Source organism: Burkholderia sp. LK4, assembly GCF_001043615.1.
Classification (GTDB): Bacteria; Pseudomonadota; Gammaproteobacteria; order Burkholderiales; family Burkholderiaceae; genus Burkholderia; species Burkholderia cepacia.
Genome location: NZ_LDUL01000004.1, coordinates 1 through 56,756, shown reverse-complemented (window position 1 = coordinate 56,756; position 56,756 = coordinate 1). Strand labels below are relative to the sequence as shown.

General features: G+C 68.3%; 52 protein-coding genes (1 of these 52 running past the window's edge). 21 read left to right on the top strand and 31 right to left on the bottom strand.

All coding sequences use genetic code 11. The features are described from left to right. Positions 1-1,283, bottom strand: partial view of an MFS transporter gene (locus VK92_RS01735; RefSeq protein WP_048021953.1) — the 5' portion only. It extends 34 nt beyond the left edge of the window; the window shows 1,283 of its 1,317 coding nt (coding positions 1-1,283); the start codon lies at positions 1,281-1,283; the stop codon falls past the left edge of the window. Between the two features lie 323 nt (positions 1,284-1,606). Here VK92_RS01735 and VK92_RS01730 point away from each other — a divergent pair, with 323 nt between their 5' ends. From VK92_RS01730 to VK92_RS01720, 3 genes are all read left to right on the top strand, one after another. After that, positions 1,607-2,524, top strand: a complete 918-nt coding sequence (locus tag VK92_RS01730) for a LysR family transcriptional regulator (protein ID WP_021162282.1) — start codon at positions 1,607-1,609, stop codon at positions 2,522-2,524. A 195-nt stretch (positions 2,525-2,719) separates the two neighbouring features. After that, entirely contained in the window at positions 2,720-3,256 is a 537-nt protein-coding gene (locus VK92_RS01725) for a VOC family protein (protein ID WP_048021954.1), read from the top strand. A gap of 41 nt (positions 3,257-3,297) precedes the next feature. Then, on the top strand, positions 3,298-4,053 hold the full coding sequence (locus VK92_RS01720; protein ID WP_021162281.1) for a glucose 1-dehydrogenase: 756 nt from the start codon (positions 3,298-3,300) through the stop codon (positions 4,051-4,053). A 177-nt stretch (positions 4,054-4,230) separates the two neighbouring features. Here VK92_RS01720 and VK92_RS01715 read toward each other — a convergent pair whose 3' ends face one another. After that, positions 4,231-5,748, bottom strand: coding sequence for a purine-cytosine permease family protein (locus VK92_RS01715; RefSeq protein ID WP_021162280.1), 1,518 nt, complete (start codon positions 5,746-5,748; stop codon positions 4,231-4,233). 202 nt (positions 5,749-5,950) lie between these two features. Then, on the bottom strand, positions 5,951-6,598 hold the full coding sequence (locus VK92_RS01710) for a glutathione S-transferase family protein (RefSeq protein WP_048021957.1): 648 nt from the start codon (positions 6,596-6,598) through the stop codon (positions 5,951-5,953). A gap of 104 nt (positions 6,599-6,702) precedes the next feature. Between VK92_RS01710 and VK92_RS01705 the strand changes: the two genes are divergently transcribed. Next, positions 6,703-7,821: a transketolase-like TK C-terminal-containing protein gene (locus tag VK92_RS01705; RefSeq protein WP_048021959.1), complete on the top strand. Its 1,119-nt coding sequence runs from the start codon at positions 6,703-6,705 to the stop codon at positions 7,819-7,821. 18 nt (positions 7,822-7,839) lie between these two features. On the opposite strand, the gene VK92_RS01700 is transcribed toward VK92_RS01705, so the two are convergent. Beyond that, a complete protein-coding gene (locus VK92_RS01700; RefSeq protein ID WP_027789419.1) occupies positions 7,840-8,295 on the bottom strand; it encodes a MarR family winged helix-turn-helix transcriptional regulator in 456 nt (151 codons plus the stop codon). A gap of 173 nt (positions 8,296-8,468) precedes the next feature. Here VK92_RS01700 and aceE point away from each other — a divergent pair, with 173 nt between their 5' ends. Beyond that, positions 8,469-11,153 carry a pyruvate dehydrogenase (acetyl-transferring), homodimeric type gene (gene aceE, locus VK92_RS01695; protein WP_048021961.1) on the top strand — a complete coding sequence of 895 codons (2,685 nt, stop codon included), beginning with the start codon at positions 8,469-8,471 and terminating at the stop codon, positions 11,151-11,153. 56 nt (positions 11,154-11,209) lie between these two features. Here the strand turns inward: aceE and VK92_RS01690 are convergent, their stop codons facing one another. From VK92_RS01690 to VK92_RS01680, 3 genes are read right to left on the bottom strand one after another with little or no spacing between them, the layout of a single operon-like run. Beyond that, complete coding sequence (locus VK92_RS01690; RefSeq protein ID WP_048021963.1) at positions 11,210-12,733, bottom strand: efflux transporter outer membrane subunit; 1,524 nt, start codon at positions 12,731-12,733, stop codon at positions 11,210-11,212. Then, positions 12,730-15,903 carry an efflux RND transporter permease subunit gene (locus VK92_RS01685; RefSeq protein ID WP_021163949.1) on the bottom strand — a complete coding sequence of 1,058 codons (3,174 nt, stop codon included), beginning with the start codon at positions 15,901-15,903 and terminating at the stop codon, positions 12,730-12,732. Before VK92_RS01685 ends, VK92_RS01690 begins: the two co-directional genes overlap by 4 nt. Positions 15,904-15,916: 13 nt before the next feature. Continuing rightward, complete coding sequence (locus VK92_RS01680; protein WP_048021965.1) at positions 15,917-17,143, bottom strand: efflux RND transporter periplasmic adaptor subunit; 1,227 nt, start codon at positions 17,141-17,143, stop codon at positions 15,917-15,919. A gap of 80 nt (positions 17,144-17,223) precedes the next feature. Between VK92_RS01680 and soxR the strand changes: the two genes are divergently transcribed. Beyond that, complete coding sequence (gene soxR / locus VK92_RS01675) at positions 17,224-17,703, top strand: redox-sensitive transcriptional activator SoxR (protein ID WP_021163951.1); 480 nt, start codon at positions 17,224-17,226, stop codon at positions 17,701-17,703. A 54-nt stretch (positions 17,704-17,757) separates the two neighbouring features. Here soxR and VK92_RS01670 read toward each other — a convergent pair whose 3' ends face one another. Next, on the bottom strand, positions 17,758-18,519 hold the full coding sequence (locus VK92_RS01670; protein WP_048021968.1) for an SDR family NAD(P)-dependent oxidoreductase: 762 nt from the start codon (positions 18,517-18,519) through the stop codon (positions 17,758-17,760). A 108-nt stretch (positions 18,520-18,627) separates the two neighbouring features. On the opposite strand from VK92_RS01670, the gene VK92_RS01665 reads away from it, so the two are divergent. Next, the gene (locus VK92_RS01665) at positions 18,628-19,539 is read left to right on the top strand and encodes a LysR family transcriptional regulator (protein WP_048021970.1); all 912 of its coding nucleotides are present in this window, start codon (positions 18,628-18,630) and stop codon (positions 19,537-19,539) included. Between the two features lie 22 nt (positions 19,540-19,561). On the opposite strand, the gene VK92_RS01660 is transcribed toward VK92_RS01665, so the two are convergent. Next, complete coding sequence (locus VK92_RS01660) at positions 19,562-20,215, bottom strand: TetR/AcrR family transcriptional regulator (RefSeq protein WP_048021972.1); 654 nt, start codon at positions 20,213-20,215, stop codon at positions 19,562-19,564. A gap of 148 nt (positions 20,216-20,363) precedes the next feature. Between VK92_RS01660 and VK92_RS01655 the strand changes: the two genes are divergently transcribed. The 3 genes from VK92_RS01655 (at position 20,364) to VK92_RS01645 (ending at position 22,420) form a co-directional block, all read left to right on the top strand. Next, complete coding sequence (locus VK92_RS01655) at positions 20,364-21,656, top strand: NAD(P)/FAD-dependent oxidoreductase (protein ID WP_048021974.1); 1,293 nt, start codon at positions 20,364-20,366, stop codon at positions 21,654-21,656. Positions 21,657-21,700: 44 nt separating this feature from the next. Continuing rightward, on the top strand, positions 21,701-22,099 hold the full coding sequence (locus VK92_RS01650) for a DUF3331 domain-containing protein (RefSeq protein WP_021163619.1): 399 nt from the start codon (positions 21,701-21,703) through the stop codon (positions 22,097-22,099). Positions 22,100-22,174: 75 nt separating this feature from the next. After that, positions 22,175-22,420 carry a hypothetical protein gene (locus VK92_RS01645; protein WP_231600511.1) on the top strand — a complete coding sequence of 82 codons (246 nt, stop codon included), beginning with the start codon at positions 22,175-22,177 and terminating at the stop codon, positions 22,418-22,420. Positions 22,421-22,447: 27 nt separating this feature from the next. Here VK92_RS01645 and VK92_RS01640 read toward each other — a convergent pair whose 3' ends face one another. The 3 genes from VK92_RS01640 to VK92_RS01630 all read right to left on the bottom strand — a co-directional run bounded on the left by VK92_RS01640 (position 22,448) and on the right by VK92_RS01630 (position 27,231). Further along, positions 22,448-23,794 carry an ABC transporter ATP-binding protein gene (locus VK92_RS01640; RefSeq protein ID WP_048021976.1) on the bottom strand — a complete coding sequence of 449 codons (1,347 nt, stop codon included), beginning with the start codon at positions 23,792-23,794 and terminating at the stop codon, positions 22,448-22,450. Positions 23,795-23,805: 11 nt separating this feature from the next. Further along, a complete protein-coding gene (locus VK92_RS01635; protein ID WP_021163622.1) occupies positions 23,806-25,560 on the bottom strand; it encodes an ABC transporter permease in 1,755 nt (584 codons plus the stop codon). Positions 25,561-25,641: 81 nt separating this feature from the next. After that, entirely contained in the window at positions 25,642-27,231 is a 1,590-nt protein-coding gene (locus VK92_RS01630) for an inorganic phosphate transporter (protein ID WP_048021977.1), read from the bottom strand. Between the two features lie 255 nt (positions 27,232-27,486). On the opposite strand from VK92_RS01630, the gene VK92_RS01625 reads away from it, so the two are divergent. The 4 genes from VK92_RS01625 to VK92_RS01610 all read left to right on the top strand — a co-directional run bounded on the left by VK92_RS01625 (position 27,487) and on the right by VK92_RS01610 (position 30,706). Further along, complete coding sequence (locus VK92_RS01625) at positions 27,487-28,431, top strand: metallophosphoesterase family protein (protein ID WP_048021979.1); 945 nt, start codon at positions 27,487-27,489, stop codon at positions 28,429-28,431. 25 nt (positions 28,432-28,456) lie between these two features. Next, positions 28,457-28,789: a cupredoxin domain-containing protein gene (locus VK92_RS01620; protein ID WP_021163625.1), complete on the top strand. Its 333-nt coding sequence runs from the start codon at positions 28,457-28,459 to the stop codon at positions 28,787-28,789. A 92-nt stretch (positions 28,790-28,881) separates the two neighbouring features. After that, on the top strand, positions 28,882-29,343 hold the full coding sequence (locus VK92_RS01615) for a cupin domain-containing protein (protein WP_048021981.1): 462 nt from the start codon (positions 28,882-28,884) through the stop codon (positions 29,341-29,343). Between the two features lie 223 nt (positions 29,344-29,566). After that, entirely contained in the window at positions 29,567-30,706 is a 1,140-nt protein-coding gene (locus VK92_RS01610) for a patatin-like phospholipase family protein (RefSeq protein ID WP_048021983.1), read from the top strand. A 94-nt stretch (positions 30,707-30,800) separates the two neighbouring features. Here the strand turns inward: VK92_RS01610 and VK92_RS01605 are convergent, their stop codons facing one another. From VK92_RS01605 to VK92_RS01595, 3 genes are read right to left on the bottom strand one after another with little or no spacing between them, the layout of a single operon-like run. Next, entirely contained in the window at positions 30,801-31,970 is a 1,170-nt protein-coding gene (locus tag VK92_RS01605; protein ID WP_048021984.1) for an alpha/beta fold hydrolase, read from the bottom strand. 28 nt (positions 31,971-31,998) lie between these two features. Further along, on the bottom strand, positions 31,999-32,265 hold the full coding sequence (locus VK92_RS01600; RefSeq protein WP_131723304.1) for a hypothetical protein: 267 nt from the start codon (positions 32,263-32,265) through the stop codon (positions 31,999-32,001). 11 nt (positions 32,266-32,276) lie between these two features. Next, the gene (locus tag VK92_RS01595; RefSeq protein ID WP_048021988.1) at positions 32,277-32,957 is read right to left on the bottom strand and encodes an HAD family hydrolase; all 681 of its coding nucleotides are present in this window, start codon (positions 32,955-32,957) and stop codon (positions 32,277-32,279) included. Positions 32,958-33,468: 511 nt separating this feature from the next. On the opposite strand from VK92_RS01595, the gene VK92_RS01590 reads away from it, so the two are divergent. Then, positions 33,469-33,777, top strand: a complete 309-nt coding sequence (locus VK92_RS01590; RefSeq protein ID WP_027789442.1) for an ArsR/SmtB family transcription factor — start codon at positions 33,469-33,471, stop codon at positions 33,775-33,777. A gap of 81 nt (positions 33,778-33,858) precedes the next feature. Next, complete coding sequence (locus VK92_RS01585; protein WP_042978074.1) at positions 33,859-34,920, top strand: alkene reductase; 1,062 nt, start codon at positions 33,859-33,861, stop codon at positions 34,918-34,920. 101 nt (positions 34,921-35,021) lie between these two features. Here VK92_RS01585 and VK92_RS01580 read toward each other — a convergent pair whose 3' ends face one another. From VK92_RS01580 to VK92_RS01570, 3 genes are read right to left on the bottom strand one after another with little or no spacing between them, the layout of a single operon-like run. Then, positions 35,022-36,314 carry an MFS transporter gene (locus VK92_RS01580; RefSeq protein ID WP_048021991.1) on the bottom strand — a complete coding sequence of 431 codons (1,293 nt, stop codon included), beginning with the start codon at positions 36,312-36,314 and terminating at the stop codon, positions 35,022-35,024. A gap of 13 nt (positions 36,315-36,327) precedes the next feature. Then, a complete protein-coding gene (locus tag VK92_RS01575; RefSeq protein ID WP_048021993.1) occupies positions 36,328-37,500 on the bottom strand; it encodes a porin in 1,173 nt (390 codons plus the stop codon). A gap of 60 nt (positions 37,501-37,560) precedes the next feature. After that, the gene (locus tag VK92_RS01570; protein WP_048021995.1) at positions 37,561-38,748 is read right to left on the bottom strand and encodes a M20 aminoacylase family protein; all 1,188 of its coding nucleotides are present in this window, start codon (positions 38,746-38,748) and stop codon (positions 37,561-37,563) included. Here VK92_RS01570 and VK92_RS01565 point away from each other — a divergent pair. After that, on the top strand, positions 38,728-39,783 hold the full coding sequence (locus VK92_RS01565) for a LysR family transcriptional regulator (protein WP_231616424.1): 1,056 nt from the start codon (positions 38,728-38,730) through the stop codon (positions 39,781-39,783). The genes VK92_RS01570 and VK92_RS01565 overlap by 21 nt on opposite strands. Positions 39,784-39,825: 42 nt before the next feature. On the opposite strand, the gene VK92_RS01560 is transcribed toward VK92_RS01565, so the two are convergent. After that, positions 39,826-40,353, bottom strand: coding sequence for a GNAT family N-acetyltransferase (locus VK92_RS01560; protein ID WP_048021999.1), 528 nt, complete (start codon positions 40,351-40,353; stop codon positions 39,826-39,828). A gap of 88 nt (positions 40,354-40,441) precedes the next feature. Here VK92_RS01560 and VK92_RS01555 point away from each other — a divergent pair, with 88 nt between their 5' ends. The 3 genes from VK92_RS01555 (at position 40,442) to VK92_RS01545 (ending at position 42,484) form a co-directional block, all read left to right on the top strand. Beyond that, on the top strand, positions 40,442-41,053 hold the full coding sequence (locus tag VK92_RS01555) for a LysE family translocator (RefSeq protein WP_048022001.1): 612 nt from the start codon (positions 40,442-40,444) through the stop codon (positions 41,051-41,053). A gap of 37 nt (positions 41,054-41,090) precedes the next feature. After that, positions 41,091-41,429 (top strand): hypothetical protein, encoded by a 339-nt coding sequence (locus VK92_RS01550; RefSeq protein WP_021163637.1) that lies wholly within the window; start codon positions 41,091-41,093, stop codon positions 41,427-41,429. Between the two features lie 89 nt (positions 41,430-41,518). After that, positions 41,519-42,484 carry an alpha/beta hydrolase family protein gene (locus VK92_RS01545; protein WP_048022003.1) on the top strand — a complete coding sequence of 322 codons (966 nt, stop codon included), beginning with the start codon at positions 41,519-41,521 and terminating at the stop codon, positions 42,482-42,484. Here the strand turns inward: VK92_RS01545 and VK92_RS01540 are convergent. Then, the gene (locus tag VK92_RS01540; protein ID WP_156187218.1) at positions 42,481-43,401 is read right to left on the bottom strand and encodes a phosphatidylinositol-specific phospholipase C; all 921 of its coding nucleotides are present in this window, start codon (positions 43,399-43,401) and stop codon (positions 42,481-42,483) included. The two genes, VK92_RS01545 and VK92_RS01540, sit on opposite strands and share 4 nt — an antisense overlap. 6 nt (positions 43,402-43,407) lie before the next feature. Here VK92_RS01540 and VK92_RS01535 point away from each other — a divergent pair, with 6 nt between their 5' ends. Then, positions 43,408-44,445: a LacI family DNA-binding transcriptional regulator gene (locus VK92_RS01535; RefSeq protein ID WP_048022006.1), complete on the top strand. Its 1,038-nt coding sequence runs from the start codon at positions 43,408-43,410 to the stop codon at positions 44,443-44,445. A 97-nt stretch (positions 44,446-44,542) separates the two neighbouring features. Here the strand turns inward: VK92_RS01535 and VK92_RS01530 are convergent, their stop codons facing one another. The 11 genes from VK92_RS01530 to VK92_RS01480 all read right to left on the bottom strand — a co-directional run bounded on the left by VK92_RS01530 (position 44,543) and on the right by VK92_RS01480 (position 56,569). Continuing rightward, positions 44,543-45,403, bottom strand: coding sequence for a carbohydrate ABC transporter permease (locus tag VK92_RS01530; protein WP_048022008.1), 861 nt, complete (start codon positions 45,401-45,403; stop codon positions 44,543-44,545). Next, the gene (locus VK92_RS01525; RefSeq protein WP_048022009.1) at positions 45,400-46,269 is read right to left on the bottom strand and encodes a carbohydrate ABC transporter permease; all 870 of its coding nucleotides are present in this window, start codon (positions 46,267-46,269) and stop codon (positions 45,400-45,402) included. Before VK92_RS01525 ends, VK92_RS01530 begins: the two co-directional genes overlap by 4 nt. Before the next feature lie 34 nt (positions 46,270-46,303). Then, complete coding sequence (locus VK92_RS01520) at positions 46,304-47,542, bottom strand: ABC transporter substrate-binding protein (protein ID WP_048022011.1); 1,239 nt, start codon at positions 47,540-47,542, stop codon at positions 46,304-46,306. A 195-nt stretch (positions 47,543-47,737) separates the two neighbouring features. After that, a complete protein-coding gene (locus VK92_RS01515) occupies positions 47,738-48,946 on the bottom strand; it encodes a porin (RefSeq protein WP_048022013.1) in 1,209 nt (402 codons plus the stop codon). A 167-nt stretch (positions 48,947-49,113) separates the two neighbouring features. Beyond that, on the bottom strand, positions 49,114-50,052 hold the full coding sequence (locus tag VK92_RS01510; protein WP_021163645.1) for a helix-turn-helix domain-containing protein: 939 nt from the start codon (positions 50,050-50,052) through the stop codon (positions 49,114-49,116). A 63-nt stretch (positions 50,053-50,115) separates the two neighbouring features. Then, positions 50,116-50,703 (bottom strand): DUF3156 family protein, encoded by a 588-nt coding sequence (locus VK92_RS01505; protein ID WP_048022015.1) that lies wholly within the window; start codon positions 50,701-50,703, stop codon positions 50,116-50,118. Further along, positions 50,700-52,202, bottom strand: coding sequence for an APC family permease (locus tag VK92_RS01500; protein WP_021163647.1), 1,503 nt, complete (start codon positions 52,200-52,202; stop codon positions 50,700-50,702). Before VK92_RS01500 ends, VK92_RS01505 begins: the two co-directional genes overlap by 4 nt. A gap of 236 nt (positions 52,203-52,438) precedes the next feature. Continuing rightward, positions 52,439-53,779 (bottom strand): aspartate aminotransferase family protein, encoded by a 1,341-nt coding sequence (locus VK92_RS01495; RefSeq protein ID WP_021163648.1) that lies wholly within the window; start codon positions 53,777-53,779, stop codon positions 52,439-52,441. Between the two features lie 70 nt (positions 53,780-53,849). Continuing rightward, complete coding sequence (locus VK92_RS01490) at positions 53,850-55,352, bottom strand: aldehyde dehydrogenase family protein (protein WP_021163649.1); 1,503 nt, start codon at positions 55,350-55,352, stop codon at positions 53,850-53,852. Between the two features lie 191 nt (positions 55,353-55,543). Next, a complete protein-coding gene (locus VK92_RS01485) occupies positions 55,544-55,741 on the bottom strand; it encodes a hypothetical protein (protein ID WP_048022017.1) in 198 nt (65 codons plus the stop codon). An 87-nt stretch (positions 55,742-55,828) separates the two neighbouring features. After that, positions 55,829-56,569, bottom strand: coding sequence for a helix-turn-helix transcriptional regulator (locus tag VK92_RS01480; protein ID WP_048022019.1), 741 nt, complete (start codon positions 56,567-56,569; stop codon positions 55,829-55,831). Positions 56,570-56,756 lie beyond the last annotated feature (187 nt).

Sequence of the window (56,756 nt, the reverse complement as noted above, 5' to 3'; positions counted from 1 at the left end):
CGGCGCGCGAGCACGCACGGCGCACCGTCGTGCATGAACACACTGGCAAGCAGTCCAAACGATGCCGCGAACAGCACGTACCAGGCGGGCGCGACGGGCGACCCGCTCACGTGCGTCAGCCATGTGACGATGAACGGCGCGAAGCCGCCGAAGATCATCACCGCGACGTTGTACGCGAGCGCGATGCCGGTCGAACGCGAGCGCGTCGCGAACTGTTCGGCGAGCGCGGTAGGCGCAGGGCCGTAGCAGATGCCGATGATCGTGCAGATCGCCAGCTGCATCACCAGCAGGCGCTCGATGCTCGGCGCGGCGGCCAGCCACGAGAACAGCGGATAGGTGAGCGTCAGCATCGCCAGCATGCCGGCGATCAGCACGGGCCGCCGGCCGATGCGGTCGGATACGAGCGCCGCAACCGGAATCGTTACCGTCAGCAGCGCGACCGCCACCATCTGCACCTTGAAGACCTGGTCGAGCGGCAACCCGAAGGTCTTGTGCGCGAACGTCGGCAGATTGACGAGCATCACGTAAAACACGGCCGTGCCGGTGATCGTCTGCCCCATCGACACCAGCACGCCGCGCAGGTTGTCGCGCAGCACGCGCGACACGCTCGCCGGCGGCTCGACCGTCGACTTGCTCGCGTCGAGGAACGCCTCCGTCTCCTCCATGTGCCGGCGGATCCACAGGCCGACCGGCCCGATCAGCAGCCCGAGCGCGAACGGCACGCGCCAGCCCCAGCTATGCAGCGCCGCCTCCGACAGCGACTGCGTGGCCCACGCGCCCATCGCCGCGCCCGAGAACACCGCAAGACACTGGCCGATCAGTTGCCACGATCCGTACAGCCCGCGCCGGTTCTCCGGCGCGCTTTCCACGAGGAACGCGGTCGCGCTCGCGTATTCGCCGCCGGTGGCGAAACCCTGCAGCAAGCGCGCGACGACGATCAGGACAGGTGCCGCCGGGCCGATCGTCGCGTACGACGGCGCGAACGTGATGAGCGCGATCGACAGCGTCATCAGGAAGATGATGAGCTGCATCGCGGCCTTGCGGCCTTGGCGGTCCGCATAGAGCCCGAGCAGGACGCCGCCCACCGGGCGCATGAAGAAGCCCACCCCGAAGGTCGCAAGCGACATCAGCAGCGACGCGTACTGGCTCCCGGCGGGAAAGAACAGCCGCGCGATGATGCCGGAGAAGAATCCGTAGACGATGAAGTCGTACCACTCGAGGGTGTTGCCGACGACAGCGGCAACCACCTGCCGATGCCGCGAGTTCCGACGTGAGTCGCGCATGCTTGTCTCCTGCAGTCTCATGGCGCCGCACCGCATGCGTGCCGCGTTCCGTGGCACGTAAAGGCGAACCGGCTGTTCGTATCGCCGGCCGGTGAGGCACGGGCTCGCACCATCGGAACCTCGCAGCCCGCGCACACGATCGGCGTGAAACGATCATAGGGACGCCGAAAACCCGCATCAATTAACGACCGCGGCAGACGATTAGCCGGAGATTAAATGTTCCCCCGCCGGGCTCCACCACACGAAAACCCCGGAAATTCGCGCATTGTTGCGGCTCCGGTTCTGCGGCAGAATCGTCGGTCGCCCTTCCCGTCGTCCGCACCATGCGCAACCGCATCAACGAAGAGATCACGTTCCGCAAGCTCGAGGTGCTGCTTGCCTTCATGGAAGCCGGCAGCCTCGCGAAGGCCGCCGAGGCGCTGGGCGTCAGTACCGTCAGCGTGCACCGCGCGCTGCACACGCTCGAGGAAGGGATGCATTGCGCGCTGTTCCGCCACGAGGGGCGGAACCTGATTCCGACCGATGCCGCGCAGGTGCTCGCGGAAGTCGCCGGCGAAGTACTCAAGACGATGACGGACGGGATCCGCTCGACGCGCGAGGCGGCCGGCTACGGTGCCGGCCAGTTGAAGATCGGTTCGCTCTATTCGTTGACGATCCGCACCGTTCCGGAAGTCGTGATCGCGCTGAAGGAACGCCGCCCCGAGCTGCAGGCCGAGCTGGTGCTCGGCTCGAACGCCGACCTGCTCGACAAGCTCCGGCAGGGCGCGATCGACGCGACGCTGATGGCGCTGCCCGAACCGGACGCCGAGATCGAATCGATCGCGTTGTTCGAGGACGAGATGTTCTTCGCCGCGCCGGTTGGCTCGCCGTACGCGCAGCATGACGCAATCGATCTTCGCACCTGCGACGACGCGCCGTTCGTGTCGCTCGGCGAAGGTTTTGCGACGCATCACGGCTTCACGGAAGCGTTTCGCGCGGCCGGCGTCACGCCGAACGTCGCGATGCGGGTGGGCGACATCTTCTCGCTGATCAACCTCGTGTCGGGCGGCGTCGGCTGCTCGCTGCTGCCCGGCCGCGTGCGCGACCTGTTCGCGCACAAGATCGCGCTCGTACCGCTCGCGGGGCCCACGATCCGCCAGACAATCGGCCTGAGCTTCCTGCACCGGCGTGAACGCGACCCGAACCTGCTCGCGCTCGCGACCGTGTGCCGGCTGACGGTCAAGGGGCCGAACGCGCGGTAACGCGCAGGTCGCACGGCGGCTAGCTCCCTGTCCTTCCCGCTTCACGCACCGACGTCGTCGCGGCGGCGCGCCCCCGTCACGCTGGAGGTCGCGCGCCCACTCATCCATTCGGACGGCACGCCGCGCGTGCTTTGTTGCGATCATGGCCGTCATTCATCGCACGGCACGCACACGTGCGTCCGCCACGGAGACGCCATGAACGACCCAGTCCTCGGCCCCATCGACCAGATCGGCTACGTGGTCGCCGATCTCGACCGCAGCATCGCGCGCTGGCGCGAACGCCACGGCATCGGCCCGTGGACCGTTTTCCGCAACGTACGCCTCGACGGCCATCATCTCGGCGAGCCGGTGTCGGTCACGATGAACGTCGGGCTCGCGTATCGCGGCAATCTGCAGATCGAACTGATTCACGTGACGAACGACACGTCGTCGCCGTACCGCGATGCGCACGGGCAAGCGCTCGTCGGGCTGCATCACGTCGCGTGGGTCGTCGACGATCTCGATGCGGCGATCGCACGGCTCACCGCACGCGGCTTGCGCGTCGTGTTCGAAGCCGGCAACCCGGCCACGCGCGTCGCGTATCTCGACGACCCCGACGACCCCGGCGTGCGCATCGAAGTCATCGAAGGCGCCGGCATGCGCGACATGATCGCCCGCGGCATCGCCGAATCACACACCGGGGACGGCACGGATCCGGTTCGCATCGTCGACGCGGCGGCCGCCTCCGCATGAGCGGACCCGCGCGCCCCCTACACTCAACAGGAGCAAGCAGCATGAAACGACTCGAAGGCAAGGTGGCGCTGATCACGGGCGCTGCGCGCGGCCAGGGCGAAGCGGAAGCGCGCCGGTTCGTCGCCGAAGGCGCACGCGTGGTGATCGCCGACGTGCTGGACGACGCCGGCCGGCGTGTCGCGGCCGAACTCGGCGACGCCGCCCGATTCCAGCATCTCGACGTGACGAGCGAGGCCGGGTGGCACGCTGCCGTCGACGCAACGCTCGCGCATTTCGGCCGCCTCGACATTCTCGTGAATAACGCGGCCATCCTGAAGCTCGTGCCGATCGAAGCGTGTTCGCTCGACGACTATCGCAAGGTGATCGACGTGAACCAGGTCGGCTGCTGGCTCGGCATGAAATCGGCCGTGGCCGCGCTGAAGGAAGCCGGCGGCGGCTCGATCGTCAACGTGTCGTCGACGGCCGGGATGGAAGGCGTCGCGGGCGGCAGCGCGTACGTGTCCAGCAAGTTCGCGGTACGCGGAATGACGAAGGCCGCCGCGCTCGAATTCGGCCGCTACGGCATTCGCGTGAACTCGGTGCACCCGGGAGGCATCGATACCGTGATGGCGCGCCCGCCCGAGTTCGCGGATTTCGATCCGTCGTCGATCTACAGCGGCCTGCCGATCGCGCGCATCGGCAAGCCCGAGGAAGTCGCCAGCCTCGTGCTGTTCCTTGCGTCCGACGAATCCGCGTACTGCACGGGGTCGGAATTCATCGTCGACGGCGGGATGCTCGCGGGCAGCACGTTCCACTGACACGCATCGAAACCGGCACGCGCCTGCCAGCCCGGCAGGCGTTTTTCGCTTGCGGCGGCGCCACGTGGAAGTTACGACCCCCTCCTGTCGCGATCACACGCCCGGAAACGACGATACCGCCGGCGGCGCTCCCGCGCGGCGGCATCGTCATCTGCGCAGCGACGCACCACGCGCCGCTCAATATCCCTTCGGCTGGATCGCCGGCGCGCCGTTGCCGCGCGCCGCCTGCGTGCCGCCGCGCACGAAGCGGCGCCCGTGCGGGCCGTACACGCCGTCCGGTTCCGGGTACAACGTCAGCAGCACGAAATACAACACCCCGCCCATCACCAGCGACACCGGCACGCTCAGGTCGAGCCCGCCCGCGAGGTGGCCGAGCGGCCCGACGAACTGGCCCGGCAGGTTCACGAACGACAGCCCGACGAACGCGGCCGGCAGCCACGCGCCCATCGCGCGCACGTTCCAGCCGTGCGTGAACCAGTAATGGCCGCCGCGCAGCCCGCGGTTGAACACCTGCAGGTCGTCGGCGAGATAGTGGCCGCGCCGCGTCACGTAGCCGATCACCATGATCGCCATCCACGGGCAACTGAAGGTATCGATCAGCGTCGAGAACGTCGCGACGCTTTCGACGAGGTTGAACCAGAAGCGGCCGACGAAGATGAACGCGATCGCGATCGTGCCGATCAGCAGCGTCGCACGCACGCGATTCAGGAGGCGCGGGAACATGCTCGACACGTCCAGGCCGGTACCGTACAGCGCGGTCGTGCCGGTCGACATCCCGCCGATGATCGCGATCAGGCACATCGGCAGCAGGAACCAGCGCGGCGAGATCGCGAGCAGGCCGCCGACGTAGTCGTTCGACGCAATGAATGCGGGCGCCTTCGCCGCGATGATCGTCGCGGTCGCGAGGCCGAAGAAGAACGGCACGAAGGTCGCGATCTGCGCGGCGAACACGGCACCCATCACACGATGCTTCGGCGTGTGCCGAGGGATGTAGCGGGCCCAGTCGCCGAGCGTCGACGCGAACGACACCGGGTTGCTCAGCGCAACCAGCACCGCGCCGACGAACGCGGCCCAGAAGCCCGCGCTGCCCTGCTGCACCGTGCCCGCGTAGTTCATGTCGAACAGGCCGGCGAACGCGAACAGGCCCGCGACGAACAGCACGCTCGCGGCCCACACGGCGATCTTGTTGACCCACAGCATGAAGCGGAAGCCGTAAATGCAGACGATCAGCACGAGCACCGCGAACACCATGTACGCCGCACCGAGCGTGAAGCCGTTGACCGGCACGCCGACCATGTTGTGCGCGCCGCCGACGAGCGCGTCGCCCGAGCTCCACACCGCGAGCGAGAAGAACGCGATCGACGTGAGCAGCGCGAGGAACGAGCCGACGATCCGGCCGTGGATGCCGAAATGCGCGCCGGACGACACGGGGTCGCTGGTGCCGTTGCGCGGGCCGAACAGGCTCATCGGCGCGAGGATGCAGGTGCCCGCGAGCACGCCGAGCACGATCGCGCAGACACCCGCCTTGAACGACAGCCCGACCAGCACGGGAAAGCTGCCGAGCACCGATGTGGAAAACGTATTGCAGCCGCCGAACAGCAACCTGAACAGATCGATCGGCCGTGCATAGCGCGATGCATCGGGAATGCGCTCGAAACCGAACGATTCGACCTGCGTAATCCTGCCTTCACTCATTTGTCTCCAGCTCCTCTTGTGCATCTGTACGGCCCGGGACTGCGGCGATACGACACATCGTCATCGATTCGCGGCCACTCTAAACCGGATCGCGCGGCGCAAATATCACGCATTCGAGACGTTTACGACGACGGAGAACAATGTTTCCCGGCAGACCGGCGGCTGGCGCCCGCGCCATCCGTTCAGCGCGGGCGATGCGACGTCAGTTCGCGCGCGCTGCCGCCGGTGCGCGGCATGCGACCAGGCCCCGCTGAACGGCTTGCCGCGCCTCGATATCGGCGAGCCAGCGCTCGACGTGCGGGTAGCCGGCAAGGTCGAGATCGAGCTCCGCCGCCGCGCGCAGCCACGGGAACGCGGCGATGTCGGCGATCGAGTACCGCGACGAAGCGAGATACGCCGATTCCGCCAATCGGCCGTTCACGACGCCATAGAGACGCCGCGCTTCGTTCCGGTAGCGCTCGATCGCTTGCGCATTGACCGTCGTCGATGCATGCAGGAACCACCAGAGCTGGCCGAGCATCGGCCCGATCCCGCCGATCTGGAAGTGCAGCCATTGCTGCACCGCCGTGCGCTCGGCCAGCGTTTCGGGATGCAGAAAGCGCGTCTTCGCAGCGAGATAGCTGAGGATCGCACCGGATTCGAACACGGTCAGCCCGGTGTCGTGGTCGACGATGGCCGGGATCTTGCCGTTCGGGTTGATCGCGAGATACGCAGGGCTGCGCTGCTCGCCGGCGGACAGGTTCACGTGCACGCGCTCGTGCGCGAGCCCGGCCTCCTCCAGGTAGATCGCGATCTTGTGCCCGTTCGGCGTGTCGGCCGTATAGAACGTGAGGGAATGCGTCGAAGTCATGTCGGTCCTTGTCTTCCGGTTATCGTTGCAACTACAATCGTTGCAATTGCAATCCTATGCCGGAACCGATGCCCCGGCGACATGCCAATACCAGAAGGAGGGACATGCAGACTGCGCGATCCGGTCCGCCCGTGCGGACGCCCGACACCCGCCGCGCCGCGGTGGCCTGCCTCGAAAGACTGCTGACGCAGCGTCTCGCGCCGCGTGGCCGTGCGGTGTCGCCGCTCGGCGCGATGCGCGCGGCCGCCGATTGCCTCGAACGCGATGCGGCGACATCGGAACACGTCTGGATCGTGCGAGCTGACACGCGTGCGCCGTTTGCAGACGCGGGGGCGCATCGCCGCATCAGCGCATGGCCGCTGCGGTTTCTCGATGCGCGCAAGCGGTTCGAGCGGCCGCTGCTGTACCTGCTGCATGCACGCGCGACCGACCGGCTGCGGCTGGCGTCGATCGAAACCGTCGACCGCGGGATCTTCGTGAACGATGCCGAAACGCTCGCATCGTCCTGGCCGAAAGGCGTGACGCCCGACGTCCCGCACTGGCTGGCCGCGAACCCCGCGTGCACGCCATACGATCCGGCCTCAGGACATGAGGCGATCGCGATCCTGCGCCACGCGCTGCGAACGCTTTATGTCGCCGGCCAGCCGGGGTTCTGCTACCTCGCGAGCCACGACGAGCCCGTGCCCGACGCGAAACCGCTGTCGGCCACCGCGGCCCGCGATGCGTTCAGCGGCATGGTGCGGGCCGGCCGTCGGGCGGCGGTCGGCGCGGCCGCCCGGATCCGGCTGTGCGGCGCAGGCAGCACGCTGGCACAGGTGCAGGAGGCGGCCGATCTGCTGCGCGACGAATGGCGCGTCGATTCGACGATCTGGAGCTGCCCGAGCTACACGCAGCTCGCCCGCGACGGTCACGCGGCCGACCGGTGGAACCTGCTGCACCCGCACGACGAGCCGCAGGTCGCGCATGTGCGCCGATGCATCGGCGACAGCCGCACGCCGGTGCTCGCCGTGACGGGCTATGCGCGGCACGTCGCCGCGCAGATCGGCGCGTTCGTCCCGGCCCGCTTCGCGGCGCTCGGTGCGGACTCGGCGGCCCCGGACGCCGGCACACGCGCGCCGAACGCGCGCTGGATCGCCGCGGTCGCGCTTCGCCTGCTGGCCGACGACGGCCGCGTGCCTGCCGACTGGGCCGTGCAGGCGATGCGCCGCCACGCGAGCGGCTGACGTGCCGGCGGCCGGCCGCTACTTCGCGTCGGCTGCCGCCTCGCGCGCCGCGGCGGTCGCACGATCGAGCGCGGCGGCCATCGCCGCCTGCTCCTTGCCGCCGAACTGATCGAGGAAGAGTTCCGCGACCGTCGACTGGTACACCTTCCACATCTTCTTGCGCAGCGTGCGCCCCTTGTCGGTGATGCTCGCGTACGCGGCGCGGCCGTCGTCCGCCGAACGGGCGCGCGTGACGAGCCCTTCCTGTTCGAGCCGGTCGACCAGCCGCGTGAGGTTGTAACGCTCGATCGCGAGCACGTCGGCCAGCTCGTGCATCCGGCGCGTGCCGTCGGGGCCGCTCTCGAGCCCCCACAACGCGTCGTACCACGCATACGCCGGCAGGCCGGCAGCCGCGAGGCGGCGCTCGATTTCGCGAATCATCGTCCGGTGCGCGCGGACGAACGAGAACCAGAGATCGGGTTCGGGTGCGCTCATGTCAGGTCGTTCCTCTCATTGAATTGCAGTTGCAATTAAATTTTACCTCGATAACAATTGCCGCCATACGATTGCAATTGCAATCATCTGCCCGCCGATCGACGGGCGTCCCGTCGCGCGATGCGGCGCCACGACCGCCGCCCCGCGCAGCCTTATGCTTCTGGAGACATTGCATGACCGCACCTCTCGCGCTACCCGACATCGACCCGCAGGAAACCCGCGAATGGCTCGATGCGCTCGAATCCGTGATCGCGCTCGAAGGCCGCCCGCGCGCGCATTACCTGATCGACCGGCTTTCCGACCTCGACGCGGCGCGCCACGGCGACCTGCACGGCCGCGTGACGACCGCGTACGTGAACACGGTGCCGCGCGAACGGCAGCCGGCCTATCCGGGGGATCTCGCGCTCGAACGGCGCCTCAACGCGATGATCCGCTGGAACGCGATGGTGATGGTGCTGCGTGCCGGCCGGCATTCGAACGTCGGCGGCCACATCGCGACCTACCAGTCGGCCGCGGTGCTGTACGACGTCGGTTTCGATCACTTCTTCCGCGGCCGCACCGATACCTTCGACGGCGACATGGTCTACATCCAGGGCCATTCGGCGCCCGGCATCTACGGCCGCGCGTACCTGGAAGGCCGCATCACGGACGCGCAACTCGACAACTTCCGCCGCGAGACCGGCCGCGAAGCGGGACGCGACGGGCTGTCGTCGTATCCGCATCCGCGGCTGATGCCGGATTTCTGGCAATTCCCCACCGTGTCGATGGGGCTCGGGCCGCTCACGGCCGCGTATCAGGCGCGCTTCATGCGCTACCTCGAATATCGCGGGCTGAAAGCGCACCAAGGCCGCAAGGTCTGGGCATTTCTCGGCGACGGCGAAATGGACCAGCCCGAATCGCTCGCCGCGATCTCGCTCGCCGGGCGTGAACGGCTCGACAACCTGATCTTCGTCGTCAACTGCAACCTGCAGCGTCTCGACGGCCCGGTACGCGGCAACGGCAAGGTCATCCAGGAACTCGAAGGCACGTTCCGCGCGGCGGGCTGGAACGTCGTGAAGGTGATCTGGGGCGGCGGCTGGGATCGCCTGCTCGAACGCGACACAACGGGCCTGCTGCGTCAGCGCATGATGGAATGCGTCGACGGCGACTACCAGACCTTCAAGTCGCAGAGCGGCGCATACGTGCGCGAGCATTTCTTCGGCAAGTATCCCGCGCTGCTCGAGCTCGTCGCCGACCTGTCCGACGACGACATCTGGAAACTCGCGCGCGGCGGCCACGATCCGGAAAAGGTGCATGCGGCCTATACGCAGGCGATGCACGCGGACGGACGGCCAACCGTCGTCCTCGCGAAGACGGTCAAGGGTTTCGGAATGGGCGAAGCCGGCGAAGGCCAGAACGTGAACCACCAGTTGAAGAAGATGAGCGCGGACGCCGTACGCGCGTTCCGCGACCGCTTCGCGCTGCCGGTCAGCGACGCGCAACTCGACGACCTGCCGTACCTGAAACCCGAACCCGGCAGCGCCGAGGCACGCTACTTCGCGGAACGCCGCGCCGCGCTCGGCGGCCACGTGCCGGCCCGCTTCAGCGACGTGGCGCCGCTGCCGGTGCCCCCGCTCGCCGCATTCGACGCGCAGCTCAAGGACAGCGGCGAACGCGCGCTGTCCACGACGATGGCGTTCGTGCGCATCCTCGGCACGCTGCTGAAGGACCCGGCACTCGGCAAGCTGGTCGTCCCGATCGTGCCGGACGAATCCCGCACGTTCGGAATGGAGGGGCTGTTCCGCCAGATCGGCATCCACTCGCATCTCGGCCAGCTCTACACGCCGCAGGACGCGGGCCAGCTCAGCTACTACCGGGAAGCGAAGGACGGGCAGATCCTGCAGGAAGGGATCAACGAATCGGGCGCGATCGCGTCGTGGATCGCGGCCGGTACCGCCTACAGCAACCACGGCCTGCCGGCGATCCCGTTCTACATCTTCTATTCGATGTTCGGGCTGCAGCGGGTCGGCGATCTCGCGTGGGCGGCCGGCGACGCGCGTACGCGCGGCTTCCTGCTCGGCGCGACGTCGGGCCGCACGACGCTGATGGGCGAAGGGCTGCAGCACGACGACGGGCACAGCCACGTGCTGTCGTCGGTGATCCCGAACTGCGTGTCGTACGACCCGACCTATGCGTACGAACTCGCGGTGATCGTGCGCGACGGCCTGCGGCGGATGTTCGCGGAACAGGAGGACGTCTACTACTACATCACGCTGCTCAACGAGAACTACCCGCATCCGGCGCTGCCCGACGGCGCGGAGGCCGGCATTCTCAAGGGCCTCTACCTGCTGCGCGAAGGCATGTCGCGCGCGGCCGACGTGCCGCACGTGCAGTTGATGGGCAGCGGCGCGATCCTGCGTGAAGCGATCGCCGCGAGCGACCTGCTCGCGCAGGACTTCGGCGTGTCGAGCGACGTGTGGAGCGCGACGAGCCTGAACGAGCTGCGCCGCGACGGGCTGGCCGCCGAACGCTGGAACCTGCTGCACCCCGATGAAGCGCCGCGCGTGCCGTACGTGCAGCAATGCCTCGACGGCCGCACGGGGCCGGTGGTCGTCGCGACCGATTACATGAAGATTGTCGGCGACCAGATCCGTGCATTCGTCGACGGCCGGCGCTTCGTGTCGCTCGGCACCGACGGCTTCGGCCGCTCGGATACGCGCGACGCGCTGCGCACGTTCTTCGAGGTCGACCGGCACTTCATCGTGGTCGCGGCGCTGAAGGCGCTCGCCGACGACGGCGCGATCCCGTGTGCGCGCGTCGGCGAAGCCATCCGGCGCTACGGCATCGACATCGACAAGATCGATCCGGCCAGCGTGTAGTCACGCGCCGCGCGGCAGGCAGGATTGCGCCGGCCTGCCGCGCCGCCTTGCCCGCGCTACTGCCCCGACTGCGCGAGCGGGCGTTGCGGCCCCTGCCCCGTTCCCGACGGCCAGCCGCCCGCAAGCGCCTTGTACAGCGCGACCGTCGACGCCGCACTGCGCATCCGCCCGTCGGCCGCCGCATCCTGCGCCTGCAGCAGCGTGCGTTGCGCGTCGAGCACTTCGTAGTAGTCGATCGCGCCCGCCGAAAAACGCGCCTGCGCCAGTTGCGCGGCACGCGCGCTGTCGGTCGCGGCCCGCACGAGATGGTCCGTCTCGTCACGCGTGCGTGCCGCACGCAGCAGCGCGTTCTCCGTTTCCTCCAGCGCCCCGAGCACGGTCTGCCGGTATTGCGCGAGCTGCCCGGCCGCTTCCGCATCGCTCGCGGCGATCCGTGCGCGCACGCGGCCGACGTCGAGGAACGACCAGTCGATGCCAAGCGCGATCAGGTTCGTATCGCTGCCCGCGCGGAAGAACCCGTAGCTGCTCGTCGCGCTGCCGAGCAGGCCCGACAGCGTGAAGCGCGGAAACAGGTCGGCCGTCGCGACGCCGACGCGTGCGGTCGCCGCGTGCAGCCGCGCCTCGGCGGCCGCGACGTCGGGCCGGCGCCGCAGCAGGTCGCCCGGCGTGCCGGGATCGATGTCGGCGGCCAGCACCGGCAGCGGCACGGGCGTGCCCGCCGACGCGGCGGCCTTCGGGAGATCGAAGCGGCCGATCAGCGCATCCGGCGTCTGCCCGGTCAGCACCGCGAGCCGGTGCTCGTCGACGCCGATCGCCGCCTCGTACACAGCGATCCGCGACGTCGTCGATTCGTACTGCGCGCGCGCCCGCGCCGCATCGAGTTCGGAGCCGCGCCCCGCGCCGACGCGCGCATTGATCAGCGCGAGCGTCTGCTTCTGGTTGTCGGCGTTCTCGCGTGCGATCCGCAGCCGCTCCTGCGAGCCGCGCAGGTCGACGTACGTGCTCGCCACCTCGCCGGCGATCGCGACGCGCACCGCGCGCACGTCCGCCGCGCTGGCGGCCGTCTCCGCGCGCTGCGACTCGACCGAACGACGCACGCGGCCGAACAGGTCGAGTTCCCACGCCGCATTGATCCCGACGCTGGACGTCGGCGTATCGCGCTGGCTGCGCGGCGCCCCGAACGCCTGGTCCTTGCTCATCAGCTGATGGCCGATCTTCCCGCTCGCGGTGATCGTCGGGTAGCGGTCGAACGTGGCCTGTGACAGCAGCGCATTCGATGCGTCGTAGCGCGACACGGCGACCTGGATATCCTGGTTCGCCGCGAGCGCCGTGTCGATCAGCTGCGTCAGCTGCGGATCGCCGAAACCGCGCCAGAATGCGGCATCGGCATCGGCCGACGCGTCCGGCGGCGTATCCGGCGTCTTGCCGGACGGCAACGCGTCGCGCTGCGCCGCCGGATGCGCGTCGCGGGCAAACCGCTCGGCCGTGGCCGTATCGGGCCGCCTGAAATCGGGGCCGACCGCGCATGCGGCGAGCGTCACCGACATCGCGAGCGCGGAAAGACGAAAAGCGGCGCTCATCGGTTTTCTCCTTCGAGGGTGCCGTGGTGTTCGCTCCACACGGCCGGCGTGCCGCCCGCGAGCTTGCGGATCGCCACATAGAACACGGGTGTCAGGAACAGCCCGAACAGCGTGACGCCTAGCATCCCCGCGAACACGGTGATGCCGGTGGCGGCCCGCACTTCGCTGCCCGCGCCGCCGCCGATCAGGAGCGGCACCGAACCCGCGATGAACGCGACCGACGTCATCACGATCGGGCGCAGCCGCAGCTTGCACGCTTCCAGCGCGGACTCGATCACGCCCTTGCCCTGGATTTCCAGCTCGCGCGCGAACTCGACGATCAGGATCGCGTTCTTGCACGCCAGCCCCATCAGCACGACGAGCCCGACCTGCACGAACACGTTGTTGTCGCCCCCCGACAGCCACACACCGAACAGTGCCGCACAGATGCACACGGGCACGATCAGGATCACCGCGAGCGGCAGCGTCCAGCTCTCGTACAGCGACGCGAGCACGAGGAACACGAGCATCACCGCGAGCGGGAACACGACGATCGCCGCGTTGCTCTGCGTGACCTGCTGGTAGCTGAGGTCGGTCCACTCGAGCACGATCCCCGGCGGCAGCACGTCCTTCGCGATCTGCTGCAGCTTCTCGATCGCCTGCGACGACGACATCACCTTCGGATCGGCGTCGCCGATCAGGCTGGCGGCCGGATAGCCGTTGTAGCGGACGACCGGGTCGGGCCCGTACGCGGGCGCCACCGTCACCATCGAGCCGATCGGCACCATCTCGCCCTTCGCGTTGCGCGTGCGCAGGTTCGCGATGTCGGCGGCCGTCTGCCGGTGGCCGGCATCCGCCTGCGCCATCACGCGGTACACGCGGCCGAACAGGTTGAAGTCGTTCACGTACATCGAGCCGAGATAGACCTGCAGCGTGCTGAACAGGTCGGTCAGCGCGACGCCCTGCGCCTTCGCCTTCAACCGGTCGACCTTCACCTCGAGCTGCGGGATGTTCGCCTGGTACGAGCTGACCGGGTAGCTCATCCCCGGCGTCTTCGCGACCGCGGCCTGGAACGCGGTGAGCGCGTTCTGCAAAGCGCCGTAGCCGAGCCCGCCGCGATCCTCCAGGTACAGCGAATACCCCGAGCCGTTGCCGAGGCCCTGGATCGGCGGCGGCATCAGCGCATAGGTGATGCCGCCGCCGATGGTCGCGAAGCGTGCGTTCAGGTCCGCGTTGATCTGCGCGGCGCTGCGATGGCGCTGGTCGAACGGTTTCAGGATCACGTACGAGTTCGTGATGTTCGGCGTGTTCACGCCCTGCAGCGCATTCAGCCCGGCAAACGCCGGCACCATCTCGACACCGTCGGTGCCGAGCGCGATCTTCGTCATCTGCTCGGTCACTTCGCTGGTGCGCGCCAGCGACGCGCCTTCCGGCAGCTTCGCGCCCGCGAACAGGTACAGCTTGTCCTGCACCGGGATGAAGCCGCCCGGCACCGCGTTGAGCAGCAGCGCGGTCGCCCCGAGCAACGCCGCATAGACCGCGAACACCACCCCGCGCCGCTTCAGCGTGCGCGAGACGACGCCGTGGTAGCGGTCCGAGCTGCGGTCGAAGAAGCGGTTGAACGGACGGAACAGCCAGCCGAACGCGCGGTCGAGCCCGCGCGTGAGCGCATCCTTCGGCGCGCCGTGCGGACGCAGCAGCTTCGCGGCGAGCGCGGGCGACAGCGTCAGCGAGTTGATCGCGGAGATCACAGTCGAGATCGCGATCGTCACCGCGAACTGCCGGTAGAACTGCCCCGTGACGCCCGACATGAACGCCATCGGCACGAACACCGCGCACAGCACGAGCGCGATCGCGACGATCGGCCCCGACACCTCGCGCATCGCCTGGTGCGCGGCGTCGCGCGGGCTCAAGCCCTGCGCGATGTTGCGCTCGACGTTCTCGACGACCACGATCGCATCGTCGACCACGATCCCGATCGCGAGCACGAGCCCGAACAGCGTCAGCGTGTTGATCGAATAGCCGAGCAGATAGAGCCACGCGAACGTGCCGACCACCGATACGGGTACCGCGACGAGCGGAATGATCGACGCGCGCCACGTCTGCAGGAACAGGATCACGACGAGCACGACCAGCACGACGGCCTCGATCAGCGTGTGCTGCACCGCGCGGATCGAATCGCGCACGAATACCGTCGGATCCCACACGGGACGGTACGCGACGCCGGGCGGGAAGCGCTTCGACAGTTCGTCGAACTTCGCATACACGGCTTTCGCGACTTCGAGCGCGTTCGCCCCCGGCGACAGGAAGATGCCGACCACGGCCGATTGTTTGTCGTTGAAGTACGAGCGCAGCGTGTAGTCGCCCGCGCCGAGCTCGACGCGCGCGACGTCGGACAGCTTCACGACCTGGCCGTCGTCCCCGTTGCGCAGCACGATGTCGCCGAACTCCTGCGCCGTGCGCAGCCGGCCGCGCACGTTGATCGACAGGAGGAAGTCGTTTTTCTTCGGCGTCGGCTCCGCGCCGAGCTGGCCGGCCGACACCTGCACGTTCTGCTCGCGCACGGCGGCAATCACGTCGCTCGCGGTCAGCCCGCGCGACGCGAGCCGGTTCGGGTCGAGCCACAGCCGCATCGCGTAGTCGCCGGAGCCGGACAAGCCGACGTCGCCGACACCGGTCAGCCGCGACAGCTCGTCCTTCACGTGCAGCGTCAGGTAGTTGCGCAGGTACAGCGAATCGCGGCTGTTGTCCGGCGAATAGAGGCTCACGTACATCAGCGGCGTCGGCGACTGCTTCTGCGTGGTCACGCCGTACTGGCGCACCTCGTCGGGCAGGCGCGACAGCGCCTGGCTCACGCGGTTCTGCACGCGCACGGCGGCCGTGTCGGGATCGACGCCCTGCAGGAACGTGACGACGACCTGCAGGCTGCCGTCCGACCCGGCGACCGACTTCATGTACATGATGCCTTCGACGCCGTTGATCGCCTCTTCCAGCGGTTCGGCGACCGATTCGGCGATTTCCTTCGGGTTCGCGCCCGGGTACGTCGCCCGCACGACGACGCTCGGCGGCACGACTTCCGGATATTCGCCGGCGGGCAGCATCGGAATCGAGATCAGGCCGATCGCGAAGATGACGATCGACAGCACGACCGCGAAGATCGGCCGGTCGATGAAGAATCGGGAGAAATCCATCGTATCGCTCCCGTCACTGCGCGGCCGGCGCGCCGGCATCGGCGACGGCCTGCGTGCCGTTGCCCGATCCGCCGCCCGTGCCATGACCGGCACCGGCATCGGCGCGGGCGGGGAGTGCCTTCGGCTTCACCTGCGCGCCCGGATAGTAGATCCGCTGCATGCCGTCGACGACCACGCGGTCGCCCGCCTGGATCCCCTTCTCGATGATCCGCTCGCCGTCCAGCCCGCGGCCGATCGTCACGTCACGGCGCAGCGCCTTGTCGCCGGGGCCGATCACATAGACATACTTACGGTCCTGGTCGGTGAGCACGGCCTTGTCGTCGACGAGCAGCGCATCCTGGTCGCGGCCGCTGACGAGCTGCACGCGCGCATACAGGCCGGGCGTAAACGCATGGTCCGCATTCGGCAGCCGCACGCGCGCGCGGATCGTGCCCGTCTGCGGGTCGAGACGGTTGTCGAGGAAATCGACGGTGCCCGCATGCGGGAAGCCCGTCTCGTTCGCGAGGCCCACGCGAACCGGATCGGCGCCGATCGCGCGATGCGTCGGGTCGGCACGCCGTGCGTTGTAGCGCAGGTAGCTCTGTTCGTCGCAGTCGAAATACACGTAGACGGGGTTCTGCGACACGACGGTCGTCAGCAGCGTGTCGTCCGCGCGCGCCAGATTGCCGACGGTGGCGACCGCGCGGCCGACGCGGCCCGCGATCGGCGCACGCACCTCGGTGAAACCGAGATTGAGTTTCGCATCGGCGACGGCCGCATCGGCCGCCTGCAGGTCCGCCCGCGCCTGCTCGGCCGTGGCGCGCGCGTTGTCGAGTTCTTCCTGCGACGTCGCATGCGCATCGATCAGCGTCTGCACGCGCTTGAGCTGCACGTTCGCGAGGCTCGCGGCCGCGCGGGCCCGCTGCAGCTGCGCGTTCGCGCGATCGAGTGCGATCCGGTACGGGCGCGGGTCGATCTCGAACAGCAGCGCGCCCTGCGCGACCAGGTCGCCCTCCTTGTAGGCGACGCGCTGCAGATAGCCGCTCACGCGCGGCCGCAGTTCGACTGCGTCGACCGCTTCGACGCGTCCGTTGAATTCGTCCGCGAGGCGGATCGTGCGCGGCGCGATGGTGGCAACGCCGACTTCGGGAAGGGCCGGGGCCGACGATGCGCCTTTGCCGTCGTGACAGCCCGACAACGCCAGCAGCAGTGCACAGGCCGCGCCCAAAGGCGACGTCCTGCGTAGGGATAAGGAGAGCATGATGCCTCGCGACGGGTTAAACTGGCGCGTAGCATAAAAGTTGAAGTTAACTTCAAGTCAAGCTTTCCCGGAGGGGTGTCATGGGTATCCAGGAAATCCCGCAATGGCCGCTGATGTCGATTCGCGAAGTGGCCGCGCGCAGCGGCGTGCCGGCGTCGACATTGCGGTTCTACGAGACGCGCGGGCTCATCAAGTCGCACCGCAACGGCTCGAGCCATCGCCACTATTCGCGCGCGGTGCTGCGGCTGATCGCGTTCATCGTGTTCGCGCAGAAGATCGGCTATTCGCTCGACGAGATCGCCGAGCAGCTCGTCAGCCTGCCCGAGGACACCGCGCCGAGCAACAAGGATTGGCAGCGGCTGTCGCGCGGCTGGAAGCAACGCGTCGCGAGCCGGATCGAGGAGCTGCAGCGGCTCTACATCAACCTCGACGAATGCATCGGCTGCGGCTGCCTGTCGCTGAAGCGCTGCAAGCTGACGAACCCGGAAGACCGCGCGGGCCGCAACGGGCCCGGCGCGCGGCGCTGGCTCGGCGATGCGCCGCCCACGGACCTCGAATGACCGACGGCCGGGCGACGCGCGCGACGCCGTGCCCGGCCGCCGGTACGGATGGCGTCACCCGACGCGCCAGCCGCCGTTCACCGAGATCGTCGCGCCGGTGACGAACGATGCGCGCGGCCCGGCGAGCCACGCGACCGCGTCCGCGATGTCGTCCGGATGCCCGGCGCGGCCGGCCGGCGTCTGCTCGCGAATCGTCGCCGCGATGGCCGGCGCGACACCGCCGTCGCCGAAGAAGCGTGTGTCGGCGATATAACCTGGCGCGACCGTATTGACCGTCGTGCCGCGCGGCCCGAGTTCGCGCGCGAGCGCGACGGTGAACCCTTCGACGCCGGCCTTCGCCGCCGCGTATGCCAGGCCGCCCGGCAGCAGGCTGCCGGCGCGCGCCGCGATCGAGCCGAGATTGACGATCCGCGCGTCGCGCCCGGCCAGGTGCGGCAGCACGGCGAGGGTCGTCACGAACAGGCTTTTCAGGTTCGCGTCGAGCACGGCATCCCACACGGTCTCGGCCTCGCCCGCCTCCGTGTCCGCGCTCACGCGGCCGGTCAGCCCCGCGTTGTTGACCAGCACGTCCACGCAAGGCCACTGCGCGACGATCGCGGCGACCGCCGCCTCGGCCTCGCGCCGCACGCTCAAATCAGCGGCCTGCCCGATCGCCGCGGCGCCGAGACGCGCGACGGCCGCGTCCAGCCGCGCCATGTCGCGCCCGACGATCGCGACGCGATACCCGTCCTCCACCAGCCGCCGTGCGATCGCGAAGCCGATCCCGCTCGACCCGCCCGTGACGATCGCTGTCCGTTGCCGTTCACTGTCCGTCATGTCCTGCCCTCCCGAATGTTGACGATTGGCGACAGTGCAAGTCTGGGCGTGGTGAGGTGATAGGTAAAATACGAATTCGATGATCCACTGATACACGAGAGGTATCGCATGATCGATCTGCGCCAGTTCAGGCAATTCATCGCGGTTGCCGAGACGCTCAGCTTCCGGCGTGCGGCCGAGCGGCTGCACATGGCGCAGCCACCGCTCAGCGCGGCGATCCGCAAGCTCGAGGACGAGCTGGGCGTCTCGCTGCTCGAGCGCGACAACCGCGGCTCGACGCTCACGCCGGCCGGCGAGGCCTTCCTGCTCGAAGCGCGGCGCGCGCTCGAACAGGCCGAGCGCGCGGTGGCCGCGGCCCGCCGCGCGGGCGCGGGCCTTGGCGGCACGCTGCGGCTGCGCTTCGTCGACAGCACCGTCAACGCGCTATTGCCGCTGATCTTGCGGGCGTTCCAGGAGCGCCATCCGGGCGTCGATTTCCAGCTCGAGGAAGGCACGACCGCCGAGCAGGTGCTCGCGCTGCGCCACGACCGCACGGACGTCGGCCTCGTCGTGCTGCCGGTGGCCGACGCGGGCGACGTGCGCGTCGAGCCGCTGCTGCGCGACCGGATGGTCGCGGCGCTGCCCGACGGTCACCGGCTCGCACGCCGCCGGCACATCGCGCTCGCCGACCTCGCGGACGACCCGTGGGTCATGTTCGCCGCGCACCATGGTCCCGGCATGCATGCGCTGCTCGTGACCGCGTGCGCGCAGGCCGGCTTCGCGCCGCGCGTCGTCCAGCAGCCGCGCCAGATGCAGACGACGGCCGGGCTCGTCGCGGGCGGTATCGGCGTCGCGCTGATGCCGCGCCTGTTCGTGCCGATGCAACCGAAAGGCATTACGTTCTGCGAACTGAAGGGTGCGGGCAGCCCGCTCGCGTACGAGCTGGCGATCGCGTACCGGACGCCATCGCCGCTCGTCGATGCGCTGCGCGAGACCGCGCGGAACGCGGTGCGCGAACTGGGGCTGGTTGCCGCGACGTGAGTGTGCGCGTGGCGCGCGGCGCTCAATCGCCGACGAGGTTGAACGCGGCGTCGGTCACGGCACGCCGGAACGCGTCCGGCTGCGTGGGCAGCGACGTGAACTCCAGCATGATGTGGCTGTACGACACCGTGTTGCCGATCGCGGTCGCGATCATGAAGAACAGCACGTTCGGATCGACCGCGCGAATCGCGCCGGCCTGCACGGCGTCCGCCAGCAGCGGGAACATCACGTCGTAATACGGACGGACGAGCCGCTCCTGCAGCCGGTCGAGCCGCCCGCCCACTTCGGTCGCCGCCGTCGAGAAGAACATGCCCATGTCGGGTTCGTCGAACTCATGGTCGACGCACAGCTCGAGTGCGCGCCGCACGCGTTCGCGATGCGACAGCGGCGACGTGCGCAACGCACGCAGCGCATCGAACATCGGCTCGGCGATCTCGACGATCTGCTCGACGACGGCCAGCCACAACGTTTCCTTCGTACCGAAATGATGGGCGATCAGCGCCGCGTCGATGCCCAGCTCGCGCGCGACCTCGCGCACGCTCGTCGCGTCGTAGCCCCGCTTCGCGAACGTACGGCGCGCGGCCCGCAATATCACGTCCGGTCCGACGGACGCCCCGGCCAGCGGCCGCCCTCGCATACGCCGCTTGCCCGGCGCGCGCTCAGTGACTTCAGCCACGTTTCCCTGCTCTCCTTGAACGATTCGAATGCGCCTGTTCCGGCCCTGCTTCAGCACCGCCGAAACCGCGTGATTTGCCCCGCTCCGTTGACACGCGAAGCCGGGAAGCGCTAGGATCATACCTTATTCATCACGTGATGATTTATCCATGGCAACCCCTACACGTATCGTCATCGTCGGCGGCGGGATCGCCGGACTGCAGCTCGCCACGCGTCTGGGCGAGCGTCTCGGCCGGTCCGGGCGCGCACAGGTCACCGTCGTCGACCGCAGCCCGACCCACATCTGGAAACCGATGCTGCACACGATCGCGGCCGGTACGCGCGACGTGCAGCAGCAACAGGTGATCTTCCTCGCCCATGCCCGCGATCACGGTTACACGTACCAGCCCGGCGAACTGAAGGGGCTCGATCGCGCGCGACGCCGCGTGCAGCTCGGCGAGATCCGCTCGCAGGACGGCGAACTCGTGCTCGACGCCCGTGAACTCGAATACGACGTGCTGATCCTCGCGCTCGGCAGCCAGGCCAACGATTTCGGCACGCCGGGCGTACGCGAGCACTGCTATTTCATCGATAGCCAGCCGCAAGCCGAGACCTTCAACGAAGCGTTGCGGATGCGCGTATTTCGCAGCATCGCGCGCGACGAGCCGTTCCGCGTCGCGATCGTCGGTGCCGGCGCGACCGGCGTCGAGCTTGCCGCGGAGCTGAGCCGCCTGCTGGAAGTGGCACAAGCCTATGGCGACGAAACGGTACGCGACCGGCTGCAGCTCACGCTGCTTGAAAGCGGCCCGCGCATCCTCGCCGCATTTCCGCCGAAGATCTCCGCATCGGCACAGCAACGGCTCGAACAGATCGGCTTTCACGTGCTGACGTCGACCCGCGTCACGTCGGCCGACGCGAACGGCTTTCACTACGGCGACGGTTCGTTTGCGGAAGCCGACCTGATGGTGTGGGCAGCCGGCGTGAAAGCGCCCGATTTCATGCAGGCGCTCGGCGGCCTCGACACGAATCGCGCGAACCAGATCGTCGTCGGCCCGACGCTGCAGGCAACGGGCGACGAACACGTGTTCGCGATCGGCGATTGCGCGAGCCTGTTGCCCGACGGCCAGGAACGACCGCTGCCGCCCACCGCGCAGGTCGCGACGCAGCAGGCCGAGCATCTCGCGAAGCACCTGCCCGCGTGGCTCGACGGCAAGCCGATGCCGCCGTTCGCGTTCCACGATTTCGGCGCGCTCGTGTCGATCAGCGAGTACGACGCGTTCGGCACGCTCGGGCAGTTCGGGTTCTTTCGTGGCGGCTTCATCCAGGGGCGTCTCGCGCAGTTCAGCCACCTGATGCTCTACCGGCGGCACCAGCAGGTGCTGCACGGCTTCTCCAAGGCGAGCCTGCTGTGGATCGCCGAACGGATCAACGGCTGCGCGCGGCCGCGCATCCGCCTGTCGTGATGCCGCGCGTCGCGGTGCCGCGTAACGTTTCGAGGAAAACTGACATGAACAACCGTATCGCCCCCTGGCTCATGACCGTCGCCGCGATCGGCAGCTTCGACATGCCGTCCGTCTCGTGGGGCACGCCGCGGCGGCGCAGCGTCACGCGCGACCGGCTGCCGTCGTGGGACGCGACGAGCAAGCCGGCCATCAGCGTACTCGAGCGGCCCACCGCCGACACCGTGATGATTTCCTGGCGCGACGCATGCACCGGGCACTACGGTTATCAGAAGTGGCGGCTGTTCACCACGCGCAAGCGCGGCGTGTGCGCGCTGTCGGGCCAGCCGATCGAGATCGGCGACAGCGTCTATGCACCGCAATTGCTCGGCTCGACGCCGGGCAACGCCGCCGCGATGGTGCTGGCCGCGTGCATCGACGCGGCCCGCCCCGCCGAGGCCGCCTGAAGGCGCGGGATACCGCGTCAGGACCAGCGCGACAGCATCCGGTTCGCGCAAGCTGCACACCAGCTCGGCACGCGCGTGCTGCTGGTCACCGACGAATGGCATTCGCCGATCGGGGAATGTGCGGAGATCGTGCTGCGGATCCAGCGGCAGCCGTTCGCGATGCTGCAGACCAACGTGCCGGCGCTCGCGCTCACCGGAGCGCTCGTGATCGGCGTGACGAACCGGTTGCCCGAGCTGGCAAGGCAGCGGATGGAGAGGATCGAATCGCTCAATACCGGCGGAATCGAGCAGCACGCCAACAGTCGCGATCTGCCCGAATGACGATCGCTCGCCATTCGGGCACGGACTTCAGCTCTCGACATCCTCGAGGCTGAACACTTCCGTCTTGTCGTTGTACGAAAAGACTTCGCCGTAACGCCCCCAGTCGATCACCGCGTCGAGCGTTTCCTCGGCGGCTTCATCGGACAGGAAATCCTCCAGCTCCTGCTCGAAGCGCACACGCGGCGCGCGATGGCCCGGACGCTCGTTCAGCACCTTCCTGATCCGTGCAGCCAGCGGCACGTGCTTCAGCAGGTGGTCGGCGAACATCAGCTTGCGCTCCTGCGTGCCGAATTCCGCGAACACACGCGCCGGCGGCGTCAGGAACACGTCCCCTTCCCGCACGTCCGCGAAGCCGAGGTATTGCAGTACTTCGGCGATCGGAAACAGTTCGTCGACCTCGAGGTGCAGCGTGCGCGCGATTTCCGGCATGTCCGCGCGGCCATGGTACGGCGCCATCGCCAACGTTTCGATCAGGCCGGCCATCAGGTTGGTCGACACGCGCGGCATCCAGCTGCCGAGCTCCAGCCCCTTCTTCGTCGCTTCGCCGGTCTGCCGCGCGGTCATCTTCGCGTAGATGTCGTCGACGAGCTTGCGGAAATCCGTGTCGAGCCGGTTGCGCGGATGCTTGAACGGCACCTTGATCTCGGCGATCACACGGCCCGGGTTCGACGACAGCACCAGGATCCGGTCGCACATGAACACCGCTTCCTCGATGTTGTGCGTAACGATCAGCACCGACTTGATCGGCATGCGGCCCTGCGTCCACAGATCGAGCAGGTCGGTACGCAGCGTCTCGGCGGTCAGCACGTCGAGCGCGGAGAACGGCTCGTCCATCAGCAGGATCGTCGGATCGACAACGAGCGCGCGCGCGAAGCCCACGCGCTGGCGCATGCCGCCCGACAGCTCGCGCGGGTACGCGTTCTCGAAACCGTCGAGACCGATCAGGTCGATCGCGGCGAGCGCACGCTCGCGCCGCTCGCGCGCGCCGACGCCGAGCGCCTCCAGCCCGGCTTCCACGTTCTGCAGCACGGTGAGCCACGGGAACAGCGCGAAGGTCTGGAACACCATCGCGACGCCTTCGGCCGGGCCGCGCAGCGGCTTGCCGAGGTAGGTCACCTCGCCGCCGGTCGGCTCGATCAGCCCGGCGATGATGCGCAGCAGCGTCGACTTGCCCGAGCCGGAACGGCCGAGCAGGCCGACGATCTCGCCTTCGCGCAGCGACAGGTTCGCATCGTCGAGCACGAGCAGCTCGCCCTGCGTCTTGTTGAAGCCGCGACAGACGTGCTCCACACGCAGGATTTCTTCGCCGAGGCGCGGCGGCTGCAGCGGCTGGGACGTCTTGACGGGGGCGTTGATAACGTTCGAATTTTGCATCGCGCTTACTCTCAATCGAGACGGAGCCGGGATTCCGCATAGGCGTACATCGGACGCCACAGCAGACGGTTGAACAAGGTGACGAACAGGGACATCACGGCGATGCCCAGGATGATCTTCGGAAAATCGCCGGCGGCGGTGGTCTGCGCGATGTACGAGCCCAGGCCGTGCGCGACGACCTTCGTGTCGCCCCACTGCACGAACTCGGACACGATGCTCGCGTTCCACGCGCCGCCCGACGCGGTGATCGCACCCGTCACGTAGTACGGGAAGATGCCGGGCAGGATCGCCTGCCGCCACCACTGCCAGCCACGGATGCGGAAATTCTTCGTCGCTTCCTTGTAGTCGTTCGGGTAGGACATCGCGCCGGCGATCACGTTGAACAGGATGTACCACTGCGTGCCGAGCACGATCAGCGGCGACAGCCAGATGTCGGCATTCAGGTGGAAGTGGACGATCACGATCACGAACACCGGGAACAGCAGGTTCGCCGGGAACGCCGCGAGGAACTGCGCGAGCGGCTGGATCTTCTCCGCCAGCTTCGGGCGCAGCCCGATCAGCACGCCGAGCGGCACCCAGACCAGCGACGCGATCGCGATCAGCACCAGCACGCGCAGCAGCGTGACGAGCCCGAGCCCGAGCACGTGGCCGACCTCGCCCATCGTCACGCCGGTCGCGACGAAGCTGACGACGCGCCACGCGACATACAGCGTCAGCAGGATCACGAACGCGCCCCACACGATGTCGCCGATGCGCGACGAGCGGCGCGCCGATGCGCCGCGCGCACGCGTGCCCTGCAGCGACGGCGCGCGCAGCGGAATCCGCGCGGCCTGCGACAGCAGCCAGCCGGCCGGCACGAGCAGCTGATGGATCAGGTGCGTGCGGCGCATCATGTCGAGCAGCCAGGATTGCGGCGCATCGCCCGACGCGGTGTTCTCCATCCGGAACTTGTCGGCCCACGCGACGAGCGGGCGGAACAGGAACTGGTCATAGGCGAGGATCACGACCGACATCGCGACGATCACCCAGCCGACCGCACCGAGGTTCTTGTCGGAGATCGCCTGCGCGAGATACGCGCCGATGCCCGGCAGCGTGATCGTCTGGTTGCCGACGGTGATCGCCTCGGATGCGACGACGAAGAACCAGCCGCCCGACATCGACATCATCATGTTCCAGATCAGGCCCGGCATCGAGAACGGCACTTCGAGCTTCCAGAAGCGTTGCCACGGCGTCAGGTGAAAGCCGCGCGACACTTCGCTCAGGTCGCGCGGCACCGTGCGCAGCGACTGGTAGAAGCTGAACGTCATGTTCCAGGCCTGGCTCGTGAAGATCGCGAAGATCGCGGCCAGCTCGGCACCGAGCACGCGGCCCGGAAACAGCGCGAGGAAGAACGTGACGGTAAACGAGATGTAGCCGAGCACCGGCACCGACTGCAGGATGTCGAGGATCGGGATCAGCACCATGCCGGCGCGGCGGCTCTTCGCGGCGAGCGTGCCGTAGACGAGCGTGAACGCGAGCGACGCGACCATCGCGGCGAGCATCCGCAGCGTGGTCCGCAACGCGTATTCGGGCAGGTTCGACGGATCGAGCGAGATCTTCTGCGTCTGCAGTACGCCGATCGGCGCCATCGTCTGGTGGAAACCGACGATCGCCATCGCGAGTATGCCGATGATCAGCGGAAACGCGACGGCGTCCCAGCGATTGGGGAGCACGCGCCACGCAGACGCGTTGGCGGTACGGTTCGGGTCGAAGAAACGGAGATCCATCGGTAGCGTCTTGTGTCGAATTGAAAGTCGATGGGTCCGGCCGCGTCCCGCGCGGCCGGGCGTCGCGCCCCCCGGCGCGAATCAGAACAGCCTGTGCAGCGCCCAGTACAACGCCGCCGACAGCGCGATCGATGCGGGCAGCGTCAGCACCCAGGCGAGCACGAGGTTGCGCACGGTATCCCAGCGCAGGCCCGCGCCGCTCGCCGTCATCGTGCCGGCCACGCCCGACGCGAGCACATGCGTCGTCGACACCGGCAGCCCGTAAGCGTCGGCCATCCCGATCGTCAGCATCGCGACGGCTTCGGCCGACGCGCCCTGCCCGTACGTGAGATGCGACTTGCCGATCTTCTCGCCGACCGTCACGACGATCCGCTTCCAGCCGACCATCGTGCCGAGGCCGAGTGCAATCGCGACCGCGACCTTCACCCACGTCGGGATGAATTTCGTTGCGCGGTCCATCTGCTTCCTGAATGCTTCGAGCGCGCTCGCGTCCTCGACCGAGAACGCCGGTGCCTTCGCCTTCTCCATCAGGCGGATCGCCTCGGACGCGACGTACATGTTGTTGCGCACGTTGTCGACGAGGTTCTGCGGCACGCTCGAGATCCCGCCGGCCTGCGCGACCTGGTCGGCAATCGTGTCGGTCAGCTTGCCCAGCGCCGGGATCGTCGCGGCGGTCAGCTTGCGCGTGCGCACGTACGCTTCGACATCGGCACGCGGGTTGGCGGACTGCGCGGCCGGGTCCGCGTACTTGACGAGCGTCGTCGACGCATGGCGCGCGACCGCGACGAACGTGCTCGTCTGGTCCGGCGTCACGGCCTTGTTCAGCGCATACGCGGTCGGCATCACGCCGATCAGGATCAGCATGATCAGGCCCATGCCCTTCTGCCCGTCGTTCGAGCCGTGCGCGAACGACACGCCCGTGCAGGTCAGGATCAGCAGCAGGCGAATCCAGAACGGCGGCGGCGTGTTGCCCTTCGGCTCCTGATACAGCGCCGGCACGCGCACGAGCGCCTTCAGCAGCAACAGCACCAGCGCGGACAGCACGAAGCCGATCAACGGCGAGAACAGCAGCGCCTTGCCGACGCCGAGCGCCTGGTTCCAGTCGACGCCGCTCGTGCCCGACGGGCCGCTGACGATCTGGTTCATCAGGCCGACGCCGATGATCGAGCCGACGAGCGTGTGCGAGCTCGACGACGGCAGGCCGAAATACCAGGTTGCGAGGTTCCACGTGACGGCCGCGATCAGCAGCGCGAACACCATCGCGAAACCCGAGCCGCTGCCGACCTGCAGGATCAGTTCGACCGGCAGCAACTGCAGGATGCCGAACGCGACGGCGCCGCTCGACACGAGCACGCCGCACAGGTTCCACAGGCCCGACCAGACGACCGCGAGGTGCGGATCGAGCGAATGCGTATAGATGACGGTCGCGACCGCGTTCGCGGTGTCGTGAAAGCCGTTCACGAATTCGAAGCCGAGCGCGATCAGCAGCGCGACGACCAGCAGCAGGAACGGGAGGACCGAGCTTTCCTTGACGGGGCTGAGATCGGCACCGAGATGAACACCGACGTAGACGATGCCGCAGGCAATGATCAGAAAAAACAGCGCGAGGCTGACGGCACGCGTGCGGTTGCTGACCGCACCGCTGGTTTCCGTTGCCGCGAGATTCGGCATGAAGGGGCTCCGGAGAGGTGACTCGGAGTGGCAGGCTATCGATCGGCCGTGACGCAAATGTGACGTGTCACTTACAGGACATTGACAGGTCATCTTTCAGGAACAGCGCATTGCCGCGCAATCCGTGAACACGGGTGATCGACCGTGTCGCGCGCGGGAATAAATCCGCCGCTTCGCCGGTATGGCACGCGAAGGCGCCGGTTTATTCCAGGACGATCCGGCCGTCCCGTTTCGTCACACGATTGCGAGGCTCCCATGTCTTCATCGACCCCCACCCGCCCGTCGCGCCGCAAGGCCCTGCAATGCATGGCCTTCGGCGGCCTCGGCACGCTGTTTACGCTGTCGGGCGGCATCCTGACGCCGTTCGACCTGGCGCTCGCGCAGACCGGCGACGCGCTCCCGGCCAACGCGGGCAAGCCGCTGTTCGTGCAGGTCAGCGACACGCACATCGGCTTCAACAAGGATGCGAATCCCGATGTATCGGCCACGCTCAAGCAGACGATCGAACTCGTCAACGGGATGCCCGCGATGCCCGCGCTGGCCATCCACACGGGTGACATCACGCACCTGTCCAAGGCCGCGGAGTTCGACCACGCGTCGCAGCTGCTGTCCGCGCTGCGCGTGCCGGAACTGCATACGGTGCCCGGCGAGCACGACGTCACCGACGGTTCGGGCGCCGAATATTTCAGCCGGTTCGGCAAGGCGTCGGACAACCGCGGCTATTACAGCTTCGATCACGCGGGCGTGCACTTCATCGGCCTCGTCAACGTGATGCACTTCAAGCCGAACGGGCTCGGCAGCTTCGGCGACGACCAGCTCGCATGGCTCGCGCAGGATCTCAAGGGCCGCTCGTCGAGCACGCCGATCGTCGTGTTCTCGCACATGCCGATGTGGACCATCTACGAGCCGTGGGGCTGGGGCACCGGCGACGCGCCGCAGACGATGGCGCTGCTGCGACGCTTCGGCTCGGTCACCGTGCTGAACGGACACATCCACCAGATCGTGTCGAAGGTCGAGGGCAACGTGACGTTCCACACTGCGCGCTCCACCGCGTTCCCGCAGCCGACGGCCGGCAACGGCCCGGGCCCCGTGCCGCTCACCGTGCCGCGCGACCGGCTACCCGCGATGCTCGGCGTGACGACCGTCGAATTCGCGGGCCATCCGGTTGCGTCGTCGCTGCACGATGCAACGCTGGCCTGACGCACCGAACCGCAAGGAGACCGACATGACCCGCTTCAAGCACGCCAGCCTCGTCGCGGCGCTGATCCTGTGCGCCACCGCCCCGCTCGCCGCATTCGCCCAGGGCCCGGACGGCCCGCTCGTGACGATCCGCAATTTCATGTTTTCGCCGATGTCGACCACGATCAAGGCCGGCACGACGGTCACGTGGAAGAACCTCGACGGGGAACCGCATACGGTCGTCAACGACGCCGGCATCTTTCACTCGTCGGCGCTCGACCAGGGCGACACGTACTCGTTCCGCTTCGACAAGCCGGGCGTCTACAAGGTGTTCTGCGGGATTCACCCGTACATGAAGGAGACCATCACGGTGGAATGATGCGGCGCACCACGACACGCGCGGACGAATGGCGGGCAGCGGCGCCTACAATGCCCGCATCCCATTCGCCCGCGTGGCCGACGGAGCCGCCCATGCCCAGGATCGACCTCAGCGCCGTGCCCGAACGCCGCGGCAGCGGCTATCCGCCGCCGTTCGACGCGCCGTGCGCGCAGCGCATCCGCCAGCGCGTCGGCGACGCCGGCGGGTTGCGCGATTTCGGCGTCAACCTGATGCGCGTGCCGCCGGGCGGCTGGTCGGCGCAGCGCCACTGGCATTCCGACGAAGACGAATTCGTCTACGTGCTCGAAGGCGAACTCGTGATGATCGAGGACGACGGCGAAACCGTGCTGCGCGCGGGCGACTGCGCGGCGTTTCCGAAAGGCTCCGGCAACGGCCATCACCTGGTCAACCGGTCGGCGGCGTTCGCCGTCTATCTCGAGGTCGGCTCGCGCTCGCCGGACGACGTGATCACCTGCGCCGACATCGACATGATGAGCCCGAGCCGCGACGGCCGGTTCCTGCACAAGGACGGCACGCCTTACCCGGACGCGTGACGCCGGTCGCTCGCGGATGCACCGCGAGGCACGGCGCGCGCGCCGGACGCCGGCTTCGCGACGCCGACCACCGCGCCTAAGGGCCTAAGGGCCGAAGCGCCGGAAGCGACCGGCGAAGCAGGCGCGAATTGCCGGTGCGCGGCGCGCGATCCCCGCCGGCCATCGCCTACACTGAATCGAGCCATTCGGTTCCGACCCACCTTCACACGCAGCGAGGCGAGCCATGACCGCGAGCGAACCGGCACGCATGAACCTCCCCGGACAAGTCGTGCTCGTGCTCCAGGGCGGCGGCGCACTGGGCGCGTTCCAGCTCGGCGTCTTTCAGGCGATGGACGAAGCCGGGATCCGGCCCGACTGGGTGGTCGGCACGTCGATCGGCGCGATCAACGCGGCGCTGATCGCCGGGAATCCGCCGGAGCAGCGTTACGACAGGCTGTCGGCGTTCTGGCAGCGCGTGACCGAACGAACCCGTTTCGACGTCCCGCCGCTGGTGCCTGGCTGGGACCGGATGCTGGCCGAGCTGATGATCATCGGCGGCGGCATCGCGGGATTCTTCCAGCCCAATCCGGCATCGTGGCTCGGGCCGATGGTGCGCCTCGGCGTCGATCGTGCGTCGTATTACCGGATCGCACCGCTGCGCGACACACTCGCGTCGCTGATCGACCCCGACCTGCTGAACGCGGGCCGCCCGCGCCTGACCGTCAGCGCGGTCAATGCGTGCACCGGCACGATGCGCTATTTCGATTCGCGCGATACGCGGCTCGAGATCGAGCACATCATGAGTTCGGGCGCGCTGCCGCCCGCGTTTCCGGCGATACGGATCGACGGCGAGCCTTACTGGGACGGCGGCGTGTATTCGAATACGCCGGTCGAGGTCGTGCTCGACGACAATCCGCGCCGCAGCTCGGTCATCTTCTCGGTGCAGATGTGGAATCCGGCCGGCCCCGAGCCCGAGAGCATCTGGCAGGTGTCGGAGCGACAGAAGGACATCCAGTACGCGAGCCGCACCGACAGCCACATCGCACGCCAGCAGCAGATCCACCGGCTGCGCCACGTGATCCGCGAACTGGCCCGCCACGTGCCGGAAGCCGAACGCGCGTCGCCGGCCGTGCGCCGGCTCGCCGCGTGGGGATGCGAAACCACGATGCACCTGGTCAAGCTCGCGGCGCCGCGCCTCGCCAGCGACAATCAGCTGAAGGACATCGATTTCACGCCGGCCGGCATCGCGGCCCGCAGGCAAGCCGGTTACGACGCCGCGCGGCGGGCGATCGCCGCACGTCCGTGGGAGCTGCCGACGGACCCGACGGAAGGGCTGACGGTATTCGACCCGGACGCGGCGCCGGGCGCCGAAACACCGGCCTGATGCGCGGCGCCGCCATCGCGCGCCGGCAGCATGGCGAAATCACGCGCGCTCGGCCTCCGTTCGATCGTCGACGCGGAGGTTATCGCACGACGGCTTAAGGCAATTCCGCGCGCACGGCCGACGCGGTACCGGCGACGACCGGACACGATTGCGGCAGCGCCTGCCCGAACAGCACGGCGAGCCCGCAGGCGGACGTGAACATGCCGCGATTGTCGTGCCCGACGCCCGGTACTTCGACGACCTGCTGCGCGAGATCGTCCGGATGCCGCTTCTTCAGGTAGTCGAAATACGCGAGCCCGCGCGCGAGCCGATACGGGCCTTGCGCCATCGCCGCGCACGAACGGTCGATGAAGTGCGTGTAAGGGTTCGTGTCGGCCTGCCCGAGCAAGTACACGACATGACGCGCCGCGTAGCGCGTTTCGAGTGCGCGCACGTCCTGCGACGCGACATAGGGCGGCGCCGACTCCAGCCCGTATTTCCACTCGTTCGCGCGCGGGCAGGTGCCGCCTGCGATCGCCTGGCCGTCCGGCCGTTCGTCGTCGAAATACAGGTAGCTCGACGGGTTCGCGACCACATAACGCACGGCGATGCCGGCCCGTACCAGCGCGTCGCCTTCGTGCCCGGCCACCGCATAGCGCTGCAGCAACTGCGCGCCGGCGGAATGGCCGATCACGACCACGCTCGACAACGCGGGATACAGGCTGCGGTCGGCGAAATGCGCGAGCAATGCGTCGAGCGCGGTGAACGAACTGATCGGCGCCGGCTGGCGGGCCGCGTCGCCGCCCTTCCATCCTTCCTGCGTCCAGGCGAGCGTTTGCGCGGGCAACGAAAACGCGCGCGTATCGGCTCGCGTCAGGAACTGCGGTGCGACGACCATCGTGCCCTTGCCGGCCGCACCGGCCTTGTCGACGACCTCGAGCCCCGAGGCGTAGTACGCGTCGGCATTGCGAAGCGTGCCGTGAACCACGACGAAGACCCGCGTGACATCGGGCGCGGCCTGGTCGAGCGGACGATCGGCGTAGACCGGCAGCACCGCATTGCCCTGCGGCGTATCGACGGCCACGCGCTGGCCGGCGACGGCCTTGACTGGCGCCTCGAGGCGTTCTCGCTGCGTGAGCGTGGCGGCTTCGGCCGGACGCGCGCCGCCCGGCATGCCGATGGCGACACCGGCTGCCGCGAGCGAAACGGCACACGACAGCGTTCGGGCGGCCGGCAGCACGCGCGAGAACCGGAGGTTGGCGAAGGCGACGGAAATGAGTGACATGGCGACGGATCGAGTGGCGGATATGACTTTAACGGCGAGGGTCGCAAAATCCGTCGCCGGTGGCCGGGTGGTCGAACACCGGCACGCGCGGCGAATCGGGCAGCGAATCGGGCAGCGTGCCGATATCCGCTGCGGGCGCATGGTGTTGAGGATCGTAGCAGGGCGAATCGTCGAAGACCCGCTCGCCGACGCGGCGGTTGCGGCCACCCTCGGCAGTGAACGCGTGCTCGACACCGCGATTCCCGCCTCGGCAATGGGCGCAACGCGACTCGCGGCGCGTCGGCGCGGGCGCCACCCAGGGGCGCGTCAGCCCGATGCCGCGGACGAGTCGCACTGCATCCGCTGCACGATCGCGTCCAGTTCGCCGATATGGTTGGCGACCGCCTGCCTGCCCGCACGTGCCCATCCGTCGAACGACGTCATCCCGCTCACCGCGCCGACGAACGCCACGCCGGCGCGCTCGGCCGCCTGCGCGTCCACCGCGTGGTCGCCCACGTAGATCGCCGAACGAGCGGGCAAACCAAGCCGCGCCAACGCCAGCACGAGCCCTTCGGGATCGGGCTTGTGACGCTGCACGTCTTCCCCGCCGATCAGCACGTCGACGAGCGACTGCAACTGGTTCAGCGCAAGGATCGCCTCGATCCGGTAGCGAAACTTCGACGAAACGATCGCGACCGCGAGCCCCTGCTCGCGCAGACGCGCGAGCAGGGGCGGCACCTCGGGATAGATGCGCGTGCCGCGCACCATGATCTCGTCGGCCCGCACCACGAAGTGACGCGCGAACGCGTCGGCCCGCGCCGGCTCGGTTTCGCCCGTCAGCAAGCGGAACATCTCGTGCAGCGGCAGCCCGATCACGGCAGCAATCTGCGCCGGCGTCGCGCCGGCGGCATCCAGCTGATGCAACGCGTACTCCGTGCACGCGACGATCGCGGCGGACGAATCCGCCAGCGTCAGATCGAAATCGAAGATGACGGCCCGAACAGACATGAAAGAACTCCGAAAAAAAATCGGTTCGTGCGCGATGGACGAACCGGCATGACCTTGCGATGCGCACCCGCGCGTCGATCGATCGGCGCGCCTGGCCGGAATACTCGCGATCGGCCGCGTCGAACCCGTCCGGGTCGCGCCTCGCCGCGTAGCATCCCACAGGATGCACAACGCGGTGCATCGCCCGGGCAGATCCGGCGACGAGGCGCTGCTCGAGTTGCCGAAGCTCGCGGCTACCCGCCCGCGATACGCGTGCCCGATACGCTCGCGCACGTCGATGCGACGCAGGGAAGGAACGAGATCGTCGACGTGCCCGACTGAGGGCCGGATGGCGCGTGGCGGGACGGCGGCTCCGCTCCGCGCCCTTCGCGGTCGCCTTGCCCTGTCCCCGCAATCGCCCTTCGCTATCAACCCTATTGCCGGCAATGCTTTCAAACATATCGTCAAGTTCCGATATAAGATTCGCCCATCGACGATACCTCGTTACCCGAGCGAAACGCCAAACCCGTCCATGCCGACCGAACTCGACATCGAAGCGATCCTGAAAGCGCTCTCGAACCCCGTGCGCCGGGAAATCCTCGCCTGGCTGAAAACGCCGGACGTGCATTTCCCGAACCAGACGCTGCCGTATGAACACGGCGTCTGCGCGGGCCAGATCGACGCGCGCTGCGGGCTGTCGCAATCGACCGTCTCCGCGCACCTCGCGACGCTGCAGCGCGCGGGGCTCGTGACGTCGACGCGGATCGGCCAGTGGGCGTTTTTCCAGCGCAACGAGGCCGTCATCGACGCATTTCACGACGCACTGCGCCGCGAACTCTAGCCAACGGCCGAACCGGCCATGCGGGCCGCCGCCGCACATGACGCGCCGGCTTCCCCGCCTTTCGTGAAGAGGTTATCTGCCATGCCTACACTGTTCGACCCCGTTACCCTCGGCGACCTGACCCTGCCGAACCGCATCGTGATGGCGCCGCTCACCCGCGCCCGTGCGGGTACGACGCGCGTGCCGAACGCACTGATGGCGCGCTATTACCGCGAGCGCGCATCGGCCGGCCTGATCATTACCGAAGCGACGTCGGTCACGCCGCAGGGCGTCGGTTATGCCGACACGCCCGGCATCTGGTCCGACGAACAGGTCGAAGGCTGGAAGCAGGTGACGCAGGCCGTGCACGCGGCCGGCGGGCGCATCGTGCTGCAGCTCTGGCACGTCGGCCGGATCTCCGACCCGGTATTCCTGAACGGTGACCTGCCGGTCGCGCCGAGCGCCATCGCCGCGGGCGGCCACGTGAGCCTCGTGCGTCCGCAGCGCCCGTACGTGACGCCGCGCGCGCTCGAACTCGACGAGATCCCGGGCATCGTCGCCGCGTACCGCAAGGGTGCCGAGAACGCGAAGGCCGCCGGCTTCGACGGTGTCGAGATCCACGGCGCGAACGGCTACCTGCTCGACCAGTTCCTGCAGGACAGCACCAACCACCGCACCGATGCGTACGGCGGCCCGATCGAGAACCGCGCGCGCCTGCTGCTCGAAGTGGTCGACGCCGCGATCGACGTGTGGGGCGCCGGCCGTGTCGGCGTGCACCTCGCACCGCGCGGTGACGCGCACACGATGGGCGATTCCGATCCGGCGGCCACGTTCGGCTATGTCGCGCGCGAACTCGGCCGCCGCAAGATCGCGTTCATCTTCACGCGCGAATCGTATTCGGGCGACCACCTGAGCCCGCGCCTGAAGGAAGCGTTCGGCGGCCCGCTGATCGCCAACGAGCAGTTCACGCTCGACACCGCGCAAGCCGCACTCGCCAGCGGCAACGCCGACGCGATCGCATGGGGCAAGCTGTTCATCGCGAACCCCGACCTGCCGCGCCGCCTCGAACTCGGCGCACCGCTCAACCAGCCGGTGCCGGAGACGTTCTACGCGGAAGGCGAAACGGGTTATACCGATTACCCGGCGCTGAGCGACGCGGCCTGATTGCGCGACAGCCCACGCGCGATGAACGGAGCGGCCCCGCCCGTCCGTTCGTCGCGCACACCATCCCCAGGGCGGGCACGTCACGTGTCCGCCCCTCCCGTTCACCGCCTGCCTTCCACGTCGGACGCTTCCGCGAACAGCGCCAGACCGACCAGACTCGCGACGCTGCATCCCAGCACATACCACGCAGGCGCGTAAAAGCTGCCGGTCGCGCGCCACATCGCGCCGACGATCAGTTGCGCGAACCCGCCGAAAATCGTCACGCCGAGCGCATAGATCATCCCGAGCGACATCGCCCGCACCTCGGGCCGAAACGCATCGAGGATCATCACGAAGCCGGCCGGACTCGACAGTGTCATCAAGCCGATCAGCACGATCACGACCGCAACCGCGGTGCCCGCCGACGGCCACATCTTCATCGCGTAAAACGCCGGCAGCACGAGCACGGCCGACGCGACGCACGTCACGCCCACCAGCCGCTTGCGACGACGCACGCGATCCGCGAGCCGCCCCGCGAACGGCGAACCGATCAGCAGCACGGCACCGGCCGCGCAGCCCGACAGCAGCGACACCGATGCCGGCATGCCAACGGTCAGCGTCAGGAACGACGGCAGGAAAAACACGATCGTATAGGTGGTCGACGTGCCGCCGATCACGAGCAGCGTGCCGGCCGCGACCTGCCGCCACGGAATGCGCGCACGCTCGCGCGGCGCGCCGGCCGCTGCGTGCGGCAGCGTATCGTCCAGATGGCGCCGCAGGTAGAAGCCGACCGGGCCGATCAGCAGACCGAGCACGAACGGGACGCGCCACCCCCACGCGTGCAGCGCGTCGGGCGACAGTGCGCGCGACAGCGTCAGCGCGACGAACGCGCCGACGAGCGTCGCACCGCCCTGGCTCGCCATCTGCCAGCTCACCCGCTCGCCGCGCCGGCCGGTGTCACCCGACTCCATCAGCAGGGTCGTCGCGGCCCCCACTTCGCCACCCGCCGAAAAGCCCTGCAGCAGACGCCCGACGACGATCAGCAGCGGCGCGGCGAGGCCGATCTGCGCATAGGTCGGCGCGAAGCCGATGATCCCGGTGCCGAGCGCCATCAATGCGACCGTCAGCACGAGCGCGGGCTTGCGGCCGGCACGGTCCGCATAGGCGCCGATCGCGACGCTGCCGAGCGGCCGTGCGACGAACCCGACACCGAACGTCGCGAGCGACAGCATCAGCGCGCCTAGATCGCTCGACGCGGGAAAGAACAGCTTGCCGATCAATGCGGCGAAGAAACTGTAGACGGTGAAGTCGAAGAATTCGAGCCCGTTGCCGAGTGCGGCCGCAACGACCGTGCGGCGCGTTACGCGCGGCCCGGACTCGACCGGCGCAGCGGCCGTGCGATTCAGGGTATGCATCGAAAATTCCCGTTCAGAAGTTGTGATACATGCCGAGCGACAGCGTCACGGGTGTCGTCCCGGTGCGCGGAGTCGTTCCGCCCGGTTCGGTCGGCAGCGGATTGCCGTTCAGCAACACGGTCGAGATGCCGTAGTTGCGGATGAACCCCGCACGCGCGTAGAGGCCCGTGCGTTTCGACAGCAGGTAGTCGTAGCCCAGCATCGCACCGAGTGCCGAATCCCTGGCCGGCTGGCCGGCCGCGTCGCGCGCACCCGACGTATCGCGATAGACGACCGACGCGCGAATCGCATTGACGCCGAACGGCACGATCGCGCCGAGCGTGTAGACGCGCGCGATGCCGTCGCCGGCCAGCTTCGGCGCGTACTGGTTGAACGATGCGGACAGCACGATCCGCCCGGTGTCATAGACGGCGCCGAGCCCGTACAGGTCGTTGCGCACGGTGCTCGCCCCGTTGACGCCCCACACCTGGTTGTAGCTCGCGGCCAGATAGGTCGTGCCGTTGTACCACTGCAGCAGCGCGCCTTGCGCGGACGCCGCGGGTGCCCGCCCGGCCACGTTGCTCGGCGCAAGCATCAGCATCAGCGACGTGGTGCCCGCGACGATCGGCGTACGGTACGTGATGGCGTTGTCGACGCGCGCCGGCAATTGCGTCGCCCCCGGCCCGAGGTCCGAGTTGTAGCCGACGCCGCGGCTCGTCTGCACGGCTGCCGCGCCCAGCCACGTATAGACCGAGTTCGTGCCCACCGTGCCGAACACGTCGATGAACAGCGGCAGCGCCGTGCCGATCTGCTTGCCGAGACGCAACCGGCCGTAGCTGTCCGACGACAGGCCGACCCACGATTGCCTGTTGTACGTCGATTGCGCATCCTGCTGCGCGCCGCTGTTCGCGAGAAAACCGCTTTCGAGGTTGAACTCGGCGCGCCAGCCGCCACCGAGGTTCTCGCGGCCGAAGAAGCCGAACTTTGAGGTCCACTCGCCGCCGCTCTGCGTCTGCCACAGCGAACGGCCGCCGACCGTCTGGTAGTTGATCCCCATGTCGAGCGAACCATACAGCGCGACGCCCTCCGTCATCCTGCCGTTGTACTCGGGCACCGCTGCCAGCAACACGTCCTGATAGGGCACGGCGCGCGCGTTGCCGGCGCCGAACGCGAGACAGGCCGCGCCTAATGCAAATCGCTTTTTCATTCGTCATCCTTATCGTCAAGTCAACCCGGGTCCGGCCGGCGCGTCTCCTTTGCGCCTTCGTCAGTCCATCTTCAGGAAGCGTTCGGCAATCCCGGCGAAATAGGCCGCCCCCCAGCTCAGCGCGGAGTCGTTGAAGTCGTAATGCGGGTTGTGCACCGAACATCCACCCCGGGAATCGACGCCGTTACCGACCAGCACGTAGCAACTCGGTGCGCATTCGGTCATCCACGAGAAATCCTCGCTGCCCATCACGCCATCGGGCAACAGCGTGAGCGCGCCTTCGCCGGCCAGCGCCGCAATCGTCTCCACCGCGAGATCCGACGCCGCACGGTCGTTGTCCACGACACGCGAGATCGACCGGTATTCGATCTGCGCGGTCATCCCGAACGCCTGCGCCTGCGCGTCGACGATCCGGCGGATCCGTGCCTCGATTTCGTCGCGCGTGGTCGCGTCGAGCGCGCGCACGGACAACTGCAGCGTCGCCGTTTCCGGGATCACGTTCGGGGCAGTGCCCGCATGGAACGTGCCGACGGTCACGACGGCCGGCTTCAGCGGATCGACGTTGCGGGAGACGATCGATTGCAGCGCGGTCACGATTTGCGCGCCCGCGACGATCGGGTCGCTCGCGAGCTGCGGCATCGCACCATGCCCGCCTTTGCCCGTCACGGTGATCGTCACCGAATCGGACGACGCCATCATCGGCCCGTAGCGCAACGCGAAATGGCCGACCGGCACGCCCGGCGCGTTGTGCAGCGCATACACGCGTTCGCACGGGAAACGTTCGAACAGGCCGTCGTCGATCATCCGCTTTGCGCCACCGAGCCCTTCCTCGGCCGGCTGGAAGATCACGTTGAGCGTGCCGTCGAAACGGCCCTGTTCGGCAAGATAGTGGGCGGCGGCCAGCAAGATCGCCGTATGGCCGTCGTGACCGCATGCGTGCATCGTGCGCGCAACCGTGCTCGCATACGGCAGCCCCGTCGCCTCCTCGATCGGCAGCGCATCCATGTCGGCGCGCAGGCCGAGCGTGCGCACCGACGCGCCGCGCCGCAACTGGCCGACGACGCCGGTGCCTCCCACCGCCGTCGTCACGTCGTAGCCCCATGTGGCCAGTTGTTCGGCGACGAGCTGCGCGGTGCGGGTCTCGGCGAAACCGAGTTCGGGATGGGCGTGGATGTCGCGGCGGATCGCAACGAATCGGGACTCCGACTCGTGAATCGCCGCGAGTACGTGAGCAAGGTTCTGCGTCATGGATGGCTCCGTGGAATCGGCCGCCTCGCGACCGTCCGGCCAAGCATAAAGACGCGTTTCGGGTCAAAAAACTCACGAATTTTGATGCAGATAACTTTTGGTAATATCTTCCGCATCATGAAAATCCATCAATTGCGCGCACTCGTCGCGGTCACGACGGCCGGCAGCATCAAGGCCGCGGCCAAGACCCTGCACGTCACGCAGCCGGCCATCAGCAAGGCGATCCAGGAACTGGAAAACGAGTTCGGCGTGACGCTCCTCGAGCGCAAACCGTGGGGCGTGGTGCCGACGCCGGAAGGCGACGCACTGCTCGGGCGCGCCCAGGCCGTCGTGCGCGAGCTCGAACGGGCGAGCGAGGACATGGCGCACATGAAGGGGCTGCGCGACGGGCGGCTCGTGATCGGCTTCACGCCGATCGTCGCGGTGACGGGCTTTGCGGAAGCCTACGCCGCCTTCCGCCGCCACTGGCCGAACGTCGAATGCGAACTTCGGGAACTGACGTTCAACCTGCTCACGGAACAGTTGCGCAATCGCACGCTCGATCTCGCCTTCGTCGCCGTCACGGGCCCCATTGCCGAGTCGGTCGACATCAGGGCGATCCGCACGTTCGACACCGCGTTCGTCACCCGCGAGAACGGGCGCTTCGCGGGCGCAACATCGCTCGAGGCGCTGCGCGACGCGGAATGGATCCACGCCGACGCCAGCGACAACTTCCCCACCTATATCCGCGACCTGCATGAACACGCGGGCCTGCCCCCGCCGCGCTGCATCACGCGCTGCACGTCGTATGCGCTGTTCTACAGCCTGCTCGTGACCAACGATGCGATTTTCTCGTGGACCCGGCTGTCGCTCGCGGAAACCGTGTTCGGCCAGAAGCTGACGCCGCTGCCGTTGCCGATGTCGCCGCCACCGCTTCAGTTGTACCGGCTCACGCCGCCGGGCCTGCAACTGACGCGGCCCGCGTCCGATTTTCTGGCACACGTGGAGGCCGCGTTCGCGTCGCTGCCGGCGGCCGGAAGCCCGGCATTGCGCTGACACCCGGTCGCGCTGCCTGCACCGCAACTCGCCGGGAGTGCGTCAGCCCGGGACGCGCATCCGCATGAACACGCGCTGCGTCTCGTCGAGCCCGAGCGCGACGTGGTGCGCGCGGATCGCACGCAGCGTGCCGTCGAGCGTGGCGTCGTCGACGATGCTGAAACCCAGGCGCGCGTAGTACGGCGCATTCCACGGCGCATTGCGAAACGTCGACAGCACGACCTCCGCGATGCCTTCCCGCGCGGCGCGCGCGGTCACCTGCTCGATCAGGCGCGCGCCGATCCGCTGTCCGGCATGCGAAGGCGCGACATCCAGTTCCTCCAGATACAACCGCCGTGCATCGAGCAGCCGGTAGAACGCAAACCCGACGCACGTGCCCTGCGCATCGACCGCGACGACCGCGCGGCCGTCGGCGATGCGCGCGAGCACGTCGGCCGCATCGGTCGGCTCGCCATCGGCGATGTCGGTCATGCCGATTTCGCGAAACCGCTGCGCGGCGGCGACTTCGACGGCGGCCATCGCGGCCGCGTCTTCCCGCGTGGCGGGGCGAATCAGGATCGATGCGGTCATTGCGGCAATTCAGGCAGGCAGTCTGGAACGGCCGTCACTATAATCGAAACCTCATACGTTTCGAACCCCCCCACCCACGAGGTTCGTCATGACGTTGTCCGCGCTCGCCGTCTTCGCTGTCACCCTGCTCGTCACCGCCGGCACCCCCGGGCCGAGCGTCGCCGCGCTGGTCGCGCGCGTGCTGACCAACGGCGTGCGCGACGTGCTGCCGTTCCTCGCCGCCATGTGGCTCGGCGAAGCGTTGTGGCTCACGCTCGCGGTCGCTGGGCTGTCCGCGTTCGCGCGCACGTTCGCGGCCGGCCTGATCGTGCTGAAGCTGCTCGGCGTCGCGTACCTGCTGTTCCTCGCGTGGAAGATGTGGACCGCGCCGACCGAGGCCGGCGCCGACGACCTGCCGCGCGGCCAGTCGCCGTCGCGCATGTTCGTCGCAGGCATGCTCGTCACGCTCGGCAACCCGAAGATCATGGTGTTCTATCTCGCGCTGCTGCCGACCATCGTCGATCTCACGCACGTCGGTGTGACCGCGTGGGCCGAACTCGTCGCCACGATGCTCGCGGTGCTGATCCTCGCCGACTGCTTCTGGTCGCTGCTCGCGGCGCGCGCGCGAGCTTTTCTCACTTCGGCGCGCGCGAAACGGATCGCCAACCGCACGAGCGCGACCGCAATGGCCGGCGCGGCAGTGGCAATCGCGACGCGGTAGCCGCCGGTCCCGCGCCACACCGCCCCTGCCGCCCGCCATGTCGCAACTCGGGAAGATTCCTGCCGCTCTCGCCGCGCAATCGATTTCCAGTCGCGAGATCGTGCTTCCGCTCGACGCCGCGCTCGAATGCATCGATTATTGCGTGCGTCATCGCATTCCGATCTACGGATGGGAAGGCTGGGTCCTGACTGCCGACGGGCGGGTCGGACACGGCAGCGCACCGCAGGGCACCGTGTGTCTTGCGGACTGGCCGCTGGCGGATGCTGCCGCGTTCTGCCGCAGCACGATGACGTCCGACGCGCAGGCGTGGCACGACGAATACCACGCAACGACCGACCGGCTGCATTTCTGCATCACGATCGGCGACGCACGCTGATCGTCGTATCCGTGCAATCGCATGTCGGCGCGCGACCGGCAACTCGCAACGGCCGTCCGATCGTTGCTCCTGCTCCGGAGGGTTTCACCGTGAAGACCTGGTTATCGACCGTACTGGCTGCCATCCTCTGCCTGTCGGTCACGCTCACGCACGCGGCCGGCATCAAGTTCGTCCGGATTCCGGCCGACGCCGGCGGCCCTGAACTGAAGGCAGTCGTGTGGACGCCCTGCGCGGACGCCGCCCAGACGCTCACGATCGGGCCTTTCGAATTGAAAGGGCAACGCGACTGCCCGACCGTCGGCGACAAGCTGCCGCTCGTCGTGATCTCGCACGGGCATGGCGGCACGTACTTCGGCCATCACGACCTCGCCGAAACGCTCGCCGACGCGGGCTTCGTCGTCGCGGCGATCAACCATCCCGGCGACACGCATGCCGACATGAGCCACGCGGCCGACCTGCGGGAGCTGGCCGAGCGGCCAGCGGACATCAAGCGCCTCGTCGACTACATGCTGGCCAACGCGGCCGACGCCGCGCATGTCGATCCCGCGCGGATCGGCTTCTTCGGCTTCTCGCGCGGCGGCTACACGGGCCTCGTGCTGGCCGGCGCGAATCCGGATTTCGTGCACGCACGGGTGGCCTGCCCGGACCCGACCTGGCTGATCTGCAAGCAGATCCGCGACCATGACCTGCCGCGCCAGCCGCTGACGCACGATCCGAGGATCAAGGCCTACGTGCTCGCCGACCCGCTCGACGAATTCCCGACCGCCGAAACGCTGAAGGACGTGCACGCGCCGATCCAGCTCTGGGCGTCCGAAGCGGGCGGCGACGGCGTGGAGCCGGAAACGACCCCCGCGCTGGCCGGCCTGCTGCCGCGGCGGCCTGAATTCCACGTCGTGCCGAATTCCGCGCACTTCGCGTTTCTCGCGCCGTGCCCCGAACAACTGGCACACGACTCGCCCGAAGTCTGTACCGATGCGAAGGGATTCGACCGCGCGGCGTTCCACGCGATGCTCGATGCAAAGGCGCTCGCATTCTTCACCGCCCATCTTCGCTAACAGCGAAACGCCTTGCGCCACGCACCCGGCATCGGCGCATGATCGTTGCACGCGATCAGCGCGCGCACCAGCGCCCAATCGTCGTCATCGCAGAAATCGAGCAGCATCGCACCGCACGGGCCGCGCTGCTCGCGCAGCCGTGCGGCCAGCCGCGCATGAATGCCCTGCACCCGGCCGTCGCCGTGGGCAACGACCGACGGATTCGCGCCCATGCCGGTCCCGCTGCAGAAATTGATCGCCCAGCGGCCACTGTCCGGCGACGGCAGGTCCGTCAGCAGCGCGTCGATCGCACGCCACTTCCAGCCGATCGACGCCGCCACCGGCACGCGATATTCGTCCTGGATCACGAACGCGCCGTCGGGATGATCGATCGTGAACGTCGCGTTGTCGGGCCACGCGGTCAGGTCGATGCCGAGCGGCCGGCTGCTGCGAAAGCGCCGCAGCAGCACGATCGCGCCGCGCACGTCGCCGAGCGCGGGCAGCGTGCCGCCGGCATGCCAGCGCAGCCGCGGATGCCGCGCGCGATGCGCATCGAACGTCGCATCGAAACTGCGTGTGCACGCGTGCGCCGGCCATTCGTCCTTCACCGACATCACGATGCATTCGCGCGGATGTTCGTCGAGAAAACGCAAACAATCGGCCAGCACGTCGTCGAACGTCATGCCCAGCGCGATGCCGCCGTGATGGATGTCGAACGCGTCGCGCACGTGCCGGCAGCGGATGTCGAGCAGCCGCACGCCATGCGCGAGCTGCGCATCGAGCGGCGCACGCTGGGTGCGCACGAGCCCATCGTCGACGGTATACGCACAGGTGTCATGGCTGCCCGGTAGGGTCAGCGTATGCAGCGGCCGCGCGTCGTCGAGCGCCGACATCCAGTCAGCAGGCGGCGTGCGCGTATCGTGGCTCGAAGGGATCATGAATCGATGAATGACAAGGAAAGAAAACCGTGGGTGACGGCGTCGGATGTCGCGGCGCGCGCCGGCGTATCGCGCTCCGCGGTGTCGCGTGCATTCTCGCCGACGGCGAGCATCGCACCGCAGACCCGTGAGCGCGTGATGGTCGCCGCGCGCGCGCTCGGCTACCAGGTCAACCTGATCGCGCGCGACATGATCACGCAGCGCAGCAGCATGATCGGCGTCGTGACGGCCGGGTTCGAGAATCCGTTTCGCGCGCGGCTGCTGTCGGACCTGATGGCCGCGCTCGGGCAGCGCGCGCTCACGCCGCTCGTGACCAATGCGGAAGACCCGCGCCAGGTCCGGCAATCGCTCGAGCAACTGCTCAGCTACCGGATCGCGGGCCTCGTGATGACGTCCGCGTCGCCGCCGCTGTCGGTCGCGCAGCAATATCTCGAACACCGGATCCCGGTCGTGATGATCAACCGCGACGCGAATCTTCCGGGTGCGGATGTCGTCGTGAGCGACAACGCGGCCGGCGCCGCGCATGCCGCGCGAATGCTCGCGCAGGCAGGCGCGCGCCGGGTTGCGTTCGTCGGGCCGCGCAACACGAGCTACAGTGCGAGCGCGCGTGCCGCTGCGTTCGTCGAAGCGCTTCGTCGTCACGGCGATACTGATGGCGCCGCAAGCGTACGGATTCAGGACACGCCGTCCGACACATACGCATGCGGTGTCGAAGCGGCACGGCATCTGCTGTCCGGCGACACCGTTCCGGACGGCGTGTTCTGCTCGTCCGACCTGCTCGCGTTGGGCATGATCGACACCGCGCGCCAGCAGTTCGGGCTGCGCGTGCCGGAAGACTTGCGCGTCATCGGCTTCGACGACATTCCCGCCGCCGCATTCGACGGCTATGCGCTGACGACGCTCCGTCAGGATACGCAAGGCCTCGCGAACGCGGCCGTCGACATGCTCGCCGAGCGGATGCAGGCGTTCGCCGGCGCATCGCGCACGCGGGTCGTGCCGGTGACCTGCGTCGTTCGTCACAGCTGCGTCGGCCGCCCGGCGTAGCGACGTGCGATGCGCAAGCGTGCGCCAACGTGATGCATGACAGGCGCGAGCGCGCAGCCGAGCCTGCCGCGCGGCGCACCGCCGCTCTGCATCGGCGTCACTTCAACCCGCCCGCGAACCCGCGCAACAGGTAACGCTGCACATAACCGGCCACGGCCAGCGTGGGCAGCGACGCCATCAGGCCCGCGCTCATCAGGTCACCCCAGTCGATGCCGTTCTCCGTCACGTAGCCGGCGATCGCGAGCGGCAGCGTGAAGCGGCTCGGCGTCGACACGAACAGCAGCGCGATCAGGAACTCGTTCCAAGCGGCGATGAACACGAAGATCGCGGTCGCGATCAGGCCCGGCGCGCACAGCGGCAGCACGATCTGCACGAGCCGTCGAGCCAGCCCCGCGCCGTCGATGCAGGCCGCTTCCTCGTATTCGATCGGCACGTCGCGCACGAACGCGAGCAGCATCCAGATCGCCATCGGCAGCGCGTAAATCTGATACGCGAGCATCAGGCCCGGCGTCGAATCGAGCAGGTGCAGCCGTTTCGCGAGCGCGAACAGCGGCACCGCGATCGTGATCGGCGGCATCAGCTTCAACGCGAGCACGAGCACCAGGAACAGCAGGTCGAGCCGCGCCGGAAAACGCAGCCGCACGAGCGCATACGCGGCCGGAAACGCGAGCGCCAGCGCGAGCAGCGTCGTGCCGAAGCCGACCAGCAATGAATTGAAGAGCGGCGCGCCGATGCCGTTGGACCATACCGACGCGAAATGCGCGAAGGTCGGCGCGGCCGGCCAGATCCGCATCGGATGATCGAGACGTTCGAGCGTCGGCATGAAGGCCGCGCCGGCCATCCACAGGCACGGCAGCAGCAACAGCGCGAGCGCGGCGATGCGCAACGCCCACGGCAGCGCGCGACCGAATGCGGCGCCCGTGCGCGCGCGCGAAATGCCTGCGGATTGCGCCGTCATGCGCGCCGCTTGCGAACCGTCTGCCATACGTACCCCGAGACCAGCAGCGCGGACGCCGCGAGCATCAGCACCGACGCGGCGCTCGCCGGCCCGACGTTGAAGAAGCGGAAGCCCGTGTCGTAGATATAGGTCGACAGCGTCTGCGTCGCGTTGCCGGGGCCGCCGCCCGTCAGCGCATAGACCTTGTCGAACAGCTTGAACGTGTCGATCGAGCGCAGCAGCAGCGCGAGGCCGATCTGCGGCGCCGCGAGCGGCAGCGTGATGTCGCGCAGGCACTGCCACTCGCTCGCGCCGTCGGTGCGCGCGGCTTCGTAGAGTTCCTGCGGGATCGACTGCAACCCGGCCAGCACGATCAGGAAGGCCATCGGCGTCCACTGCCACACGTCGACGAGCGCGAGCGACCACAACGCGAGATGCGGATCGGACAGCCAGCGCACGCCTTCGACGCCGAACGCCGCGAGGAGCGCGTTCAGGAAGCCGTCGAAGTTGAGCCAGTTGCGCCAGATCGCCGAGCACACGAGCGTGGACAGCATCATCGGCAGGATCGCGAGCGGCAGCGCGATGCGCCGCCCCGGGAACGCGCGCACGAACAGCAGCGCAAGGCCGAAACCGAGCGCGACTTCCGCGAGCGACGCGACGATCGTGAAGCGCAGCGTGTTGCCGAAACCGGCCGTGAACGCGTCGTCGCCGAGCACCGCGCGATAGTTCGCGAGCCCCGCGAACGCGCGGCGGCCGGCCGAGTAGTCGACGTGGCAGAACGAATCGATCAGCACCTGCGCGACCGGATACAGCGCGAGCGCGGCGAGCACCAGCAGCGCGGGCCCGAGCAGGGCGACGAACGGCAGGCTGCGGCCGAAGGACTTCATGCGCGACCTCCGGCTGCCGAGTTGACGCGCGCCGTCACTTGCCGGCCGCGGCCGTCGCTTGCGCGATCTTCTGCTGCGCCTGGCGCAGCGCGGCGTCGGGCGCGGCCTGCCCCGTCAGCGCGAGCTGCAGCTGGTCGCCGAGAATGCTCTCGACCTGCTGCCAGTCCTTCACGCGCGGCCGCGCACGGCCGGCCTCGAGCGCCTTCAGCTGATCCGGATACCAGCGATACTGGCGCACCAGCGCCGGATCGTTGAACACGCTGCGGCGGGTCGGCGGAATGCCGATGCCGGCGAGGCGCGTCTGCGTGTCGCGGTTGGTCAGGTACGCGAGGAAGTCCTGCGCGAGCTTCGCGTGCGGCGCGTCCTTCGGAATGCCCATCTGCCAGATGCCGAGCATCGGCGCCGGGCCGGCAGTCTGCCCGGGCGGCGGCTGCAGCGCGATCTGCCCGACCACGCGCGACTGCTTCGGATCGTCGAGCGCCGGCACCCACGCCGGCCACACCTCGATCGACTGCGCGGCCGTGCCGCGCTGCAGCGCGTCGCGCACTTCCGCCGCGCCGTAGACGTCGACGTCCTTCGGCGCGGACGCCTTCAGCGCGAGAAAGGTCTTCAGCGCGGCCTGCGCCTCGCGCGAATCGATCGTCACGTTGCCGGCACGGTCGAACACGTCGCCGCCGTAGGCCCACAGGATCGGCAGGAAGCCCGTCACGACCGGGTTGCCCTTCGTGCCGCGGAACACGACACCCGAAACGCTCTTGTCCGCGCCGCCGACGGTCTGCGCGATCTTCAGCACGTCGTCCCAGTTGCGCGGCGGCTGCAGCTTGTATTTCGCGAGCAGGTCCTTTCGGTACGCGAACATCTCGACGTTGCCGACGATCGGCAGCGCATACAGCGCACCGGCCGCGTTGCGGCCGAGCGCGACCGCGGACGGCACGAGGTCGGCGTCGGCGAGCGATGCCGGCAGAGGCTTCAGCCAGCCGTTGCCGATGAATTCGGGCGCCCACGTGTCGTCCATCATCACGAGGTCGTACGCGCCCGTGCCTTCGCGCATCGACAGCTTGAGCTTCTGGTACAGGTTCGCGTTCGGCAGCTTGAGCAGCTCGATCTCGGTGCCCGGGTGCAGCTTGTTGAAGCCGGCGACGGCGTCGGCCAGCCCCTTTCCGTAGATGTCGTCGCGGCCCGCGATGACGAGATCCGCCGCGAAGGCGTGCGAGGCGGCAAGGGACAGCGCAACGGCGGCGGACAGCGCGCGCAGGCGGCTCAGCAAGGTCATGAGGTCTCTCTCGTTCGGCGTGGTGGCGGGACGGCCAGGCGTTGCACACGTGTGCAACGCGGGCGACGCTTCTGGCCGCCTGAAGCGAACGCCATTGTTCACGCCGATCGTTAAGAATTTATGGCACGCGGCGGGAACGGCCGTCGCCGTGCCCGGCTGCCCCGCCCCGCCTGCCGCTCCGTGCCTCCGCGCCGGTCAGAAATTCACGCGGATCCCGGCCATCACCGCCAGTTGCCGGCTCGAGTTGCTGTTCGCGAGCACCGGAATCTGCGCGTAGTTCACCGCGTTGCCGCTCGCGTCGGTGCCGAGCCCCGTCCCGCTCGCGATCTGGCCGATCGCGACCGCGTACAGCGCCGTGCGCTTCGACAGGCTGTAGTTCGTGCCGACGTTCACCTGGTGGAACCGCGTCGTGCCGCGCCCGTCGGTATGCGCGGCGTTGAAGATGTAGGCAACACCGCCCTGCAGCGCGGGCGTGAACATGTACGTGGCGTTCAGTTCGCCGATGTCGAACGTGAACGCCTGCGTGCGCGGCTGCGCGGTGGTCGAGAAGTAGCGGCTGTCGCCGAGGCGCGTATGGGTGTAGGTGAGCGCGATCGTCGCCGCGCCGAACGTGACCGACCCGCCCGCACCGAACGCGCGCATCGAGCCGGCATCCTGCAGCAGGCAGTACATCGCGCCCGGGTTGCTGCACGCGAAATCGCCGATATAGCCGCTCGCGCCGCCGAGCGCCGCGTCGAGCGGCTGGTGCAGGTCGAGGTAGCCGACCGAGAACGCCACCGGCGCGCGCGTGTACGTCGCGGCCACCGCGTAGCCGCGCTTCGCGGAGAAATCGCCGGCCTGCCCGCCGAAGCTGAACGTGCCGCCGAACGTGAAGCCGTTGAAATCGGCGCTGGTGAACTTCACCGCGTTGTTGAAGTTGAATGCGGCGTTCAGGTTGTCGACGTCGCCGAGGTGCGAGCCGTACGGTGTCGCCCAGTTGTTGCTCGACACATACGCGCCGAGCATGTCCGTGTACGAGTCGTATTGGCGGCCGAGGCCGAGCGTGCCGATCCCGTCCTGGCGCAGCCCGACCCACGCCTGCCGGCTGAACGCGGTGCCGCCCTGCAGTGCCTGCCCGTTCGCGGACAGGAACTGCTGCTCGAGCGTGAACACCGCGTCGAGCCCGCCGCCGAGCGGCTCGGCCCCCTGGAATCCGAAGCGCGACGGCACGAGGTTGCCGCCGCCCATCTGCCACGCATGGCCGCCGCCCGTGCTGCCGTCGGCGCGCGTGAACTGCTGGTTCGTCGAGTAGATGATGCCGGTGTCCACGGTGCCGTACAGCGTCACGCTGCCGGAGGTCTGCGCGTGTGCGTGCATGCACCCGAGCGTGGCCGCGGCCGCGGCCAGTCGTCTTCCGATTCTCATGTCCCGCCCCTCTGTTGTCATCGATACGCAGTGCAGATCGATGGGGTTGTCGATATGGGTGACAGGACTCTATCCAGCGAAAATTCAGGACCTCTATCGCAAATCGGCAAACCGTGGCGCGCATGGTGCGCGACGTTGCCCGGCGGCGCCGTCGCGGTGCGCGTGCGTCATTCGGGACGCGTCGTCTGGGAAGGCAGCTCGCCGAACAGGTCGCGATACTCGCGCGCGAAATAACCGAGGTGCGTGAACCCCCAGCTCGCGGCGGCCTCGCCGACGCCGAGCTGCTGCACGGATGTCGTGCGCAGCATGCGGCGCACCGCGTTCAGCCGGATCGTGCGCAGATAGCCGACCGGCGTGACGTCCGCCACGCGTTGGAAGCTCGTCTGCAGCGTGCGGCGGCTGCAACGCAGCGCGCGGCACAGTTCGAGCACGGTGACGGGTTCCTCGGGGCGGTCGCGCAGATGCTTCTCGCAACGGCTCACGATGTCGCTGTAGGTGGCGTGCGTGATGTCGCGGCGCTCGACGCCGATGCCCTGCTCGAGCGCGTCGAGGAACATGCCGAGCATCGCGTCGCGGAACATCTTGCGGGTGGCCGCGTATTCGAGGTGGCCCGGGTTGCGCTGCGCATCGTCGATCAACGACGACAGCCGCACGCCGAGCGCGACGCCCTGCTCGTCGGACAGCCGGGTCACGTGGCGCAGCTTGCGCGCGCCGGATGCGCCGAATTCGGCTTCGCACAGCTCGTCGACCATGTCGGACGCCGCGCTGATCCCGACGAGCCCCATCCCTTCCGGCGTGTGGAATTCGAAATCCTCCCCGGCGCGCAGCGCGAGCAGCGCATAACCGTCGACGGGCTGGCCCTGGAACGTGCCCGCGAGCGGCACCGACAGCGGCACCGCGAGCGACGTGCGCCCGGCCGGCGCGAGCCCGGTTTGCGCGACGCGCCGGTTGGTCGTCTCGCGGAAGAAGTGGAAATCGTCGTACAGCACCTGCGTGACGGTGCCCTTGAAGCGGCCCGGCGTCATCTGACGGTAGACCTGATGCCAGCCCGCGATCGCGAGCCCGTGATCGTGCACGTCTTCGTGTGAGCGTGACTGGAACAGCATCGGCATCTCCGGTAAAACCCCTAAACGCGGCCGCCGGGTTCCCCCGGCGCGCAACGCCACAGCTTACCCGTGCAAAATCCTGCGTAGTGCGGTTTCGAACGCAAGACAGGCCGCCGACAGCGCGGCGGCCTGCTCGCCCGTCAGGCGGACGTAGCGGCGGAACGACGGCATCCGGTTCACGACCTCGCTGCCGCCGAACGGCACGATCGCGAGCGTCCAGCGGCCGTCGCGCGCGTCGATCGCGCAGTCGGTCAGGTGCAGCGGCCGCAGCGCGTCGGCCAGCGACGGCTCGGCGACCAGCGCGGCCACCGTGTCGGCGAATCCGGGGTCGCATCCCGGCTCGGCCACTGCGTCGATGCCCGTGCGGCGCAGCCAGCCGGTCTGCGTCACCCGCGCGCGGCCCTGCACGGCCGGGCCGCGCGCGGTTGCCGCCACCGTCACGCTGACCGTATGCATCAGGAACTGGCGATCGACACGCTCGTCGATGGTCACGCGTACGCCGTTCGGCAATCGGGCCGTCAGACTGCCGCCCCCGTCGGCGTCGCGCGCGGCGCCCAGATCGGCGAGCACGCGCGCGGCGATCGCGCCGGGCCGATGGCCGGGCGGCGGCGCATCGGGCGCCGCGCGCCAGCGAGCGAGCGCAGCCTTCAAGACGCGACGTGCTCGTTGCGCAGCACTTCTTCCACCGGCACCGGCTTGAACGGATGACGGCGCTGCACGACGAGCGTCCAGAACAGCGCGTACAGCGCGGTGAGCCCGAGCATCGCGCCGAACGGCACGTAGATGTCGCGCGCGTTCATGCCCGGCGGCGTGATGTACCAGATCGCGAGCACGATGCCGACGCTCGACACGATCTGCGGCAGCGGGAACAGCGGCGAACGGTACGGGCGCGGCAGGTCCGGGCGGCGAATCCGCAGCATCACGACCGACGCGGTGACGAGCAGGTACGCGGTGCCCCACGCGCAGGTCGCCGCGAGCACGAGGTGCAGGATGCTGTCGAGATTGCCGTTGATCAGCCACGCGTGGAAGATCGGCACGATCGCCGCCGCGACGATGCCGACCACCGGCGTCTTGAAGCGCGGATGCAGGTACGCGAAACAGCGCGGCAGCGCGCCGTCGATCGCCATCCCGTATAGGATGCGCGGCAGCCCGGCCATCAGCGTGTTGATCGTCGCGGCGCCCGCGCACAGGAACGCGATGCCGAACCAGATGCGGCCGAAGGGCCCGAGCACCTGCAGCGCGAACGCGGGAATCGCGCCCGGCGTGTCGAGCAGGTGCGTGAGGCCGTCGGGGCTCACGGGCACGTTCGCGACCTGGCGGCGGATCGCCGCGCCGTACAGGAACATGCAGATCGCGACACCGACGAGGCCGAGCGCCATCGCGCGCGGAATCGTCTTGCCCGGCGCCTTCATTTCCGGCGCGAGCGGCGTGACGAACTCGCAGCCGACGAACATGAACATCGCCATCCCGACGAGCGACAGCACGGCCGGCACCGACGTGCCGACTTCCGAGCCGCCGAACCAGCCGTCGAGATGCACGGCCGGCGCGGCCGCGAGCCCGAGGATGCCGAAGATCATCAGCGACAGCCACATGCCGGCCGTCAGCACGATCTCGAGCTTGCTGAACACCTTGATGCCGATGATGTTGGTGATCGCGAACGTGACCACGAGGCCGACGCCGACGAGCCACGAGCTGTTGTGCTTCTCGAACGCCGCATTCAGCGATTCGAAATTGACGAGCGCCATGATGCCGCTCAGGATCGTTTCCGCCGTGCCGGCGAACACGTGCACGAGGAAATACGCGGAGATCGTGCCGGTGATCGCCCAGAAGCGGCCGAGCCCGCACGACAGGTAATCGTAAACAGAGCCGGCCGTCGGCAGCATCGCGGCGGCTTCCGAGAACGTGGTCGCCTGCGCCTGCATCATCACGAACGCGATGATCATCGCGACCGCGAACGCCCAGCCGCCCATCCCGAAGCCCGAGGTCGCGGTGAGAATCACCGGGCTTGCCATGATGAGGCCGACGGCGCTCGCCAGCGCGGTCGGAAAGCCGACCGCACCCGCCTTCAGCGCCGTGCCGCCGCCTGCCTCGGCCGGCGTGCCGGCGGGCGCGCCGCCCGCGGCGCCGGTAATTCCTGACCATCCCGACATCTTCGTCTCCTTCCTGAACGGGCCCGAACCTGCGCTCCGGCAGCTATCGGGGCCCCATGCTTTGCGGTCGGCCCGGGGCGGCGCTTCAGCGCTTCGATTCCCGGGCCCCCTGTCGATCACACCTTGATCCGATGTCGAAAAAATACGCAGGCAAAATAATCCGGTCATAGCGCAAATCGGCAAACCGGCGGCGGCCGCACTGCCCGCCGCCGGTTTGCCGTCACGCAATCACGCCGTCACGCGAACGGCACGGCCTCGAAGCCCGCCGCGAGCGCGTCGACGATCCGGTCGAGCTGCTCGCGCTGGATCACGAGCGGCGGCGACAGGATGATCTTCGTGCCGACCGGACGCACCAGCACGCCGTTCTCGCGCGCGACTTCCGCGACCGCGTTCGCGTAGCCGGACAGCGGGTCGATCGGCTCGCGCGTGTCCTTGTTCGCGACGAGGTCGAGCGCGAGCATCAGCCCCTTGCCGCGCACCTCGCCGACCGCCGCGAAGCGTTCCGCGAACGGCTGCAGCGCTTCGAGCAGATACGCGCCCTGCTTCGCCGCATTCGCCGGCAGGTCTTCCTTCACGACGATGTCGAGGCTCGCGATCGCGGCCGCGCACGCGACCGGGTGGCCCGCATACGTGTAGCCGTGCATGATCGCGCCGCCGAAATCGGCGTTCGCGGCGAACGCATCCTCGATCCGCGCGTTCACGACCGTCGCGCCGAGCGGCACGTAGCCCGACGAGATCCCCTTCGCGAGACACATGATGTCAGGGCGCACGCCCCAGCCGCGGCTGCCGAACATGCTGCCGCTGCGGCCGAAGCCCGTCACCACTTCATCGGCGATCAGCAGGACGCCGTAACGGTCGCACACCTCGCGCACGAGCGGCCAGTAATTGGCCGGCGGCACGATCACGCCGCCCGCGCCCTGGATCGGCTCCGCGATGAATGCGGCCACCGTGTCCGGGCTCTGGAACTGGATCTCGCGCTCCAGCATTTCCGCGCAGATCCGGCCAAGTTCTTCGGGGTCCTGCGTGAACGGGTTGCGGTACAGCCACGGCGTCTCGACGTGGAAGCAGCCCGGCAGGTTCGGCTCGTAGTTGCGGCGGAACACCGTGTTGCCGTTCACCGACGCGCCGCCGAAGTGCGTGCCGTGATAACCCTGCTTCAGCGAGATGAACTTCGTGCGGTCGGCCTGGCCGCGCACCTTCCAGTACTGGCGCGCGATCTTCAGCGCGGTCTCGATCGAATCGGAGCCGCCCGAGCTGTACAGCACGCGGCGCATCCCTTCCGGTTCGAGCAGGTCGATCACCTTCTTCGACAGCTCTTCCGCGCGCGGATGCGAGATCCCGTCGAACAGCTGGAAGTATTCGAGCTCGTCGAGCTGGCGCACGATCGCGTCCTTCACTTCCTGGCGGTTGTGGCCGACGTTCACGTTCCACAGGCCCGCGACGCCGTCGACGAGCTTGCGTCCCTCTTCGTCGAACACGTAGCAGCCGTCGCCGCGCACGATGCGGATCGGCTTGCGCTGCTTCATCTCGTTCGGGTGCAGCATCGGGTGCCAGAATTTTGCTTCGTTGTAGCTCATTGCAGTCTCCACTGTCGGATCGTTTGAACCTGGGTCGTCCGGGTTCAGGGTTCGAGGTTGATGCCGCGCGTCAGTGCGCGATGCAGACGGATTTGGTTTCGGTGAAGCCTTCGATCGCGTACTGGCCGAACTCCCGGCCGATGCCCGATTGCTTGTAGCCGCCGAACGGCATCGACGGATCGAGCGGGATATGGCAGTTCACCCACACGGTGCCGGCCTCGATCTGCGGCACGAGGTTCATCACGCGCTTCAGGTCGTTGCTCCAGATGCTCGCGGCGAGGCCGTACGGCGACGCGTTCGCGAGACGCACCGCGTCGGCCGCGTCGTCGAACGGCACGACGACGATCACCGGGCCGAACACTTCGTCGCGCACGATCGCGCTGTCGGGATGCGGATCGGCGATCACGGCCGGCTTCACGTAGTAGCCGGGCAGGTCGTCGGCCGGCGTGCCGCCCGCGAGGAACGTCAGGCCCGCGCGGCGCGCGCCCTCGATATGCTGGACGACCTTGTCGCGATGGTGCGCGGAGACCAGCGGGTTGATCTGCGCGGTCGTGTCGAGGCCCGCGCCGAGCTTCATCGACTGCGCAACGCCTGCGAGGCCGTCGGCAAGCTGCGCGAACTTGCTGCGGTGCACATAGATGCGCGACGCGGCCGCGCACACCTGCCCCTGGTTGAAGAACGCGCCGGCGGCGACGCCGTCGAGCGCCTGCGCGACGTCGATGTCATCGAGCATCACGATCGGGTTCTTGCCGCCGAGCTCGAGCGAGAAGCGCGTCATGTTCTGCACGGCCGCCGCGCCGACCAGCTTGCCGGTCGCGGTCGAGCCCGTGAACGAGATCTTCGCGATCGACGGGTGGCTCGCGAGCGCGGCGCCGCACACGCGGCCGCCGGTGACGACGTTGAACACGCCGGGCGGCACGCCGGCCTCGCGTGCGAGCTCGGCCAGGCGCAGCGCGGTGAGCGGCGTTTCCGGCGACGGCTTCAGCACGATCGTGCAGCCGGCCGCGAGCGCGGGGATCAGCTTCCACACCGCGATCATCAGCGGGAAATTCCACGGCACGATCGCGGCGACCACGCCGACCGGCTCCTTGCGCGTATAGGCCGTATAACGCGCGCCGGGCGGGAACGGGATCGACACGTCGAGCGTCTGGCCGGTGATCTTGGTCGCCCAGCCGGCCATGTAGCGCACGTATTCGACGCTCGCGCCGACCTCGATCGCGCGCGACACGTGAATCGACTTGCCCTGGTTCAGCGTTTCGAGCTGCGCGAGCGTTTCGGCGTCGGCCTCGATCAGGTCGGCGAGTTTCAGCAGGATGCGTTCGCGGTCGGCCGGGCGCAGGCCGCTCCACACGCGGGTGTCGAACGCGTGCTTCGCGCTGGCGACCGCGCGGTCGACGTCGCGTTCGTCGGCGTCCGCGACCGTCGCGAGCCGCTCGCCCGTCGCGGGGTCGTACACGTCGAGTCGCGCGGCCGCGTGGGCGGGCTGCATTTCGCCGTCGATGAAGAGGCCGAAATCGCGCGCAACGAAAGTGCGCACGGTGTCGCTGACGGCGACGAAGTTCGTGGTGCTCATGGGCGTCTCGAGGATTGTCGTGGCTGGACCGCGTGCGTGTGAGGCACGCGGGCGTCGGATCACTGTATCGACGAGGGTTCGCGCAAGGTGAGCGCAAATTGGCAGCGCGTGGGGAGAAGGCGGCGGGGTCGAACCGCGCGGGAGGTCAGGCGGGGCGAGGCGAAAAGCCGGTATGGGAACGGACCGGACAGCTAGTTTCTGAAACCGTGCGCCATCGACGCCAGGAAAGCGTATGCCTGGTAATCCAGCCAGTAAATGCCGAGCGCAAGCGGGATCAGGAAATACAGCGAGTCGTAAGTCCCGCTTCGCACGGTTCTGATGATGAAAATCGGTAGCGCAATGCTCAAGGCGATGACCACCAGCGAAGCGGCAATGATTGCGACGTCCATGTTCCCGGCCCGTTGATTTTTATCGAAACGGCGATCGCGAAGGTTCGAAGTCCGGGCCGCAATTATCCGATGAATTTATCCGATGAATTACAGGAACAGCGCCCCCACCAGTTCGGTGCGGTTCGACACGCCGAGCTTGCGGTACATACGCATCAGGTGCGTCTTGACGGTCGGCTGGCCGAGCGCGAGATCGCGCGCGATCTCCTTGTTCGAGCGACCGTCGCGCACGAGGCGCGCGATCTGCTCCTCGCGGTAGGTCAGCCGCTCCTCGCAGCCGATCCGGTGGATCCCGCTCCGCACGCGCAGCAGCGGGCTCAGCGCGGCTTCGGCAACGGGCTGCAGCCGCGCCAGCGCATCGATCTCGCCGGGTGCGAACCGTCCGGCCGTGGCGGCATCGGCCACGCCGCCGCGCGTATCGCCCGCCCCGAAGCGCAGCAGCGAGAACGCGCCGACCGTCCGGCCCGCGTCGCGCAGCCAGATCTCGACGACGTCGGCCACGTCGTGCCGTCGCAGGAAACGGGTCCAGTACGCGGACGCGTCGCGTCTTTCGTCAGGCAATTGGGACTCGAGCGTGACGACCGCGCGTTCGCCCGCAGCGCAACGCGACGGATGCAGCGGATCGAGCATCCGGTAGCGCGCGACATAGGTGCGATGCATCGATTCCGGCATCCCGAACAGCTCGAAATCGGCCGGTTCGCCGCTCTGGTCGAGCCGGTAGAACACGATCGCGGACGGGCTCGCGAACGCGTCGAACGCATCCACGCACGCGCGCAGCGCACGTGGCCAGTCGTCGGAGGCCGGATCGGCGGGAACGGTCGGGAGCGGCATGGTGAAATCGGCTGGCGGCGCGAACGTCTCGAAAATCGAAGTTCGGGCCAGCCTATCGGCGCCGAAAAGCGCCGGTGAGCACAAATCGGCAAATCGTCGCGGTTTGGCGGCAGGGGCTAGTGTGGCTGGTGTCGCCGGTGTCGCCGGTGTCGCTGGTGTCGCTGGTGTCGCCGGTATCGCCGGTATC

What these genes read in the sequence shown, in the direction of transcription:
- VK92_RS01730 (WP_021162282.1), top strand. Translation starts at nt 1,607, where the DNA reads ATGCGCAACCGCATCAACGAAGAGATCACGTTCCGCAAGCTCGAGGTG.
- VK92_RS01725 (WP_048021954.1), top strand. Translation starts at nt 2,720, where the DNA reads ATGAACGACCCAGTCCTCGGCCCCATCGACCAGATCGGCTACGTGGTC.
- VK92_RS01720 (WP_021162281.1), top strand. Translation starts at nt 3,298, where the DNA reads ATGAAACGACTCGAAGGCAAGGTGGCGCTGATCACGGGCGCTGCGCGC.
- VK92_RS01715 (WP_021162280.1), bottom strand. Translation starts at nt 5,748, where the DNA reads ATGAGTGAAGGCAGGATTACGCAGGTCGAATCGTTCGGTTTCGAGCGC.
- VK92_RS01710 (WP_048021957.1), bottom strand. Translation starts at nt 6,598, where the DNA reads ATGACTTCGACGCATTCCCTCACGTTCTATACGGCCGACACGCCGAAC.
- VK92_RS01705 (WP_048021959.1), top strand. Translation starts at nt 6,703, where the DNA reads ATGCAGACTGCGCGATCCGGTCCGCCCGTGCGGACGCCCGACACCCGC.
- VK92_RS01700 (WP_027789419.1), bottom strand. Translation starts at nt 8,295, where the DNA reads ATGAGCGCACCCGAACCCGATCTCTGGTTCTCGTTCGTCCGCGCGCAC.
- aceE (WP_048021961.1), top strand. Translation starts at nt 8,469, where the DNA reads ATGACCGCACCTCTCGCGCTACCCGACATCGACCCGCAGGAAACCCGC.
- VK92_RS01690 (WP_048021963.1), bottom strand. Translation starts at nt 12,733, where the DNA reads ATGAGCGCCGCTTTTCGTCTTTCCGCGCTCGCGATGTCGGTGACGCTC.
- VK92_RS01685 (WP_021163949.1), bottom strand. Translation starts at nt 15,903, where the DNA reads ATGGATTTCTCCCGATTCTTCATCGACCGGCCGATCTTCGCGGTCGTG.
- VK92_RS01680 (WP_048021965.1), bottom strand. Translation starts at nt 17,143, where the DNA reads ATGCTCTCCTTATCCCTACGCAGGACGTCGCCTTTGGGCGCGGCCTGT.
- soxR (WP_021163951.1), top strand. Translation starts at nt 17,224, where the DNA reads ATGGGTATCCAGGAAATCCCGCAATGGCCGCTGATGTCGATTCGCGAA.
- VK92_RS01670 (WP_048021968.1), bottom strand. Translation starts at nt 18,519, where the DNA reads ATGACGGACAGTGAACGGCAACGGACAGCGATCGTCACGGGCGGGTCG.
- VK92_RS01665 (WP_048021970.1), top strand. Translation starts at nt 18,628, where the DNA reads ATGATCGATCTGCGCCAGTTCAGGCAATTCATCGCGGTTGCCGAGACG.
- VK92_RS01655 (WP_048021974.1), top strand. Translation starts at nt 20,364, where the DNA reads ATGGCAACCCCTACACGTATCGTCATCGTCGGCGGCGGGATCGCCGGA.
- VK92_RS01650 (WP_021163619.1), top strand. Translation starts at nt 21,701, where the DNA reads ATGAACAACCGTATCGCCCCCTGGCTCATGACCGTCGCCGCGATCGGC.
- VK92_RS01640 (WP_048021976.1), bottom strand. Translation starts at nt 23,794, where the DNA reads ATGCAAAATTCGAACGTTATCAACGCCCCCGTCAAGACGTCCCAGCCG.
- VK92_RS01635 (WP_021163622.1), bottom strand. Translation starts at nt 25,560, where the DNA reads ATGGATCTCCGTTTCTTCGACCCGAACCGTACCGCCAACGCGTCTGCG.
- VK92_RS01630 (WP_048021977.1), bottom strand. Translation starts at nt 27,231, where the DNA reads ATGCCGAATCTCGCGGCAACGGAAACCAGCGGTGCGGTCAGCAACCGC.
- VK92_RS01625 (WP_048021979.1), top strand. Translation starts at nt 27,487, where the DNA reads ATGTCTTCATCGACCCCCACCCGCCCGTCGCGCCGCAAGGCCCTGCAA.
- VK92_RS01620 (WP_021163625.1), top strand. Translation starts at nt 28,457, where the DNA reads ATGACCCGCTTCAAGCACGCCAGCCTCGTCGCGGCGCTGATCCTGTGC.
- VK92_RS01615 (WP_048021981.1), top strand. Translation starts at nt 28,882, where the DNA reads ATGCCCAGGATCGACCTCAGCGCCGTGCCCGAACGCCGCGGCAGCGGC.
- VK92_RS01610 (WP_048021983.1), top strand. Translation starts at nt 29,567, where the DNA reads ATGACCGCGAGCGAACCGGCACGCATGAACCTCCCCGGACAAGTCGTG.
- VK92_RS01605 (WP_048021984.1), bottom strand. Translation starts at nt 31,970, where the DNA reads ATGTCACTCATTTCCGTCGCCTTCGCCAACCTCCGGTTCTCGCGCGTG.
- VK92_RS01595 (WP_048021988.1), bottom strand. Translation starts at nt 32,957, where the DNA reads ATGTCTGTTCGGGCCGTCATCTTCGATTTCGATCTGACGCTGGCGGAT.
- VK92_RS01590 (WP_027789442.1), top strand. Translation starts at nt 33,469, where the DNA reads ATGCCGACCGAACTCGACATCGAAGCGATCCTGAAAGCGCTCTCGAAC.
- VK92_RS01585 (WP_042978074.1), top strand. Translation starts at nt 33,859, where the DNA reads ATGCCTACACTGTTCGACCCCGTTACCCTCGGCGACCTGACCCTGCCG.
- VK92_RS01580 (WP_048021991.1), bottom strand. Translation starts at nt 36,314, where the DNA reads ATGCATACCCTGAATCGCACGGCCGCTGCGCCGGTCGAGTCCGGGCCG.
- VK92_RS01575 (WP_048021993.1), bottom strand. Translation starts at nt 37,500, where the DNA reads ATGAAAAAGCGATTTGCATTAGGCGCGGCCTGTCTCGCGTTCGGCGCC.
- VK92_RS01570 (WP_048021995.1), bottom strand. Translation starts at nt 38,748, where the DNA reads ATGACGCAGAACCTTGCTCACGTACTCGCGGCGATTCACGAGTCGGAG.
- VK92_RS01560 (WP_048021999.1), bottom strand. Translation starts at nt 40,353, where the DNA reads ATGACCGCATCGATCCTGATTCGCCCCGCCACGCGGGAAGACGCGGCC.
- VK92_RS01555 (WP_048022001.1), top strand. Translation starts at nt 40,442, where the DNA reads ATGACGTTGTCCGCGCTCGCCGTCTTCGCTGTCACCCTGCTCGTCACC.
- VK92_RS01550 (WP_021163637.1), top strand. Translation starts at nt 41,091, where the DNA reads ATGTCGCAACTCGGGAAGATTCCTGCCGCTCTCGCCGCGCAATCGATT.
- VK92_RS01540 (WP_156187218.1), bottom strand. Translation starts at nt 43,401, where the DNA reads ATGATCCCTTCGAGCCACGATACGCGCACGCCGCCTGCTGACTGGATG.
- VK92_RS01535 (WP_048022006.1), top strand. Translation starts at nt 43,408, where the DNA reads ATGAATGACAAGGAAAGAAAACCGTGGGTGACGGCGTCGGATGTCGCG.
- VK92_RS01530 (WP_048022008.1), bottom strand. Translation starts at nt 45,403, where the DNA reads ATGACGGCGCAATCCGCAGGCATTTCGCGCGCGCGCACGGGCGCCGCA.
- VK92_RS01525 (WP_048022009.1), bottom strand. Translation starts at nt 46,269, where the DNA reads ATGAAGTCCTTCGGCCGCAGCCTGCCGTTCGTCGCCCTGCTCGGGCCC.
- VK92_RS01520 (WP_048022011.1), bottom strand. Translation starts at nt 47,542, where the DNA reads ATGACCTTGCTGAGCCGCCTGCGCGCGCTGTCCGCCGCCGTTGCGCTG.
- VK92_RS01515 (WP_048022013.1), bottom strand. Translation starts at nt 48,946, where the DNA reads ATGAGAATCGGAAGACGACTGGCCGCGGCCGCGGCCACGCTCGGGTGC.
- VK92_RS01510 (WP_021163645.1), bottom strand. Translation starts at nt 50,052, where the DNA reads ATGCTGTTCCAGTCACGCTCACACGAAGACGTGCACGATCACGGGCTC.
- VK92_RS01500 (WP_021163647.1), bottom strand. Translation starts at nt 52,202, where the DNA reads ATGTCGGGATGGTCAGGAATTACCGGCGCCGCGGGCGGCGCGCCCGCC.
- VK92_RS01495 (WP_021163648.1), bottom strand. Translation starts at nt 53,779, where the DNA reads ATGAGCTACAACGAAGCAAAATTCTGGCACCCGATGCTGCACCCGAAC.
- VK92_RS01490 (WP_021163649.1), bottom strand. Translation starts at nt 55,352, where the DNA reads ATGAGCACCACGAACTTCGTCGCCGTCAGCGACACCGTGCGCACTTTC.
- VK92_RS01485 (WP_048022017.1), bottom strand. Translation starts at nt 55,741, where the DNA reads ATGGACGTCGCAATCATTGCCGCTTCGCTGGTGGTCATCGCCTTGAGC.
- VK92_RS01480 (WP_048022019.1), bottom strand. Translation starts at nt 56,569, where the DNA reads ATGCCGCTCCCGACCGTTCCCGCCGATCCGGCCTCCGACGACTGGCCA.